The 57671-nt window shown below is 69.6% G+C and carries 45 protein-coding genes (1 of these 45 running past the window's edge); 31 read left to right on the forward strand and 14 right to left on the reverse strand.

Annotation, left to right across the window (positions count from 1 at the left end):
• The first annotated feature begins 292 nt into the window (after positions 1–292).
• Positions 293–3289, forward strand: coding sequence for an excinuclease ABC subunit UvrA (gene uvrA, locus Vqi01_RS13945; RefSeq protein WP_204035207.1), 2997 nt, complete (start codon positions 293–295; stop codon positions 3287–3289).
• 325 nt (positions 3290–3614) lie between these two features.
• On the forward strand, positions 3615–4094 hold the full coding sequence (locus Vqi01_RS13950; protein WP_204035208.1) for a Rieske (2Fe-2S) protein: 480 nt from the start codon (positions 3615–3617) through the stop codon (positions 4092–4094).
• A 46-nt stretch (positions 4095–4140) separates the two neighbouring features.
• Here the strand turns inward: Vqi01_RS13950 and Vqi01_RS13955 are convergent, their stop codons facing one another.
• On the reverse strand, positions 4141–7395 hold the full coding sequence (locus tag Vqi01_RS13955; RefSeq protein ID WP_204035209.1) for a penicillin acylase family protein: 3255 nt from the start codon (positions 7393–7395) through the stop codon (positions 4141–4143).
• A gap of 195 nt (positions 7396–7590) precedes the next feature.
• Between Vqi01_RS13955 and uvrC the strand changes: the two genes are divergently transcribed.
• Positions 7591–9588, forward strand: a complete 1998-nt coding sequence (gene uvrC / locus Vqi01_RS13960) for an excinuclease ABC subunit UvrC (RefSeq protein WP_204035210.1) — start codon at positions 7591–7593, stop codon at positions 9586–9588.
• A 330-nt stretch (positions 9589–9918) separates the two neighbouring features.
• Here uvrC and recQ read toward each other — a convergent pair whose 3' ends face one another.
• Together recQ and Vqi01_RS13970 are read right to left on the reverse strand one after the other, a co-directional pair.
• On the reverse strand, positions 9919–11817 hold the full coding sequence (gene recQ, locus Vqi01_RS13965; protein ID WP_204035211.1) for a DNA helicase RecQ: 1899 nt from the start codon (positions 11815–11817) through the stop codon (positions 9919–9921).
• Positions 11818–11919: 102 nt separating this feature from the next.
• Positions 11920–12453 carry a hypothetical protein gene (locus Vqi01_RS13970; protein WP_204035212.1) on the reverse strand — a complete coding sequence of 178 codons (534 nt, stop codon included), beginning with the start codon at positions 12451–12453 and terminating at the stop codon, positions 11920–11922.
• 147 nt (positions 12454–12600) lie between these two features.
• Here Vqi01_RS13970 and Vqi01_RS13975 point away from each other — a divergent pair, with 147 nt between their 5' ends.
• Positions 12601–13455 carry a helix-turn-helix domain-containing protein gene (locus Vqi01_RS13975; protein WP_204035213.1) on the forward strand — a complete coding sequence of 285 codons (855 nt, stop codon included), beginning with the start codon at positions 12601–12603 and terminating at the stop codon, positions 13453–13455.
• 24 nt (positions 13456–13479) lie between these two features.
• On the forward strand, positions 13480–13662 hold the full coding sequence (locus Vqi01_RS13980) for a DUF397 domain-containing protein (protein ID WP_204035214.1): 183 nt from the start codon (positions 13480–13482) through the stop codon (positions 13660–13662).
• Positions 13663–13943: 281 nt separating this feature from the next.
• Here the strand turns inward: Vqi01_RS13980 and Vqi01_RS13985 are convergent, their stop codons facing one another.
• Entirely contained in the window at positions 13944–14522 is a 579-nt protein-coding gene (locus tag Vqi01_RS13985; RefSeq protein ID WP_204035215.1) for an aminoglycoside adenylyltransferase domain-containing protein, read from the reverse strand.
• 339 nt (positions 14523–14861) lie between these two features.
• Positions 14862–15500, reverse strand: coding sequence for a hypothetical protein (locus tag Vqi01_RS13990; protein WP_204035216.1), 639 nt, complete (start codon positions 15498–15500; stop codon positions 14862–14864).
• A 284-nt stretch (positions 15501–15784) separates the two neighbouring features.
• Between Vqi01_RS13990 and rapZ the strand changes: the two genes are divergently transcribed.
• The 8 genes from rapZ (at position 15785) to Vqi01_RS14030 (ending at position 22738) form a co-directional block, all read left to right on the forward strand.
• Entirely contained in the window at positions 15785–16633 is an 849-nt protein-coding gene (rapZ, locus tag Vqi01_RS13995; protein WP_204035269.1) for an RNase adapter RapZ, read from the forward strand.
• The gene (locus tag Vqi01_RS14000) at positions 16630–17607 is read left to right on the forward strand and encodes a gluconeogenesis factor YvcK family protein (protein ID WP_204035217.1); all 978 of its coding nucleotides are present in this window, start codon (positions 16630–16632) and stop codon (positions 17605–17607) included. Before rapZ ends, Vqi01_RS14000 begins: the two co-directional genes overlap by 4 nt.
• Positions 17608–17661: 54 nt before the next feature.
• Positions 17662–18642: a DNA-binding protein WhiA gene (gene whiA, locus Vqi01_RS14005; protein ID WP_204035218.1), complete on the forward strand. Its 981-nt coding sequence runs from the start codon at positions 17662–17664 to the stop codon at positions 18640–18642.
• A gap of 264 nt (positions 18643–18906) precedes the next feature.
• On the forward strand, positions 18907–19911 hold the full coding sequence (gene gap, locus Vqi01_RS14010) for a type I glyceraldehyde-3-phosphate dehydrogenase (RefSeq protein WP_204035219.1): 1005 nt from the start codon (positions 18907–18909) through the stop codon (positions 19909–19911).
• The gene (locus Vqi01_RS14015; RefSeq protein ID WP_204035220.1) at positions 19908–21110 is read left to right on the forward strand and encodes a phosphoglycerate kinase; all 1203 of its coding nucleotides are present in this window, start codon (positions 19908–19910) and stop codon (positions 21108–21110) included. Before gap ends, Vqi01_RS14015 begins: the two co-directional genes overlap by 4 nt.
• Positions 21110–21901 (forward strand): triose-phosphate isomerase, encoded by a 792-nt coding sequence (gene tpiA, locus Vqi01_RS14020; RefSeq protein ID WP_204035221.1) that lies wholly within the window; start codon positions 21110–21112, stop codon positions 21899–21901. Before Vqi01_RS14015 ends, tpiA begins: the two co-directional genes overlap by 1 nt.
• Before the next feature lie 95 nt (positions 21902–21996).
• Complete coding sequence (gene secG, locus Vqi01_RS14025; protein ID WP_204035222.1) at positions 21997–22257, forward strand: preprotein translocase subunit SecG; 261 nt, start codon at positions 21997–21999, stop codon at positions 22255–22257.
• A gap of 136 nt (positions 22258–22393) precedes the next feature.
• A complete protein-coding gene (locus tag Vqi01_RS14030; RefSeq protein WP_204035223.1) occupies positions 22394–22738 on the forward strand; it encodes an RNA polymerase-binding protein RbpA in 345 nt (114 codons plus the stop codon).
• A gap of 180 nt (positions 22739–22918) precedes the next feature.
• Here the strand turns inward: Vqi01_RS14030 and pgl are convergent, their stop codons facing one another.
• From pgl to tkt, 6 genes are read right to left on the reverse strand one after another with little or no spacing between them, the layout of a single operon-like run.
• Positions 22919–23683: a 6-phosphogluconolactonase gene (gene pgl, locus Vqi01_RS14035; protein WP_204035224.1), complete on the reverse strand. Its 765-nt coding sequence runs from the start codon at positions 23681–23683 to the stop codon at positions 22919–22921.
• Positions 23684–23736: 53 nt separating this feature from the next.
• Positions 23737–24753 (reverse strand): glucose-6-phosphate dehydrogenase assembly protein OpcA, encoded by a 1017-nt coding sequence (locus Vqi01_RS14040; RefSeq protein ID WP_204035225.1) that lies wholly within the window; start codon positions 24751–24753, stop codon positions 23737–23739.
• Positions 24750–26264: a glucose-6-phosphate dehydrogenase gene (zwf, locus tag Vqi01_RS14045; RefSeq protein ID WP_204035226.1), complete on the reverse strand. Its 1515-nt coding sequence runs from the start codon at positions 26262–26264 to the stop codon at positions 24750–24752. The genes Vqi01_RS14040 and zwf overlap by 4 nt, the downstream gene beginning before the upstream one ends.
• Positions 26265–26301: 37 nt before the next feature.
• A complete protein-coding gene (locus tag Vqi01_RS14050) occupies positions 26302–27939 on the reverse strand; it encodes a glucose-6-phosphate isomerase (RefSeq protein ID WP_204035227.1) in 1638 nt (545 codons plus the stop codon).
• A gap of 48 nt (positions 27940–27987) precedes the next feature.
• A complete protein-coding gene (tal, locus tag Vqi01_RS14055; RefSeq protein WP_204035228.1) occupies positions 27988–29193 on the reverse strand; it encodes a transaldolase in 1206 nt (401 codons plus the stop codon).
• A 16-nt stretch (positions 29194–29209) separates the two neighbouring features.
• A complete protein-coding gene (gene tkt, locus Vqi01_RS14060) occupies positions 29210–31348 on the reverse strand; it encodes a transketolase (protein ID WP_204035229.1) in 2139 nt (712 codons plus the stop codon).
• A 268-nt stretch (positions 31349–31616) separates the two neighbouring features.
• Between tkt and Vqi01_RS14065 the strand changes: the two genes are divergently transcribed.
• From Vqi01_RS14065 to Vqi01_RS14075, 3 genes are all read left to right on the forward strand, one after another.
• Positions 31617–32573: a heme o synthase gene (locus Vqi01_RS14065; protein ID WP_204035230.1), complete on the forward strand. Its 957-nt coding sequence runs from the start codon at positions 31617–31619 to the stop codon at positions 32571–32573.
• 462 nt (positions 32574–33035) lie between these two features.
• Positions 33036–33371, forward strand: coding sequence for a hypothetical protein (locus Vqi01_RS14070; RefSeq protein ID WP_204035231.1), 336 nt, complete (start codon positions 33036–33038; stop codon positions 33369–33371).
• Positions 33372–33377: 6 nt separating this feature from the next.
• Positions 33378–34334 (forward strand): ATP-grasp domain-containing protein, encoded by a 957-nt coding sequence (locus Vqi01_RS14075; protein ID WP_204035232.1) that lies wholly within the window; start codon positions 33378–33380, stop codon positions 34332–34334.
• Between the two features lie 166 nt (positions 34335–34500).
• Here Vqi01_RS14075 and Vqi01_RS14080 read toward each other — a convergent pair whose 3' ends face one another.
• Positions 34501–35472 carry a COX15/CtaA family protein gene (locus tag Vqi01_RS14080; protein WP_204035233.1) on the reverse strand — a complete coding sequence of 324 codons (972 nt, stop codon included), beginning with the start codon at positions 35470–35472 and terminating at the stop codon, positions 34501–34503.
• A 98-nt stretch (positions 35473–35570) separates the two neighbouring features.
• Here Vqi01_RS14080 and Vqi01_RS14085 point away from each other — a divergent pair, with 98 nt between their 5' ends.
• From Vqi01_RS14085 to Vqi01_RS14145, 13 genes are all read left to right on the forward strand, one after another.
• The gene (locus tag Vqi01_RS14085; RefSeq protein WP_204035234.1) at positions 35571–36323 is read left to right on the forward strand and encodes a helix-turn-helix transcriptional regulator; all 753 of its coding nucleotides are present in this window, start codon (positions 35571–35573) and stop codon (positions 36321–36323) included.
• Positions 36324–37754 (forward strand): Fe-S cluster assembly protein SufB, encoded by a 1431-nt coding sequence (gene sufB / locus Vqi01_RS14090; protein WP_204035235.1) that lies wholly within the window; start codon positions 36324–36326, stop codon positions 37752–37754. It begins immediately after the preceding gene.
• Between the two features lie 82 nt (positions 37755–37836).
• Entirely contained in the window at positions 37837–38979 is a 1143-nt protein-coding gene (sufD, locus tag Vqi01_RS14095) for a Fe-S cluster assembly protein SufD (protein ID WP_204035236.1), read from the forward strand.
• Entirely contained in the window at positions 38979–39323 is a 345-nt protein-coding gene (locus Vqi01_RS14100) for a non-heme iron oxygenase ferredoxin subunit (RefSeq protein ID WP_204035237.1), read from the forward strand. The genes sufD and Vqi01_RS14100 overlap by 1 nt, the downstream gene beginning before the upstream one ends.
• Positions 39323–40096, forward strand: a complete 774-nt coding sequence (gene sufC, locus Vqi01_RS14105) for a Fe-S cluster assembly ATPase SufC (RefSeq protein WP_204035238.1) — start codon at positions 39323–39325, stop codon at positions 40094–40096. Before Vqi01_RS14100 ends, sufC begins: the two co-directional genes overlap by 1 nt.
• 31 nt (positions 40097–40127) lie before the next feature.
• Complete coding sequence (locus Vqi01_RS14110) at positions 40128–41432, forward strand: cysteine desulfurase (protein ID WP_204035239.1); 1305 nt, start codon at positions 40128–40130, stop codon at positions 41430–41432.
• Positions 41433–41477: 45 nt separating this feature from the next.
• Complete coding sequence (gene sufU, locus Vqi01_RS14115) at positions 41478–41954, forward strand: Fe-S cluster assembly sulfur transfer protein SufU (RefSeq protein ID WP_204035240.1); 477 nt, start codon at positions 41478–41480, stop codon at positions 41952–41954.
• Positions 41951–42385, forward strand: coding sequence for a metal-sulfur cluster assembly factor (locus Vqi01_RS14120; RefSeq protein WP_204035241.1), 435 nt, complete (start codon positions 41951–41953; stop codon positions 42383–42385). The genes sufU and Vqi01_RS14120 overlap by 4 nt, the downstream gene beginning before the upstream one ends.
• 112 nt (positions 42386–42497) lie before the next feature.
• Entirely contained in the window at positions 42498–43364 is an 867-nt protein-coding gene (locus Vqi01_RS14125; RefSeq protein WP_204035242.1) for a sulfurtransferase, read from the forward strand.
• Positions 43365–43540: 176 nt separating this feature from the next.
• Positions 43541–44167 carry a LysE family transporter gene (locus tag Vqi01_RS14130; protein ID WP_239098387.1) on the forward strand — a complete coding sequence of 209 codons (627 nt, stop codon included), beginning with the start codon at positions 43541–43543 and terminating at the stop codon, positions 44165–44167.
• Between the two features lie 409 nt (positions 44168–44576).
• Positions 44577–47276, forward strand: a complete 2700-nt coding sequence (locus Vqi01_RS14135; protein WP_239098388.1) for a LamG-like jellyroll fold domain-containing protein — start codon at positions 44577–44579, stop codon at positions 47274–47276.
• A gap of 33 nt (positions 47277–47309) precedes the next feature.
• Positions 47310–53600 (forward strand): RHS repeat domain-containing protein, encoded by a 6291-nt coding sequence (locus tag Vqi01_RS14140; RefSeq protein WP_239098389.1) that lies wholly within the window; start codon positions 47310–47312, stop codon positions 53598–53600.
• Between the two features lie 336 nt (positions 53601–53936).
• Positions 53937–54605, forward strand: coding sequence for a TolB family protein (locus Vqi01_RS14145; protein WP_204035245.1), 669 nt, complete (start codon positions 53937–53939; stop codon positions 54603–54605).
• Positions 54606–54681: 76 nt separating this feature from the next.
• On the opposite strand, the gene Vqi01_RS14150 is transcribed toward Vqi01_RS14145, so the two are convergent.
• Entirely contained in the window at positions 54682–55068 is a 387-nt protein-coding gene (locus Vqi01_RS14150) for a hypothetical protein (protein ID WP_204035246.1), read from the reverse strand.
• Between the two features lie 161 nt (positions 55069–55229).
• Between Vqi01_RS14150 and Vqi01_RS31595 the strand changes: the two genes are divergently transcribed.
• Positions 55230–55481: a DUF6966 domain-containing protein gene (locus Vqi01_RS31595; RefSeq protein ID WP_372444357.1), complete on the forward strand. Its 252-nt coding sequence runs from the start codon at positions 55230–55232 to the stop codon at positions 55479–55481.
• A 170-nt stretch (positions 55482–55651) separates the two neighbouring features.
• Positions 55652–56317, forward strand: coding sequence for an acVLRF1 family peptidyl-tRNA hydrolase (locus tag Vqi01_RS14155; RefSeq protein WP_204035247.1), 666 nt, complete (start codon positions 55652–55654; stop codon positions 56315–56317).
• 447 nt (positions 56318–56764) lie between these two features.
• Here the strand turns inward: Vqi01_RS14155 and ypfJ are convergent, their stop codons facing one another.
• Positions 56765–57671, reverse strand: the 3' portion of a protein-coding gene (ypfJ, locus tag Vqi01_RS14160; protein ID WP_204035248.1) for a KPN_02809 family neutral zinc metallopeptidase. Its footprint extends 8 nt past the window's final position; only the last 907 of its 915 coding nucleotides appear in the window; the start codon falls outside the window, past its right edge — the gene reads right to left on this strand; its stop codon occupies positions 56765–56767.

A 57671-nucleotide genomic window follows, 5' to 3' on the forward strand; every position in this document is an offset into this window, starting at 1 on the left:
GGGGTGCGGGGTGCGGGGTGCGGGGTGCGGGGTGCGGGGTGCGGGGTGCGGGATGCGGGATGCGGGGAGGGCGGGGTGCGAGGGTGCGGGGAGGGGCGGGGGATGGGGCGGGGGATGGGGCGGGGCGGGGGTGTGGGGGTGTGGGGAGGTGTGGGGTGGGGGAGTTGTCGGGGGGCGGGTTTACAGTTGCCGGGGCGCACTCTCTGCGCTGGCACAACCGCGGGAGGGCCGTTGAGGTCATCCCAAAAGCGGACAGATCTTCCTCCTCACCTCACCCGGGAGTACACGGACCGTGGCCGACCGTCTGATCATCCGTGGCGCACGCGAGCACAACCTGCGTGACGTCAGCCTCGACCTGCCCCGGGACGCCCTGATCGTGTTCACCGGGCTCTCCGGGTCGGGCAAGTCGAGCCTGGCCTTCGACACGATCTTCGCCGAAGGGCAGCGCCGCTATGTCGAGTCGCTGTCGTCGTACGCCCGGCAGTTCCTCGGTCAGATGGACAAGCCGGACGTCGACTTCATTGAAGGGCTGAGCCCGGCGGTGTCGATCGACCAGAAGTCGACCTCCCGCAACCCGCGTTCCACCGTCGGCACCATCACCGAGGTCTACGACTACCTGCGGCTGCTGTTCGCTCGGGTCGGCGAGCCGCACTGCCCGGTCTGCGGCGAGCGGATCTCCAAGCAGAGCCCGCAGCAGATCGTCGATCGGGTCCTCACGATGGCCGAGGGGACCCGGTTCATGGTCCTCGCCCCGGTGGTCCGGGGCCGCAAGGGCGAGTACGTCGACCTGTTCGCCGAACTCCAGTCCAAGGGGTACGCGCGGGCCCGGGTCGACGGCGTGGTGCACCAGCTCACCGACCCGCCGAAGCTGAAGAAGCAGGAAAAGCACACCATCGAGGTGGTGATCGACCGGCTCAGCGTCAAGCCGAGTGCCCAGCAGCGGCTGACCGACTCGATCGAGGCTGCGCTGGGGCTCTCCGGCGGTCTGGTCCTGCTCGACTTCGTCGACCTGCCCGAGGACGACCCCGACCGGGAGCGCCGCTACTCCGAGCACCTGGCCTGCCCCAACGACCACCCCTTGGCGATCGAGGACCTGGAACCCCGGGTCTTCTCCTTCAACGCGCCGTACGGCGCCTGCCCCGAGTGCACCGGCCTGGGCACCAAGAAGGAGGTGGACCCGGAACTGGTCGTGCCCGACCCGGAGCGCAGCCTGCGCGAGGGCGCGATCCAGCCCTGGTCGACCGGGCACAACCTGGAGTACTTCCTGCGCCTGCTGGAGGCCCTCGGCGCCGTGGAGCACTTCGACATCGACACGCCGTGGCGGGCGTTGCCGTCGCGGGCGCAGAAGACCATCCTGCACGGCTCCGACGACCAGGTGCACGTGCGCTACCGCAACAAGTACGGCCGGGAACGCTCGTACTACACCGGCTTCGAGGGCGTGGTGCAGTGGATCGAGCGCCGGCACTCCGACACCGAGTCGGAGTGGTCGCGGGAGAAGTACGAGGGCTACATGCGCGACGTGCCCTGCGCGGCCTGCGGCGGCGCCCGCCTCAAGCCCGAGGTGCTCGCGGTCACTCTGGCCGGGCGCAGCATCGCCGAGGTGTGCAACCTGTCGGTGGGCGAGTGCGCCGACCTGCTGGCCGGCATCGAGCTGACCGACCGGCAGAAGTTGATCGCCGAGCGGGTGCTCAAGGAGATCAACGCCCGGCTGCGGTTCCTGCTCGACGTCGGCCTGGATTACCTCTCCCTGGACCGGCCCGCCGGCACCCTCTCCGGTGGCGAGGCGCAGCGCATCCGGCTGGCCACCCAGATCGGCTCCGGCCTGGTCGGGGTGCTCTACGTGCTGGACGAGCCCTCCATCGGTCTGCATCAGCGCGACAACCATCGGCTGATCGAGACCCTGGTGCGGCTGCGTGGGCTCGGCAACACGTTGATCGTGGTGGAGCACGACGAGGACACCATCCGCACCGCCGACTGGATCGTGGACATCGGTCCCGGTGCCGGTGAGCACGGCGGGCGGATCGTGCACAGCGGTTCGGTGCCGGCGTTGCTGACCAACCCGGAGTCGCTGACCGGGGCGTACCTCGCGGGGCGCCGGGAGATTCCGATGCCGAAGAGCCGCCGGCCGCAGACGCCGGGGCGTGAGCTGGTGGTGCACGGGGCGCGCGAACACAACCTGCGCAACCTGACCGTGAGCTTCCCGCTCGGCCAGTTGATCGCCGTCACCGGGGTCAGCGGGTCGGGCAAGTCGACCCTGGTCAACGACATCCTCTACGCCGTGTTGGCCAACCAGATCAACGGCGCCCGGCTGGTGCCCGGCCGGCACACCCGGGTCTCCGGTCTGGAGCACGTGGACAAGGTCGTCGGCGTCGACCAGTCGCCGATCGGCCGTACGCCGCGCTCCAACCCCGCCACCTACACCGGGGTCTGGGACCACGTGCGCAAACTGTTCGCCGAGACCACCGAGGCCAAGGTCCGGGGGTACGGCCCGGGCCGGTTCTCGTTCAACGTCAAGGGTGGTCGCTGCGAGGCGTGCTCCGGCGACGGCACGATCAAGATCGAGATGAACTTCCTGCCCGACGTGTACGTCCCGTGCGAGGTCTGCAAGGGCGCCCGGTACAACCGGGAGACCCTGGAGGTGCACTACAAGGGCAGGACCGTCGCCGACGTGCTGGACATGCCGATCGAGGAGGCGGCCGAGTTCTTCTCCGCCATCCCCGCCATTCACCGGCACCTCAAGACGCTGGTCGACGTGGGCCTCGGCTACGTACGGCTGGGCCAGCCGGCGCCGACGCTCTCCGGCGGTGAGGCGCAGCGGGTCAAGCTCGCCTCCGAGTTGCAGAAGCGCTCCACCGGGCGGACGGTCTACGTGCTGGACGAGCCGACCACCGGCCTGCACTTCGAGGACATCCGTAAGCTGCTGCTGGTGCTGGAGGGTCTGGTCGACAAGGGCAACACGGTGATCACGATCGAGCACAACCTCGACGTGATCAAGAGCGCCGACTGGCTGATCGACATGGGGCCCGAGGGCGGTCACCGGGGCGGCACCGTGCTCGCCGCCGGCACCCCCGAGGAGGTGGCCGAGGTCGTCGAGAGCCACACCGGGCAGTTCCTGCGTACCGTGCTCAAGCTCGACGGCGCGGCCAAGGGCGCGGCGGCGGCCACCGCCCGAGCGGCCAAGGCCAACGGCAGCAAGGCGAACGGCAGCAAGGCGAACGGCACCAAGGCCAACGGCAGCAAGGCGAACGGCACCAAGGCCAACGGCAGCAAGGCCACCGCGACGCGCTGACCCCGAACACCCTGCCTTCGCGCGCTGAAACCCGCGCGTAGATCCCGCGCCACGGCGTCGGGCGGCTGCCACCGCCCGGCGCCACCGGCGCGATGCGATCGAGCGGCCATCGCCGCGACGCCAGAGTTGATCAAGAGGTTTGCGTCAAATTTGCACGGGTCCCTGACGCAAACCCCTTGACGCGACGATGGCGGCAGCGGGGCGATAGTGGTGCGTGGGGATGCTGGCCCGGGTGGTCGATGGGGTGCAGCGTTGGGCAGAGTGGTTCGTGTTTGGCATGGCGGCGATGGGCCATGCACGGCGGGTTGAACGAGGAGGGGTGGGCATGACTGAGGAGCCGGTGGTGACCGGAGCGGCGCTGCGGACGCGGCGGGCCCTGCTGGCCGGCGCAGGGGCGGCCGGTGCGGCGGTGGTGTTGTCGGCCTGCGGCGACGAGCACGACAACGGCACCGCGTCGACCAGTCCGGGGCCGGCCGTGACGCAGACCGGCGACGCCGGCGGCGGCGACCGGCAGGGGGCCCAGTCCCTGGCCCGGACCACCGACATCCCGGTCGGCGGGGGTGCCGTCCTCGCCGCCCAGGGCATCGTGATCACCCAGCCGACCCCGGGGGAGTTCCGGGGCTTCGACCCGAAGTGCCCGCACCAGGGGTGCAGCGTGACGACCGTCGAGGGCGGCACCATCAACTGCGTCTGCCACAACAGCCGGTTCTCGATCGAGGACGGCTCGGTCCAGTCGGGTCCGTCCCCGGCCCCACTGGCACCCAAGGACGTCAAGGTTTCCGGCGACCACATCTCTCTCGCCTGAGATGCGGTGGTGGCCGGGTGACGTCCCGGCCACCACGGGATGTCGCTCAGTGGGCGTACACGGACAGCTCCCACAGCGAGAATCCGTAGGAGGTGCCCCGGGTGAGGCCGACCATCCGCACGTAGCGGGCCTGCTGCGGGGCGAAGGCGACCACGTCGGTGCCGCCGTCACCGGCCGTGGTGGCCCAGACCTGCCGCCAGGTCGTTCCGTCGGTGGAGACCTCGATCCGGTACGAGCGGGCGTACGCCGCTTCCCAGGCCAGGACCACCCGGCCAACCTGCCGTACGCCGCCCAGGTCCACCCTGATCCACTGGTTGTCCGACCAGGAACTGGCCCAGCGGGTGCCCAGGTCGCCGTCGACGGCACGGGCCGCCGGATGGAGCAACTGGTTGCTGGAGGCGCTCACCGGCCGCCCGAGGGCCAGGTTCGTCAGGTCGGCACCGCGCCGGGCCGGGAACGAGACCACCTGCTGGTAGGTGGGGCGGTTCTGCCAGGCGATGGTGGCGTGCTTGATCCCACCCAGCGGCGACTGGATGATCGCGTCCGCGCACCACTGATCGCCGGCGGCGCAGCTGGCGTCGCCCGGGTAGGTGGTGGTGGCCGGCGTGGCTGCCGCCGTGCGCAGGGTGTCGAGCAGGATCTGCCGGCAGGAGCCCAGGTTGCCGCTGCCGCAGAAGGTACGCCCGAGGCCGCCCGCGACCGGGTCACCGAGGACCGCCCGCAGGTCCTTGTCGACGTAGCCCCACCAGCCGTACTGGAAGGCCGAGCCCTTGTGGGTCTGTGCGCTGTTGGCTGAGGAGGGCAGGTTCGACAGGTCGCCCTGCTGATGCCCGGAGGGCGACTCGTTGATCTGGAGGGTGTTGACCAGGGACTGGTAGAGCTCCGGGCCGAGTGGGTCGCGGAACATCCCCCGCACCAACAGCGGCCACCAGGCGTCGAAGGTGCGGATCGCCTCGGCGTGCTGGTAGACCTTGCTGCCCTTGGCGGTCTCCACCCGCAGCGCGCCAGCCTGCCGCCACGCTTTGAGTCGGCTGATCTCGGCGGCCAGCGCGCCGTCGGTGACCGGCTGGCTCTCCAGCACCCGGATCAGTTCGCCGAGCACCTCGGCGCCGCGCAGGTCGGTCAGGCCGGCCCGCTGCACCAGCTCGGTGAGGGATGCCCGGTCGAACTTCCGGCCCGCCGCGATGGCCGCGCGCACCGGCTTGTCCAGCAGGTCACCCCGGTGTACGGCGCCGAAGCTGAAGTTGCCGTCGGCCGCCCCGAAGTCCTTAACCTGTTTGTTGTTCCAGCTGATGTAGTAGTCCTGGTTGATCGACTGGGGGTGGGCGGAGCGCGGGGCGTAGCGGGCGGTGCCCGCCTCCGGGTCGAAGTCCAGCCATTCGTTGGCGCGTTCGGCCTTCATCGGCAGGTTCGGGTTGCTGCCGGCGGCGCGCACCGGGTTGAGTCCGGAGTTGAAGTACGCCGACTCGGTGGAGTTGACGTAGAACCAGTTGAAGGCGTACTCCACGTTGTGCGCCGAGTCCAGGAACGCCTCGGCGGTGCCCATCCGGGTCGGGTCGTTGAACATCTGGAAGCCGATCGCCGAGTCGGCTTCCCGCCCGTAGGTGGAGCGCAACTGGGTGAAGGCGTGCGGGACGCCGTCGACGGTGCCCCGCCAGGCCACCAGCCCCAGCCTGGTCCGCCAGGCGACCAGCTTGTACGACCCGGCCGGGGTGCCATCGGCCACGGTCGGGCTCCACCGGTTGACCCGGGACAGCTCCTCCATCGCCAGGCACTGGCCCCGGAACAGGTAGTGGTTGCTGGCCAGCGTCGGCGTGCCGCCGCCCGGCGCGCAGAGCGGCACCGCGTACGTGTCGGTGATGTCCTGGATGGCGGAGGTGGCGCTCCAGGCGTAGTCCTGGCCCCGGCCGAGCAGCACGTACAGGTTGAGCCCGGCGAACGCGGCGCCTCGGGCGCTGATTCCCGGCCCCTGCAACTCCTGGACCATCAGCAGTTGCGGAGAGAAGTAACCGGTCTGCGGCCCGAAGACGGCGATCGGGTGCCCGGTGACGGAGTGCTCGCCGGAGATCACCGCCGCGTTGGACATGCCCCGGTGCGTCGGGTCGATGGTCAGCCCGGACAGGGCGGCGGCCAGCTCCGAGCCGCTGTCGGAGGTCGAGGTGGCGGAGCCGGTGGCGTCGGTGACGACCGGCTCGACCCGCGCCGATCCGGCGTCCGGCAGCACCACGCTGGGGGCGTCGGGGGAGGCGTCGCCGTACGGGAAGCTCTGCCCGTCGTGCAGGGTCAGCACGGTCTCCGGGTCGTTCTGCCCCCGGAAGCCCTGCCACACCCGGTCGCCCTCGACCGGTCCGTACCTGGCCCGCGCGGCGAGGCGGACCAGCGCGGACTGCATCTCGGTGCCGCCACCGCCGCCGAACAGGCCGCCGACCACACCGGCGATCGCGATCAGGTCGGTCATGGTGAACGGCTTCGGGCCGCCGGCGTTGGTGATCGCGTCGAGGTGGCCGGTGAGCACGTACTCGCCGGGACAGTTTCGCCCCGCCATGCAGGTGCGGATGTAGGCGTTGATCCCGGCGATGTACTCCTGCACGTCGGCGTAGAGCTGCTCGCCGCGCGCGCCGCTCTTGCGCCGCAGCGCCGCCACCTGGGCTTCCAGGTCCGCCTCGGTGTACGGGGAGGTACGCCAGACGCTCTGCTCCAGCGCCCGGTTGCCGGGGGCGCCGCCGGCGAAGGAGGTCAGGGTGCCCCGGCCGACGTGGCGCAGCAGGTCCATGGTGAACAGCCGGTCCTCGGCTCCGGCGTAGCCGGCGCCGTACATCGTGCCGGCCCGGGTGGTGCCGGTGATGTGCGGAACGCCGGTGGCCCGGTCCCGCACGATGCGTACGTCCGAGCGTGGGGAGTAGTCGCGTTCGACCTGGTTGGGGGCGACGCCGAAGGAAGCGCCGTGGAAGAACGTGTCGATCTGCTCCGCGCGCAGACCGGCGTAGCCGTAGACGAGGTTGGCGTACTTGTCGAGTTGGTCGGCGGAGTGCCGGGGCAGGGTGCCGAACGCCTGGTTGGCGAGGATCTCGACGAGCGTGGCGTTGCCGTTCTGGCCCGGGGGCAGGATCTCCGAGCATTCGCCGAGGCAGTGGTCGTTGCCGGCGAAGGCGCTGGCGACGTTGGCGGCGAAGACGGTGTCCGGGGCCGCCGTGGTGGCGGCCGTGGCGGTTGCGTTGGGCGGCGTGGCGACGAGGGAGGCGACGGCGACGGCGGCGGTCGCGCCGGCGAGCAGTCTGCGGGTGGCGGCGTGAAGGGGCATGGCGATCCTCTGTGGACGGGGGGCCATCGGACGGGATCATCACATGAAGAACATTCGGTTACCGGATGGTAGGCTTCCGCGCGCCGTATTGGAAGTCGTCAATTATCGCAGGCGGGCCCATCGGTCCAAACGGGGCCGAAAATCGACAATCAGGGACGATTCGGACCTGTCGGCGGGGGCGACTAGTCTCGGGGCGTGGCTGATCCCTCGACCTACCGTCCCGCCGCCGGCACCATCCCGGAGTCGCCGGGGGTCTACCGCTTTTACGACGGCACCGGCCGGGTGATCTACGTCGGCAAGGCCCGCAACCTGCGCAGCCGGCTCAACTCGTACTTCTCGGATCTGCTCGGCATGCATGAGCGGACCCGGCAGATGGTCACCACGGCCGAAGCGGTCGATTGGGTCACCGTGGGCACCGAGGTCGAGGCGCTCCAGCTCGAATACACCTGGATCAAGCAGTACGACCCGAGGTTCAACGTCCGCTACCGCGACGACAAGTCCTACCCCTACCTGGCCGTCACCCTCGACGAGGAGTTTCCGCGCCTGCAGGTGATGCGCGGCGCCAAGCGCAAGGGGGTGCGCTACTTCGGGCCGTACTCGCACGCCTGGGCGATCCGCGAGACGCTCGACCTGCTGCTGCGGGTCTTCCCGGCGCGGACCTGCTCCGCCGGCGTCTTCAAGCGGGCCGGTCAGGTCGGCCGGCCCTGCCTGCTCGGCTACATCGGCAAGTGCTCCGCGCCCTGCGTGGGCAGCGTCAGCGCGCAGCAGCACCGCGAGATCGTCGACGGCTTCTGCGACTTCATGGCCGGGCGCACGGACACCATGGTGCGCAAGCTGGAGCGCGAGATGGCCCAGGCCAGCGCGGAGCTGGAGTTCGAGCGGGCGGCCCGGCTGCGCGACGACATCGCCGCGCTGCGGCGGGCGATGGAGAAGCAGACGGTGGTGCTCGGCGACGGCACCGACGCCGACGTGGTCGCCTTCGCCGACGACCCCCTGGAAGCCGCGGTGCAGGTCTTCCACGTACGCGGCGGCCGGGTACGCGGCCAGCGCGGCTGGGTGGTGGAGAAGACCGAGGCCCTCACCATCGGCGACCTGGTGCACCACTTCTGCACCCAGGTCTACGGCGGCGAGCAGGGCGAGACCGACGTGCCGCGCGAGCTGCTGGTGCCGGAGCTGCCCGCCGACGCCGACGCGTTGGCCGAGTGGCTCTCCAGCCGCCGGGGCAGCCGGGTGACGCTGCGGGTGCCGCAGCGCGGTGACAAGCGCGCCCTGCTGGAGACGGTCGAGCGTAACGCCACCGACGCCCTGGCCCGGCACAAGCTCAAGCGGGCCGGCGACCTGACCACCCGCAGCAAGGCCCTCGACGAGATCAGCGAGGCGCTGGGCATGCGCACCGCGCCGCTGCGCATCGAGTGCTACGACATCTCGCAGATCCAGGGCACCGACGTGGTGGCGAGCATGGTCGTCTTCGAGGACGGGCTGCCCCGCAAGAGCGAGTACCGCCGGTTCATCATCCGGGGCGCCACCGACGATCTCTCGGCGATGTCCGAGGTGCTGCGTCGTCGCTTCGCCCGCTACCTCGACTCCCGTGCCGAGACCGGCGAGGCCGGCGTCGAGTCGGCCACCGATCTGCCCGCCCCGGCGGACCTGGCCGGTGCGCTCGACGGCGGCGGCAACGAGCCGAGGGTGGGCGTGCTGGTCGACCCCACCACCGGACGCCCGCGCAAGTTCGCGTACCCCCCTCAACTGGTGGTGGTGGACGGCGGCGCACCGCAGGTGGCCGCCGCCGCGCAGGCCCTCGCCGAGATGGGGGTGGACGACGTGGCGCTCTGCGGCCTGGCCAAGCGGCTGGAGGAGGTCTGGCTGCCCGACGACGACTTCCCGGTCATCCTGCCGCGCACGTCGGAAGGGCTCTACCTGCTGCAACGGGTACGCGACGAGGCGCACCGCTTCGCCATCACCTTCCATCGGCAGCGCCGCTCCAAGCGGATGACCGCCTCCGCCCTGGACAACATCCCCGGCCTGGGCGAGGTCCGCCGCAAGGCCCTGTTGCGCCACTTCGGCTCGCTCAAGCGCCTGTCGGCCGCCACCGTCGAGGAGATCACCGAAGTCCCCGGTGTCGGCCCCCGCACCGCCGAGGCCATCCTCTCCGCCCTCAAGGCCGAAGACGGCAAGCCGCCACCGACCGACTGACCGCGTTCGAACGGTTTCTGTCGGGACGGGCCCCGCGCGTTTGCTCGGCGTGTCCGGGCCCCGCGCGTTTGCTCGGCGTGTCCGGGCCCCGCGCGTTTGCTCGACGTGCCCGGGACGCGGGTGTGTGTCTGGGTCCCTGTCGAGCTGAGAGCGTGAACGGATCGCGGAGCCGATCTTGGCCAGCCTGTGTCTGATAGCGCAGACGGTTCAGCTCGACAGGGACGACTACCGCAACGGCTTGCGCCCTGAGGGGAACGTGCGACCGTCGGGATGCTGCTCCGGGCGGCGACCGGTCACCCGGGCGCCGAGGCCCGCGACGTCACCGAGACGTCAGTCAGACGGCGTGGAGTCGGTGAGCACGGCAAGGATCTGCTCGCCGTACCTGGCCAGCTTGGCCTCGCCGACGCCGCTGATCTGGGAGAGATCGGCCAGCGAGGCGGGGGCCTCGGCGGCGATCTGGCGCAGCGTGGCGTCGTGGAAGATGACGTACGCGGGCACGCCCTGCTCCTTCGCGGTCGCCGCCCGCCAGGCGCGCAGCCGCTCGAAGGTGCCGGCCGCCTCGGCGGGCAACTCCGCGACCATGGTGGCCGCGCCCCGGGGCTTGGCCGTCCGCGTCGCCCGCGCCGGGCGGGCCGGTTCGCGGCGCAGCATCACCGTACGCCGTCGGCCGAGCACCTCGGCGCTGGCGTCGGTGAGCGCCAGGGTGCCGTAATCGCCCTCGACGGCGAGCAGCCCCTCGGCGAGCAGTTGTCGCACCACGCCACGCCACTCCGCCTCGCTCAGCTCACCGCCGATGCCGAACACGGTCAGCGCGTCGTGCCGGTGCTGGACGATCTTGTCGGTGCGGCGACCCAGCAGGATGTCGATGCAGTGCCCGGCGCCGAAGCGCTGGTTGCGTTCCCGGTCGAGTCGGAAGACCGTCGACAGCAGTTTCTGCGCGGCCACCGTGCCGTCCCACGACTCGGGCGGCTCCAGGCAGGTGTCGCAGTTGCCGCAACCGCCGGTGGCCGGCTCGCCGAAGTACTCCAGTAGCTGCACCCGGCGGCAGCGGACCGTCTCGCAGAGCGCCAGCATCGCGTCCAGGTGGGCGGCGAGGTTGCGCCGGTGGGCCAGGTCGCCCTCCGAGGTGTCGATCATCTTGCGCTGCTGCACGACGTCCTGCAGTCCGTACGCCAGCCACGCCGTCGACGGCAGCCCGTCACGGCCCGCGCGGCCGGTCTCCTGGTAGTAGCCCTCGACCGATTTCGGCAGGTCGAGGTGAGCGACGAAGCGTACGTCCGGCTTGTCGATGCCCATACCGAAGGCGATCGTGGCCACCATCACCACGCCGTCGGCGCGCAGGAACCGTTGCTGGTTCGCGGCCCGGGTCGCGGCGTCCAGACCGGCGTGGTACGGCAGCGCGTCGACACCGTTGGCGACCAGGAACTCGGCGATCTTCTCCACGGAGGCGCGGGACAGGCAGTAGACGATCCCGGAATCGCCGGGATGCTCGTCGCGCAGCAGGGCGAGCAGTTGCTTGCGGGGCTCCCGCTTCGGCACGATCCGGTACTGGATGTTGGGTCGGTCGAAGCTCGCCACGAAATGCCGCGCCTCGGTCAGCGAGAGCCGGGTGGCGATCTCGGCCCGGGTGGCGCTGGTCGCGGTGGCGGTCAGCGCGATGCGCGGCACCCCCGGCCAGCGTTCGTGCAGCATCGACAGGTTCAGGTAGTCCGGGCGGAAGTCGTGCCCCCACTGCGACACGCAGTGCGCCTCGTCGATGGCGAACAGGCTGATCCGGCCCCGGTCGAGCAGGCTCAGCGTGGCCCGGCTGGCCAGCGCCTCCGGCGCGAGGTAGAGCAGGTCGATCTCCCCGGCCAGGAACTCCGCCTCGACCAGCCGACGGGTGTCCAGATCGAGCGTGGAGTTGAGGAAACCGGCCCGGACGCCGACCGCGGTCAGCGCGTCCACCTGGTCCTGCATCAACGCGATCAGCGGCGAGATCACCACGGCGACGCCGTCGCGGACCAGCGCCGGGATCTGGTAGCACAGCGACTTGCCGCCTCCGGTCGGCATCAGCACCAGCGCGTCCCCGCCGCCCACCACGTGGTCGATCACCTCGCGCTGGAAGCCGCGGAAGGAGTCGTACCCGAAGACCCGCCGCAGCACGTCCAGGGCCGCTGTCACCTTCTCGCCGGTAGGCGCGTCGGAGGTGGCCAGGTCGGTGATGCTCACGTCGGCGGGGGAGACCATCCGAGGATTCTACGAGGCCATCGCCCGCCGCTCGCGCCCCGCGCGCGATCATGGACACTTTCCGTTCGACCCTCGGAACCTGTCCAAGATTCGAAACGCCCGTCACCGAGAGGTCTGCGGGCCGTCGCCGTCGCCCCAGCTCAGGCCATTGACACCGGCCGCGCGGTGGAAGCCGGGATGGCCGGTGACGTCCATGCAGATCTTGTTGTCCGGGCCGACCTGGCCGCAGAACACCGGCTCGACGTGGTTCCAGGCGTCGGCGCGGGACAGCAGCGCCGCGCCGGCCGGCAGTTCGGGGCGGAGGATCGTAAGTCCTTCCGTGTAGACGACCGCCTGCTCCCGGGCTTCATCGGGGTCGGCGGCCAGGTAGGTCAGGTGCAACGTCCAGCGGCGGGGAAACCGGCCCGCGTTGCTGGACGAAGGGCCGCCCGACCGCCGCTCGCGCTCCGTCGTGTATCGGTCGACCAGCGCATCGACGTACGACGAGAGGGCGCTCGGCCTGGTCAGCGCGTGGGCGATCGCGGCTCGCTGCCGTTCGGACACGTCAGCCCCATCCAGTACGGCGGACAACTCCTCCTGAAACCCAGCGCCCCGCTCAACCCGCCGCTCCCACCGCGACGATCGGTTGTCATCCACGCCGCTCCTCTCGCTGAGTAATGGAATGCTCACTGGAATCCTGAACCAGGCCGGACGGAAATGCAACGTCCTACTTTCATTCGCGATGACTTGATTCCCCTTCACGCACGTGATATGAATCGGTGACTCTGCGTGGAGGTGTTGAGGATGGCGCAAGTGCCGAGCCCGACGATCAGAGCCCGCCGTCTGCGACGGGAACTGCGCCGGCTGCGCGACCGCACGGGCCGCACCGCCGAAGAGGTGGCCAAGCAGCTTGGCTGGCACCGAACGAAGGTCATCCGCTTCGAACTCGGGCACTCGCGGGTCATGGCCAAGGACGTGCAGACGTTGCTCGACCTCTACGGCGCCACCGAGGAGGAGCGGGAGGCACTGACGGCACTGCATCGGCAGGCCCGCCAGAAGGGCTGGTGGAGCGCGTACGGTGACGTGTTGCCGGACGACTACGTGGGTTTCGAGGCCGAGGCGACGTCCATCAGCAGCTACGAAAGCCTCTACGTTCCCGGTCTGTTTCAGACCGAGGAGTACGTCCGGGCCATTGTCCGGGCCGGCCGCAGCACCGCCGACCAGGATGAAGTCGATCGGCGCGTGGCAGCTCGCCTCGGTCGCAAGGTGTTGCTCTCCAGAGATGAGCCGCCGAGGTTGTGGATGATCATCGACGAGGCAGCCGTCCGCCGGGTGGTCGGCGGGCCGAAGGTGATGCGGGCGCAGTTGGCGCGGCTGATCGAGGCGTGCGAACTGCCCACCGTCGAAATGCAGATCCTGCCCTTCTCAGCCGGTGCCCATGCGGCGATGGGCGGTCCCTTTGCCCTGCTTGACTACGCCGATCCCTCGTTGGACCCGACGGTGGTCTACCTCGACAACGACTCCAGCACCCTTTTGCTTGAGGAAGACAGGCACGTAGCCCGATATAGACTCATGTTCGACCACCTCATGGCCAAGGCGCTCGACCCCGACGAGTCGGCCGCCTTCCTGGGCCGGGTGGCTGACGACTATCCGGATTGACCTACATCCACAAGGGGCCAGCCGATGACCGCTGACCAGGCGAAGTGGCGCAAGAGTAGTCGGAGCAGCGCCAGCGGTTCCAACTGCGTCGAGGTGGCGGAGGTGGTTGGCGGGTTGGCGGTGCGGGATTCGAAGGATCCGGCGGGGGCGGCGCTGCGCTTCGAGCGGGCTGCCTGGTCGGCGTTCGTGGCCGGGTTGCGCGCCTGATCTCGGCGGCGCTCGGCGATGGATGATCTGAGCGAACTGCTGTCTGCAAACGAGGAGGTACTCGTAGGGCAGCCGGCGCCAGCGGTGCTACGCCCGCTGGGAAACGGCGGCACGCACCGGGTCGTGAAGGTCTTCCATGAGCCAAATGATCTTGCGAAGGCGCTCGAAGGGATCGGCTGGTCCGCGTGTATCCGGCCGGTCGGGACGACGCTGATCGCTGGTTCTGCCATGCCACAGGGGTAGTCCAGCACGAGTTTCAGCCAGCACGGCCCCGGGACGGATCATCGCGTGCCGGCTGCCGGTGAGTCGCTGTGCGGGGTGGTTTCGTGCAGCACGGTGTCGAGCAATTCGGCTATGCCCTGATCGTCGAGGTTGCTGGCAGGGTCGTGCTCGTATTGCTGAACCGCCTGCCGGATCGCTGACAACCCAGGTTGCCGGCCAAGCGCCCACCGTGCGGCTTGAGCCTTGGAGCTGTGCACCCGCTCAACTGCGAAGTGCCATATGCGGCAGGCGGTGAGAACCATGAAGGCAGCGTCCTCGGTGTCGTCCGTGCGGGATCGCCAGGTCAGCAACCAGTGCCCGCCGCGATCGATGATCGGGTCAGCCGGTACGGGAGCGATCACGTCATGGGGCGCGGCGCCCCGGAGGGCACGACCGTCAGCCCGCGCCATGGACAGCTCGGGGAGCAGATCCGGATATCCTGCCACCTGACGTTCGGCCTCGAATGCGACGGACGACCCGTCGTAGCGGCCGATGTGTGCCTCCAAAGCGGGAGCCCGATCGGGCGCGCGAGCGACCTGCGACGTGACGACATGCAGGTCGATGCCCGATGCGGTGCCGACCTCCGCCTGACGAACCACGTGTAAGGGTCTGCGGCCAGGAGCGCGCATCGAGTGTCTTCCGGACGCGGCGAGCGAGGCTGCCCTCCGGGGCCGCCCATCTCGTGGGAGAAGGCATGTAAATCTTGGACAGTTCCCGTTCAGCCGGAACAGAAGCTGTCCAAGGTCTATGAGTAGGTGTGGCGTGTGTAGCGAGGGCGTGGGACGGACGTGGCCGCCGTTTCGGCGGGATGGCGGCATCCCGGGTCAGAAGTCCGCCATTCCGCCGAAACCGAGTTGATCAACCTGATGGTCCACGCGACCTGGCGTCATGGCGCGCGATCAACCAGGGCGGCGGCACCTCCGAGGTGGCCAGGAGGGCTAGGGGACGGGGACGGGTTTGGCCCAGCGGAGGGTGCCGGTGGGGTCGATGTGGCAGAAGGCGACCAACAGGTGGGACGGATCGGTGAGCGGGGCGGCGCCGACGCCCATCCGGAAGAGTGCCACCAGGCTGCCGTCGGCGACCGCCCGGGTGCCGACCGCGCCGAAATTGTCCGGAGTACGCAGCGAGTCGCTCGACTCGGGGCGGGGCCCGAGGCCGGCGAGCCAGTCGTACCGCTCGGCCAGCCGCTCGTACGAGCCGGCCCAGTTGGTCCCGGTGCTGCCGGTGGCGTCCCAGCCGTCGATCGGCCGCACCACCCGGGGTGGGGTGACCCGGTTGTCCAGCAGGATCACCTGGTAGGTACCCGGCTGGCGTGGCCCGGACCAACGCAGCCGCAGCAGCACCGACTGGTTGGCGGGGTCGCCGCCGATCACGCCGTCCCGCCAGCCGTAGGCGGCGGCCAGGTCAGCGACCTGGTCCGGCTGCGGCAGCATGGCCTCGACGGTGACCGTGATCGCGTCGGGGCTGGCGCCGCGCTCGCTTTCGCGCTGCCGGGCGTGGTCGACTGTGGCCAACACGGCGACGGTGACCGACACAAGGGCCACCACCCAGCGCAATCGCGCCCCAGGTCTGCCCATCGCCGCAGGATAGCGCCCGATTGCGCGCCACGCCGTCAGCCAGCCGACAGAGGTGGTGTCGTCTGTGTTCCGGCCCGATTGGCCTGGCCGGGTCGTCCCGAAGGAGCTCCTGACGTCAGTGGCATCGGTCCTGGACAGCGCACTAGAGTCGCTGATTGACCAACGCCCGGTCGGCATCGACCGCGGCGCCACGGCTTGGGGGTTGATGGGTGGGCGAGGCGCACACGACCGGTCACCAAACCGGCGTTTCCGGGGCGGCGGCGGAGACGGAGACGGAGACCACGCTGGTCGTGGTCACCGGTCTGTCGGGCGGTGGCCGCAGCACGGTGGCCCGGGCCCTGGAGAACGTCGGCTTCTACGTGGTGGACAACCTGCCGCAGGCGCTGCTGCTGGACATGGCCGAGCTGGCGGTGAAGGCCGGCGGGGCGGCCCGGCGTACCGCGATGGTGCTGGATGTACGCTCCCGGGCCTTTTCCACCGATTTGGCCGAGGCGATCCGTGAGCTGAAGGAGCGCGGCTACGCCCCTCGGGTGGTCTTCGTGGACGCCGACGACGAGGTGCTGATCCGCCGGTTCGAGAGCGTCCGGCGGTCGCACCCGTTGCAGGGCGACGGGCGGCTCGTCGACGGCATCGCGGTCGAGCGGGGCCTGCTGGAGGAGGCCCGCGACCAGGCGGACGTGATCATTGACACCAGCCACCTCAACGTCAACCAGCTGCGTCGGCGCGTCGAGGAACTATTCGGCGGCGAGGACGCCCGCCGGCTACGGGTGACAGTGCTCTCCTTCGGCTTCAAGTACGGCCTGCCACCCGACGCCGACTTCGTGCTCGACGCCCGGTTCCTGCCCAACCCGTACTGGGTGCCGGAACTGCGCGAGCACACCGGCCGGGAGGAGGCGGTCAGCGCGTACGTGCTGGGGCAGGAGGGTGCGGACGCCTTCGTCGAGGCGTACGCGGACCTGGTCAACGCCACCACCGCCGGCTTCGAGCGGGAGGGCAAGCGGTACCTGACCGTGGCGATCGGCTGCACCGGCGGCAAGCACCGCAGCGTGGCGATCGCCGAGGAACTGGCCGCCCGGCTGCGCCGTACCGGCCTGGCCGCCAACGCCCAGCACCGCGACCTGGGGCGGGAATGACGATCCGGGTGGTGGCCTTCGGTGGCGGCCACGGCCTGTCCGCGTCGCTGCGGGCGCTGCGGCGTTGCGCACCCGCGCTCGATCTGCACATCACCGCCGTGGTGACGGTCGGCGACGACGGCGGCTCCAGCGGGCGGTTACGCGCCGAGCGGGGCGGACTGCCCCCCGGGGACCTGCGGCAGGCGTTGGTCGCGCTCTCCGGCGACCATCCCGCCACCCGACGCAGCGCGGGGCTGTTCCAGCATCGTTTCGCCGAGGGGGCCAACGGCGGCTGCGGCCGGGGCGACGCGCTGGCCGGTCACGCGGTCGGCAATCTGGTGCTCTGCGGGCTGATGGAGCTGCTCGGCGACCCGGTGGCCGCCCTGGAACACGCCGGGGCGATGCTCGGCGCGGTCGGCCGGGTGCTGCCGATGTCGTGCCAGCCGGTCGACATCGAGGCCCGGGTACGCGGGGCGGACCCGGGCCGCCCCGACGAGGTCTGCACCATACGGGGGCAGCACCAGGTGGCGGTCACCACCGGGCGGGTCGAGTCGCTGCGGCTCACCCCGCAGTCGCCGCCGGCGTGCGTGCAGGCGGTCGCCGCGATCGGCGCGGCCGACTGGCTGATCTTCGGGCCGGGCAGCTGGTACACCAGCGTGCTGCCGCACCTGCTGGTACCTCAGTTGGCCGCGGCGATCCTGGCCAGCCAGGCCCGGCGGCTGGTCACCCTCAACCTCGCCGCCGAGAAGGAGACCCTCGGCCTCTCCGTCGCCGACCATCTGGCGGCGCTGCGCTGGTACCTGCCGGGGCTGGTGGTCGACTTCGTGCTCGCCGATGCCAAGGCGGTCGGTGACCCCGAACCCGTCGAGCGTGCGGCAGAATCGCTGGGAGCACGATTGGTCCTTGCTCCCGTCGCGGTCGACGACGGCACTCCCCGTCATGATCCGGCCGCCCTTGGCGCCGCCCTGGTGCCCGTCCTGGGCGCCGATCGTTAGACACGTACGTAATCTCCGGCGACACGCCGGAACCAGTCCGTGAGGGGACGCACAATGGCGATGACGGCTGCGGTCAAGGACGAGCTGAGTCGGGTCGACGTGCCCAAGCCCTGCTGTCGGCGGGCGGAAATGGCGGCGCTGCTGCGGTTCGCCGGTGGGCTGCACATCGTCTCCGGTCGAGTGGTGGTGGAGGCGGAACTGGACACCGGCGCGGTGGCCCGCCGGCTACGCCGGGAGATCGCCGAGGTGTACGGCTACCCGAGCGAGATCCACGTACTCGCTTCCGGCGGGCTGCGCAAGGGCAGCCACTTCATCGTCCGGGTGGTCAAGGACGGCGAGGCCCTCGCGCGGCAGACCGGGCTGCTGGACGTGCGGGGCCGGCCGGTACGCGGCCTGCCGCCGCACGTGGTGGCCGCCAACGTCTGCTGCGCGGTCTCCGCCTGGCGGGGCGCGTTCATGGCGCACGGCTCACTGACCGAGCCGGGCCGTTCCAGCGCCATGGAGATCACCTGCCCCGGTCCGGAATCGGCCCTGGCCCTGGTCGGCGCGGCCCGCCGCACCGGCATCACCGCGAAGCACCGGGAGGTGCGCGGCGTGGACCGGGTGGTGATCAAGGACGGTGACGCCATCGCCGCGCTGCTCACCCGGGTCGGCGCCCACGCCAGCGTGCTGGCCTGGGAGGAGCGCCGGGTCCGCCGTGAGGTACGCGCGACGGCCAACCGGCTGGCCAACTTCGACGACGCGAACCTGCGCCGTTCGGCGAGGGCCGCGGTGGCCGCCGCCGCCCGGGTGACCCGGGCGCTGGAGATCCTCGCCGACGACGCACCGCAGCACCTGACCTCGGCCGGCCGGCTGCGTCTGGAGCACCGGCAGGCGTCCCTGGAGGAGCTGGGCGCGCTGGCCGACCCGCCGCTGACCAAGGACGCCATCGCGGGGCGAATCCGCCGGCTGCTGGCGTTGGCCGACAAGCGGGCGAGGGACCTGGGCATCCCGGATACCGAAGCTGCCGTCACGCCCGACATGCTCGTGGTCTGATAGGACGGTGGGTGTCGGCACTGCAACGGGGAACCACCCGGCGCAGCGCGGCTGGGGGCGCTCGGATATGGTCGCTGAGTACGGCAAGGGAGCCGGCAGCGGCGCTCCCGCCGTACCCACCGCCTCACGGCGGTCTGGTCCCTCGGACCGCGGCGGGGTGGCCGAGATGAATCGTCAAACGGCCGGCTCAAACGGTCGGCGCACATCACTTCGCCGGCCGAGGGTCTCCACGCCGGCGGACCAGAACGCGAGGAGATGGGACCTGTGACCATCCGGGTTGGCATCAACGGCTTCGGCCGAATCGGCCGCAACTTCTTCCGGGCAGTGCTGGCCTCCGGCGCTGACGTCGAGGTCGTCGCGGTCAACGATCTCACCGACAACGGCACGCTCGCCCACCTTGTCAAGTACGACAGCATCCTGGGCCGCCTCCCGCAGGAGGTCAAGGCCACCGCCAACGAGATCACCGTGGGCGGCAAGAGCATCAAGGCGTACGCCGAGAAGGACCCGGCGGCGCTGCCGTGGGGCGACGTCGGCGCGGACGTGGTCATCGAGTCCACCGGTTTCTTCACCGACGCCACCAAGGCCAAGGCGCACATCGACGGTGGAGCCAAGAAGGTCATCATCTCGGCGCCGGCCAAGAACGAGGACGTCACCATCGTGATGGGCGTCAACGATGGCCTCTACGACCCCGCCAAGCACAACATCATCTCGAACGCCTCCTGCACCACCAACTGCCTGGCGCCGATGGCGAAGGTCCTGCACGACACGTTCGGCATCCAGCGTGGCCTGATGACCACCGTCCACGCCTACACCCAGGACCAGAACCTCCAGGACGCGCCGCACAAGGACCTGCGCCGGGCCCGCGCCGCCGGGATCAACATCGTGCCGACCTCGACCGGCGCCGCGAAGGCCATCGGCCTGGTGCTGCCGGACCTCAAGGGCAAGCTAGACGGGTACGCGCTGCGGGTGCCGATCCCCACCGGTTCCGCCACCGACCTCACCGTCACCGTCAGCCGGGAGACCACGGTGGACGAGGTGAACGCGGCGCTGAAGGCCGCCGCGGACGGGCCGATGCGGGGCCTCCTGACCTACAACGAGGACCCGATCGTCTCCGCCGACATCGTCACCGACCCGGCGTCGTGCATCTTCGACGCCCCGCTTACCAAGGTCATCGGCGACCAGGTCAAGGTGGTCGGCTGGTACGACAACGAGTGGGGCTACTCCAACCGCCTTCTCGACCTCGTGAAGCTGGTTGGTTCGTCGCTGTGAGCATCCGTACCCTCGACGACCTGCTCGCCGAGGGGGTGTCGGGTCGGCGCGTGCTGGTGCGTGCCGACCTGAACGTCCCGCTCGACAAGCAGACCGGCGAGATCACCGACGATGGCCGGATCCGGGCGGTGCTGCCGACGCTGGGGGCGCTGACCGAGGCCGGCGCCAAGGTGGTCGTCTGCTCGCACCTGGGTCGGCCCAAGGGCTCGCCGGATCCACAGTTCAGCCTCGGCCCGGTCGCCGGGCGGCTCGGCGAACTGCTCGGCGTGTCGGTGCACTTCGCCACCGACACCGTGGGCGAGTCGGCCCGGGCCACCGTGGCGCAGCTCGCCGACGGCGAGGTCGCGCTGCTGGAGAACCTCCGCTTCAACAAGGGGGAGACCAGCAAGGACGACACCGAGCGGGGCGCCTTCGCCGACCAACTCGCCGCGTTCGGCGACGCGTACGTCGACGACGCGTTCGGCGCCGTGCACCGCAAGCACGCCAGTGTGTACGACGTACCGGCGCGCCTGCCGCATGTCGCCGGCCGCCTGGTGCTGCGCGAGGTGGAGGTGCTCTCCACGCTCACCGGCCAGCCCGAACGGCCGTACGTGGTGGTGCTCGGCGGGTCCAAGGTCTCCGACAAGCTCGCCGTGATCGAGGCGCTGCTGCCGACCGTGGACCGGCTGCTCATCGGCGGCGGCATGTGCTTCACCTTCCTCAAGGCGCAGGGCCACGAGGTGGGCACCTCGCTGCTCGAGAAGGACATGGTCGAGACCTGCCGCAACCTGCTGGAGCGCTCCGAAGGCAAGATCATGCTCCCGGTCGACGTGGTGGCCGCCGACGCCTTCGCTCCGGACGCTGCGCACGACGTGGTCCCCGCGGACGGCATCCCCAGCCACCGGGTCGGGCTCGACATCGGGCCGGAGACGGTGGCCGGTTTCGCCGCCGCGCTCAAGACCGGCACCCGGACCATTTTCTGGAACGGCCCGATGGGCGTGTTCGAGATGCCCGCGTTCGCGGCCGGCACCCGGGGCGTCGCCGAGGCGATCGCCGGTTCCGAGGCGTTCAGCGTCGTCGGTGGTGGCGACTCGGCTGCGGCGGTGCGGGCGCTGGGGCTGGACGAGAAGGCCTTTGGCCACATCTCCACCGGCGGCGGCGCCTCCCTGGAGTACCTGGAGGGCAAGACCCTCCCCGGCATCGCGGCTCTGGAGAACTGATGACGAGCGCCCCCCGCCGGCCGTTGATGGCCGGCAACTGGAAGATGAACCTCAACCACCTCGAGGCGAACCTGCTGGTGCAGAAGCTGGCGGCCAGCCTCACCGAGAAGCAGCTGACCGAGGTGGAGACGGTGGTCCTGCCGCCCTTCACCGACCTGCGTACGGTGCAGAGCGTGGTGGAGGGCGACAAGCTGCTGATCGGCTACGGTGCGCAGGATCTGTCGCCGCACGCGTCCGGCGCGTACACCGGGGACATCTCCGGGCCGATGCTGGCCAAGCTGGGCTGCACGTACGTGGTGGTCGGGCACTCCGAGCGGCGGGCCTACCACCACGAGAACGACGCCCAGGTGCGGGCCAAGGTGCAGGCGGCGCTGACGCACGGGCTCACCCCGATCCTCTGCGTGGGCGAGGGGCTGGACGTCCGGGAGCAGGGCGGACACGTCGCGCACTGCTCTGACCAGCTTGACGCGGCGCTCAAGGGGCTGCCGGCCGAGCAGGTCACCAAGGTCGTGGTCGCGTACGAGCCGGTGTGGGCGATCGGCACCGGCAAGACGGCCACCCCGGAGGACGCCCAGGAGGTCTGCGGCGCGGTGCGGGCCCGTCTGGCCGAGACCTTCGACCAGGGCACGGCCGAGCAGGTCCGGGTTCTCTACGGCGGCTCGGTGAAGTCGTCCAACATCGCCGCGATCATGGCCCAGCCGGACGTGGACGGCGCCCTGATCGGTGGCGCCAGCCTGGACGCCGAGGAGTTCGCGAAGATCTGCCGGTTCCCGGAGCACATCTCCGGCTGATCGCTCGCTATCCTTGATTCCGCCCGTCCGCCGGTCGGTGCCGCCGTGCCCGAACTGCCCGGGCGAGGATCGTAACGAGAGGACTGACCCCCGCCATGCCGATCTGGTTCGCCTACACGATGATCGTGTTGCTGGTCACCACGAGCGTTCTGCTCACCCTGCTGATCCTGTTGCACCGCGGCAAGGGCGGTGGGATGTCCAGCATGTTCGGCGGTGGCGTCAGCTCCAGCCTGGCTGGGTCGTCAGTGGCCGAGAAGAACCTTGACCGCTACACCGTTCTGGTGGGCATCGTCTGGTTCGCCTGTATTGTCGGGCTCGGCCTCTGGCTCCGCCTTCAGGTAGGCACAGGAGTCTGAGCAGGCCATCTGGTCGTACAATCTGCGCGCGGTTCGTCACCCGACGAGCCGCGCGCAGTTCGTTTCACCCGCTGCACCGCGTCGCCCGCCGCCCACCCCTCGACGGCGGTCCCCTCCCACGACAGGAGTCAGCGCCGTGTCGAACGGCCACGCCATCCGGGGCACCCGCGTCGGGTCCGCGCCTGCACGCCACCCCGAACGTCACAAGCCGGTCCCGTGCCGGTCGGTCAGCTACTGGTGCCGCAACGGGCACCGCACCGACATCCGCATCGTCGCCGACGTGGCGGCCCCGCCCGTCTGGGACTGCCCCCGCTGCGGCCAACCCGCCGGCCAGGACGCGCAGGATCCGCCGGCCCGGACCCGGGCCGAGCCCTACAAGACCCATCTGGCGTACGTCAAGGAGCGACGTACCGACGCCGAGGGTGAGGCGATTCTCGCGGAGGCGCTCGCCGCCCTGCGTCGCCGTCGTGGCCTCCGCTGACACCGCCGTCGCCGCCCCGCCCGCCCGCCGTCCGTCGCCGCCCGTCGCGCACCCGCCGCCCGCCCGTCGCGCACCCGCCGCCCGCCCGTCGCGCGCCCGTCGCCGGTGCGCGCGGTGGCCGGTGTTAGAAAGGGGCCCTTTTAATACACGAGGCGTTAAAAGGGGGCCCTTCCTTTCACGTCAGCGGAGGCTGCGGAAGCGGGTGGGGACGGAAGCGGCGGCGGCGCGGTCGAGCAGCCAGAGGGTACGGCTGGTGCCCTGCACCCCGGCCGCGGGAATCTGCACCGGCCCGGCGCCGGCCAGGGCCATGCCGACCGCGTGAGCCTTGTCGGCGCCGCCGGCCACCAGCCACACCTCCTCGGCGGTGTTGATCGCCGGCAGGGTGAGGGTGACGCGTACCGGCGGCGGCTTCGGGCTGCCCCGGACCGCGCTGACCGGGCGGCTCTCGTGGTGCACCGGGTGACCCGGGAAGACCGAGGCGACGTGCCCGTCCTCGCCCACGCCGAGCAGCAGCACGTCGAAGTGGGGCAGCACGGCGGTGCCGGGCCGGGCCGCCTGGGCGAGTTCGTCCGCGTACCGGGCGGCGGCCTCCTCCGGGCCGGCTCCGGCCTCGGAGGCGGGCATCGGGTGGACCCGGGCCGGATCGAGCGGCAGCCCGTCCAGCAGCGCCGCGCGGGCCTGGGTTTCGTTGCGCTCCGGGTCGCCGGCGGGCAGGAAGCGTTCGTCGCCCCACCACACGTCGACCCGGGACCAGTCGACGGCGTCGGCGGCCGGCAGCGCGGCCACCGCCCGGTAGACCGCCGCGGCGATCCGGCCGCCGGTGAGCACCACCGACGCCTCGCCACGCGCGGCTTGCGCGTCGAGCAGCCGTACCACCAGCCGGGCCGCGACGGCCTGCGCCAGCAGGTCGGCGTCCGCATGTACGGCAACACTCGCCTCATTCATGGGTGGTCCTTCCGCGACCGCGCGGCGGTCGTGTCGTGCCATTGATGGAGATGTCAGGATCCGCTGTTGGTCGTGGCGTGCGCGGTGACGCCCGCCTCGGCCCGTTGGGCGGTGGCCGGATCCTTCCAGACGTGCACCCGCCGGCCGGGCCGCCGGTCCAGGTTGGTCAGACCGGCGAAGGCACCCAGCGCGTCCGCGTACACCTGGTCGGAGCCGAGCCGGCGCAGTTCCTCGGCGAGTTCGTCACCGAGTGGCCGGCGGACCAGCGGCAGCGTCCGGTCATCCTGGCCGGTGCGCCGGAAGACGGCCATGCTGTCGTCACGGGTCAGCGTCAGCTCGTCGCCGTTGGCGCAGCGCAGTTGCACCTCGCGCATGCGCGGGAACTCCCGGGTGCGCTCCCAACGCGGTTTGATGCCCAGCCGGCTGCGCAGCCAGCCGCGCATCAACGCGGCGGTCGGGTCGGTCGGCGGCGCGACCACCACGGCCTCGGTGAGCTGCGCCTCGGTGGTGTCGAACGCACCGGCGACCAGGGTGCGCCACGGGGTGATCCGCGTCCAGGCGAGGTCGGTGTCGCCCGGGGCGTAGTCGCGGGCACGCTGCCGAAGCGCCTCGATCGGGTCGGGGGCCTGGGCGCTGTCGGTGATCCGCCGATCGGCGACCACCCCGAGGAAGTCGGTGGCGATCTCGTCCGGCGGTTCGCCGTGCCACCAGGTGACCACGGGCACGTCCGGCGCCAGCAGCGGCATCACCACCGATTCGGCGTGCAGGGCCAGCCGCCCGTACATCCGCATGACCACCGCCTCGCACGGGCCGAGCCGCCCACCCACGACGATCTCCGCGTCCAGCCGGCTGCGGTCCCGCTCCACGTCGGAGCGGACGACCACCAGCAGCCGGCACGGGTGCGCGGCGGCGGCGATGGTGGCTGCGGCCTCCGCGTCGCGGACCCGCTTCTCGTCCACCACCACGATCAGGGTCAGCGCCATGCCGCTGGCCACCCCACCGGCGCTGCGTCGCTCGGCGGCGAGTGCCTTGACCACCTCGTTGCCGGTGGTGTCCCACAGTCCGATCATGCTCGTCTCCAAGCCCGGCCCTCGCGGGCCAGCATCTCGTCGGCGGCCCGTGGGCCCCACTCGCCGGCGCGGTAGGGCTCCGGCTTCGTGCCCTCCCAGGCGTGTTCCAGCGGGTCCACCACGGCCCAGCTCTGTTCGACCTCGGCGGCGTCCGGGAAGAGCGTCCGGTCGCCGACCAGCACGTCCAGCACCAGCCGCTCGTACGCCTCCGGGCTGGCCTCGGTGAACGCCTCGCCGTACTGGAAGTCCATCGCGATGTCGCGGACCTCCATGGTGGTGCCCGGCACCTTGGAGCCGAATTTGAGCACCACACCTTCGTCCGGCTGCACCCGGATGACCAACTGGTTGTTGCCGAGCATCTCCATGTCGGCCGGGTTGAACGGCAGGTGCGGCGCCTTCTTGAAGATCACCGCGACTTCGGTGACCCGCCGCGGCAGCCGCTTGCCGGCCCGGATGTAGAACGGCACCTCGGCCCAGCGGCGGTTCTGGATGCCGAGCCGGACCGCCACGTACGTCTCGGTGATCGAGGTCGACGGGACCCCGTCCTCCTCCAGGTAGCCCTTGGCCCGCTGGCCACCGACCCAGCCGGGCAGGTACTGCCCGCGTACGGTGCCCTCCGTGACGTCCTGCGGCAGGGTGATCGCCTTGAGCACCTTCAGCTTTTCGGCCCGGATCTCGTCGGCGTCGAAGCTGGTCGGCTCCTCCATGGCGACCAGGGCCAGCAGTTGCAGCAGGTGGTTCTGCAACACGTCGCGGGCGGTGCCGACCGAGTCGTAGAAGCCGGCCCGGCTGCCGATCCCGACATCCTCGGCCATGGTGATCTGCACCGAGTCGACGTACTGCGAGTTCCACAGGGGCTCGAAGAGGCTGTTGGCGAAGCGTAGGGCGAGGATGTTCTGGACCGTCTCCTTGCCCAGGTAGTGGTCGATGCGGAACACGTCCTGCCGGGTGAACACGTCGTCGACCAGGTCGTTGAGCGCCTTGGCCGAGGACAGGTCGTGCCCGAACGGCTTCTCCACCACCACCCGGCGCCAGCCGCCGCACTTCTCGTTGTCGGCCATGCCGGTGCGGGCCAGCTGCTTGAGTACGACCGGGAAGGCCGCCGGTGGGATGGAGAAGTAGAAGGCCGCGTTGCCGTGGATGCCGTGGCTGTCCCGCAGGGACTCGATGCAGTTGGCGAGCCGGTCGAAGGCGGCGTCGTCGTCGAACGAGCCGCCGACGAACTTGATGTTCTGCTCCAGCCGTGACCAGACCTCCTCCCGCCACGGGGTGCGGGAGTGTGCCTTGGCCGCGTCGTGGGCCAGCGACGCGAAGTCGCCGTCGGCCCAGTCTCGTCGGGCGAACCCGACGACCACGAAGCCGGGCGGCAGCAGCCCCCGGTTGGCCAGGTCGTACACCGCCGGAAGCAGTTTCTTCTGGGCCAGGTCACCGGTCACTCCGAAGATCACCAGAGCACAGGGCTCCGGGATCCGCGGCAGTCGCCGGTCCTGCGGGTCGCGCAGCGGGTTCACGCCGCCTCCTCGCTCCGCTCGTCCACGTCGTCCATCGTCATGCCCGCAGCGACCCGACCGCGTCGAACAGTTGGGCCAGGCCCCTCGTCCGGTCGGTCAGGTGCAGGTGCAGCAGCGGGCGTTCGCGACCGGCCAGGGCCTGGCGGTCGCCGGCGGCCTGCGCCGCCTGTAGTTCCCCGAAGGAGTACGGCCGTCCGGGCACCGGCAGATCAACGTTGACCGTACCGGTCACTTGAAGAAAACTACCCACCTGTGGGCCGTCCGCGTGGTACCGCTCGATGAGGTGACGGTGGCGCGATCCCCAACCGAAGGTGACCGGCCGCCCGGTGGCGTCGGCCAGCAGCGGACGCAGCCGGGCCGCGGCGACGTCGGCGTGCCGGTCGAGGTACGCGACCACCGCCAGGTGGCCCTCCTCGCCCAAGCCGTGCAGCAGGTGGCGCAGGGCACCGGCGAGGTCGGCCGGGGCGCCCGGCGGAGCGTACACCTCGATCGCACCCTGGACGGCCGACGGCGCCTGTCTCGGCGGCTCGACCGGGACCGTCGGGATCCGCTCGCCGGTCCTCACGGCCGGCGCGTCGAACGGGCCGACCCCGAGCACGGTGGCGGCGACCGCGGCGGCGTACTGCCAGGCCAGGAACTGGGCGCCGAGCGGGCCGTTGACCGCGATGTCGGCCGCCGGGCCGGCGGCGGGCACGTCGCCGGCGGTGAGCGCACCGCCGTAGCTGACGGTGAGCACGTCGGCGCCGGACACCCCGGGAGCTTCCGGCGACTCGACCACCACCGGCAGGATGCCGAGACCGTCCCGGCCGGTGTCGGCGAGCAACTGCGCCACCCACTCGCCGAGCCCTTCCAGGCCGCTGCCGTCGGCGACCAGCGCGACCTTGTCCCGCCCGGTCGTCGCGGCGGCGGCCAACGCGGTGCCGAGCGCCAGGGCGGGGTTGTCCTCCGGCCGGCCCAGTGACGGCGCGAACTCCTCGGCCTGGTCGAGCAGGTCGGCCACGGCGACGCCGGCCAGCGCGCAGGCGACCAGTCCGTACGCGGTCAGCGCGCGGGAGTGATCGGCCACCCCGGGGTCGGCCGGCACGGTGATCGCGCCCAGTTCGGCGGCGACCGCCTCCAGCGGGGAACCCGGGGCGGTGACGACGACGAAGTGTCGCCCCGCCTCGGCCTCGGTCATCCCCGCGTCCAGGAACGCCTGCCGGTAGGCGCGCCGGTAGCTGTCGAGCTGCACCGTGTCGTCGGAGCGGCCGGCCAGCACGACCACGGTGCGGGCCAGCCGATCGGCCAGCGTGGCGCGGACCTGGCCGGGGTCGGCCGTGTCGAGCACGGTCAGCGGCCGGCCCGTGGTCCGCGCTACGGCCTCGGCCGCGAGCGTCGCGTCACCCGTGCCGGTGAGCACCACGTGGTCCAGGTCGGCCAGCTCCGTCGTCAGCTCCGCGAACTGGGGGAGCAGCTCGCGGACGCGGTGGTGGGTGTCGAGCCGACCCGGCCCGGCTGCGGCGCCAGCCGCCGGCGGACCCCACAACGTCGGGTCCCCCGCGGCCAGCCGGCCCGGTACGTCGGCGTCGACCAGCGCCTGCCGAACGGAGGCCGGCGCGTTGGCGTCGACGATCCGTGCGCCGTACACCGCGAGACCGCCGCCGGCCTCGCCGGGTGCGTCCAGCAGGTCACCCACGCCGCCACCCGAACGGGGTGGCGGCGTGGGTGGGGCCGGAGAGCACCGTCACGCATTTCCTCCGGCCCGCGCGGCGGCGTCGGCGTTGTTCCGGGCGGCCTCGCCCGGACTGTCGGTGCCCTGCCCGGCGGCGGCCAGCGACTTGCGGACGCCGTCGAGCAACTCGTTCCAGCTCGCCTCGAACTTCTCCACGCCCTCACGTTCCAGGGTGTCGATCACGTCGGCCATGTCCACGCCCACCGATGCGAGGTCCGCGAAGACCTGCCGGGCGTCGTCGTACGCGCCGGTGACGGTGTCGGGGCGGGTCTCGCCGTGCTCGGCGTAGGCGTGGACGACCGGTTCCGGCATGGTGTTGACCGTGCCGGTGGCGATCAGTTCCTCGACGTAGATCACGTCCCGGTAGTCCGGGTTCTTGGTCGAGGTGGACGCCCAGAGCGGACGCTGCGGGTGCGCCCCGGCGCTGGCCAGGGCCTGCCAGCGGTCGGAGGAGAAGACTTCGCTGTAGCGCTCGTAGGCCAGTCGGGCGTTGGCCACCGCGGCCCGTCCCTTGAGTCCCAGCGCGCGCTCCTTGCCCGCGCTGTCCGACGCCTCGCCGGCGATCCGGTCCAGTCGCTTGTCCACCTCGGTGTCGACCCGGGAGACGAAGAACGAGGCCACCGAGCCGATCTTCGACAGGTCGTGACCGTTGGCCCTGGCCTGCTCCATGCCGGCGAGGAAGGCCTCCATCACCTGCGAGTAGCGGTCCAGCCCGAAGATGAGGGTGACGTTGACGCTGATCCCCTCGGCCAGCGTGGCGGTGATCGCCGGCAGGCCGGCCTCGGTCGCCGGGATCTTGATGAACAGGTTCGGCCGGTCCACCAGCCACCACAGTGCCTTGGCCTCAGCGACGGTACGCGGCGCCTCGTGGGCCAGTCGCGGGTCCACCTCGATGGAGACCCGGCCGTCGACGCCTGCGCTGGCGTCGTACTCCGGGCGCATCACGTCGCAGGCCCACCGTACGTCGTACGTGGTGAGCATGCGGACCGCCTCCTCGACCTCGATGCCTCGGGTGGCCAGGTCGCGCAGCTGCCAGTCGTACTCGTCGGCGTCGCTCAACGCCTTCGCGAAGATCGTCGGGTTGGTGGTCACCCCGACGACGTGCTTCTCCCGGCGCAGCTGGTCCAGCCCGCCGGAGCTCAGTCGTACCCGGGAAAGATCGTCGAGCCAGACCGCCACTCCCGCAGCGGTCAGCTCGCCCAGCCGGTCGGTCGTCATGTGGCCAACGCTCCCCTCAGTTGCCGGTCGTGAAACCGGTGATGTCACCGACCCGGGTCAGCGCCGCGTGCGCGGCGGCGACGATCCGGTCCGGAGTGAAGCCGAACTGTTCGAAGAGCACGGAGTGCGGGGCACTCGCGCCGTAGTGCTCGAGGCTGACGCTCTCGCCGCAGTCGCCGACGATCGCGCGCCAGGACATCGCGATGCCCGCCTCCACGCTCACCCGGGCCTTGATCCCGCGCGGCAGCACCGACTCCCGGTACGCCTCGTCCTGCTCGAAGAACCACTCCTGGCAGGGCATCGAGACCACCCGGGTGGGCGTGCCGTCGGCCTCCAGCCGCTCCCGAGCGGTCAGGCAGAGCTGCACCTCCGAGCCGGTGCCGACGAGGATCACCTGCGGCTTGGCGTTGGACGCCTCGGCGAGCACGTAGCCGCCCCTGGCGACGCCGTCGGCCCCGGCCAGTTGGGACCGGTCCAGGGTGGGCAGCGCCTGGCGGCTCAGCGCCAGCGCCGTCGGCCGGTCGGTGTTCTCCAGCGCCCGCCGCCAGGCCCACGCCGTCTCGTTGGCGTCGGCGGGGCGGACCACGTCCAGGCCGGGGATGGCCCGCAGCGCGGTGAGGTGCTCCACCGGCTGGTGGGTCGGGCCGTCCTCGCCGAGCCCGATGGAGTCGTGCGTCCAGACGTAGATGACCGGCAGCTTCATCAGCGCGGCCAGCCGCACCGAGGGGCGCATGTAGTCGCTGAACACCAGGAAGGTGCCGCCGTAGGGGCGGGTGCCGCCGTGCAGGGCGATGCCGTTGAGGATCGCGCCCATGGCGTGTTCGCGGATGCCGAAGTGCAGCGTGCGGCCGTACTCGTGGCCGGGGAACTCCTTGGTGGCGTACTGGCTGGGCACGAAGGAGGGCTCACCCTTCATCGTGGTGTTGTTGCTCTCGGCCAGGTCGGCCGAGCCGCCCCACAGCTCGGGCAGCACGGGGGCGAGCGCGGCCAGCACCTTGCCGGAGGCGGCCCGGGTGGCGATGCCCTTGGCGTCGGCCGGGAACTCCGGCAGCGCCTTGGTCCAGCCCTCGGGCAGGACCCGGCCGGCCAGCCGGTCGTAGAGCGCGCGGCGCTGCGGGTTGGCCTCGGACCAGGCGTCGAAGGCGGTCGTCCACTCCTGCTGTGCGGCTTCGCCCCGGCTCAGCGCCTGGCGGCTGTGGGCGAGCACCTCCTCGCTGACCTGGAAGGACGCGGCCGGGTCGAAGCCGAGGATCCGCTTGGTGGCGGCCACCTCGTCGGCGCCCAGCGCCGAACCGTGGATCTTGCCGGTGTTCTGCTTGTTCGGCGCCGGCCAGCCGATGATGGTGCGCAGCGCGATGAACGACGGGCGGCCGGTCTCCGCCTTGGCGGCCAGCAGCGCCTGGTACAGCTCCTCGACGTCCTCGTGGTAGTCGCCCTGGTCGGCGTCGCCGCGCCGCCAGTCGACCGTCTGTACGTGCCAGCCGTACGCCGCGTAGCGGGCCGCCACGTCCTCGCTCAGGGCGATGCGGGTGTCGTCCTCGATCGAGATCTCGTTGTCGTCGTAGATCACGCAGAGGTTGCCCAGCTGTTGGTGCCCGGCCAGGGCGCTGGCCTCGTGGCTGATGCCCTCCTCGATGTCGCCGTCAGAGGCGATGCACCAGATGTGGTGGTCGAAGACCGACTCACCGGGCTCGGCCTCCGGGTCGAACAGGCCGCGCTCGCGGCGGGCCGCCATGGCCATGCCGACGGCGTTGCCGAGACCCTGCCCGAGCGGGCCGGTGGTGGTCTCTACACCCGGGGTGTGGCCGTGCTCGGGGTGCCCCGGGGTGAGTGAACCCCACTGCCGCAGCGACTTGAGGTCGTCCAGGTTCAGCGGGTAGCCAGCCAGGAAGAGCTGGATGTAAAGGGTCAGGCTGGAGTGGCCGGCGGAGAGCACGAAGCGGTCCCGGCCGGGCCACAGCGGGTCGGCGGGGCTGTGTCGCATGACCCGGTTGAAAAGTAGGTACGCCGCGGGGGCGAGACTCATCGCGGTGCCCGGGTGGCCGTTGCCGGATTTCTCCACGGCGTCCATGGCCAGTACGCGGACGGTGTCCACGGCACGGCGGTCGAGATCGGTCCAGTCGAGTGCGGGGGGCGTGGATCGGTTGGCTGCCACGGTGGTTATTGCTCCTCGGCGAGATGGGCGGAACCCTCACTGGTGACCCTATCGAGCGGTGCTAAACGTGTGCCCGAGGATCTCAGCATGCTGGTCTGTACGTTTTCAGTCGCCGCCGAGGTTCAGTCCCCGGTGTGACGGTCCGCACCGTTGCCGGGTCGCCCGGGCAGCCAAAACGACAGCGCGTAGTGTGTGGGGCGGTGTGCTGGCCCGTAGCCGGTCCGGCCACCCCGAACTTCCCCCCGCTGACGCCGGAAGGTGACGATCCGTGAGCATGATCACCGAGCGCCCGGTCCGCAACTCTGCCGGACAGTCGCCGGTGGGCGCGGCGGAGGAGACCCCCGGCCGTTCCCGGGACCTGCGGGTGGTGCTGGCGGCGTACGTCACGCTGACCAAGCCGCGGATCGTCGAGCTGCTGCTGGTGACCACCGTGCCGGCGATGATGCTCGCGCACGGCGGGATGCCGTCGCTCTGGCTGGTCGCCGTGGTGCTGGTCGGTGGCTCACTCGCCGCCGGCGCGGCCAGCGTGATCAACTGCTACGTCGACCGCGACATCGACGAGGTGATGCGGCGGACCAAGCGTCGGCCGCTGCCGGCGCACACCGTGACCCCCCGCAACGCCCTGATCTTCGGCCTGGTGCTGGCGGCGGTCTCGTTGGCGATCATGACGGCCTTCACCAACCTGCTGGCCGCCGGGCTCACGCTGGCCGCCATCCTGTACTACGACGTGGTCTACACCCTCTGGCTCAAGCGCACCACGGCGGCGAACACCTTCTGGGGTGGGGCCTGTGGAGCGGCTCCGGTGCTGATCGGCTGGGCGGCGGTGACCGGGTCGCTGTCGCCGATGGCCTGGGCGCTGTTCGCGGTGGTCTTCTTCTGGCAGCTGCCGCACTTCTACCCGCTGGCGATGAAGTACAAGGACGACTACGCCCGCGCGGGCATCCCGATGCTGCCGGTAGTGGCCTCCGTCCGGCGGGTCAACGCCGAGATCGTGCTCTTCTCCTGGCTGACCGTGCTCACCTCGCTGGCCGTCTGGGCGCTCGGCCTGAGCCCGATCTACGGCGTACCGACCCTGGTGGTCGGCGCGGTCTTCCTCATCGAGGCGCACAAGCTCGCCGGTCGGGCCAGCCGGGGCGAGGCGGTCAAGCCGATGCGGCTGTTCCACTGGTCGACGACCTACCTGACCATCGTCTTCGCCGCCGCCGCCCTCGACGCCCTGCTGTAAGGAAGGGCCCCCTCTTAACGCCTCGTGCATAGGAAGGGCCCCTTCTTAACACGCAGCCAGGTGGATCGCGGCGAGCAGGCGTTTTCGAAGTGGGCTTGCCGGGTCCGCGTCCCGGGTGGAGTACCGCACAGGCAGGCGGGTTGGTCGCGGCGAGCAGGCGGGTGGACCGTCGTACCAGCAGGCGGGTGGATCGTCGGCAAGTGGCGCGGCGCCGGCCGGTGCAAGTAGGCGGGTAGATGGCGATAAATGCCGCATGTTCTGGTTCGACGACACGATTCGCATCAGGGGTGGTCCGCGTCATAGGCCCCATTGCAGGCGTTTTCTGGGCAGCGTTAAGGGCCGTTTCGCCCGGAAGAATCCGGGCGAAACACCCTCCGGCCTGCTTAAACGAAGGCGTAATGGGTATCACAAAAGGTTCATGGTTCTCGCCCGTCCGGGTGCTGGTCTGCATAGGCTCGGGTCATGACAGATGGTTCCGACACGATGCTGACGGCTGATCAGACCGCGGCCGGGCAGCCGTCCAGCGGCGTGGTCGCGGGTATCAAGTCGTTCGCCGCCGAGCACGGCGGAGCGAAGGCGGTCATCGAGTACGTCGGCAAACGCGGCGCACGGATCGTCCTGGTGGGCTCCGACGGCGCGTGGGGCGACCAGTTCGCGGAGGACACGGTCAAGGCCCGCGAGGCCTGCGCGCAGGCCGGGGTCGACGTGGAGAACGCGTGGGAGCGGGAACTGATGGACCAGATGCGCCCGAGCAACGACCTCTGGCGTTCGATGGCCCGGCGCACGATGGCCCGTTGAGATAAATTGACCAACCACCACCAGTCGACCCGGGGGGAACCCCGGGTCGCTCTCGTCACCTGCGCGGAACTACCCGAACTCGACGCGGACGACCGCCTCGTCCAGGGTCCGCTGTCCGCGCGCGGGATCGCCGCGGAGCCCGCCGTCTGGGACGACCCGACCGTCGACTGGACGGCGTACGACCTGGCGGTGCTCCGCTCGCCCTGGGACTACATGCCGCGGCGTGACGAGTTTGTCGCCTGGGCCACTCGGGTGCCCAGGCTGGCCAACCCGGCCGATGTGGTGCGCTGGAACACCGACAAGCGCTACCTGGACGAGCTCTCCTCCGCCGGTGTACCGGCGGTGCCGACCGGCTGGGTGTCGCCCGGCGAGCCGTGGCAGCCGCCCGCCGACCGGGGCGAGTACGTCATCAAGCCCGCCATCAGCGCCGGCAGCCGGGACACCGGCCGCTACGACCTGGCCGACCCGGAACACCGGCGACTGGCGCTGGCTCATGTGCGGCGGCTCGGCGCGGCCGGCCGGGTGAGCATGGTCCAGCCGTACCTCCGCGCCGTCGACACCGCCGGTGAGACCGCGCTGCTCTACCTCGCCGGCCCGGACGGCCTGATTTTCAGCCACGCGATCCGCAAGGGGCCGATGCTGACCGGGCCGGACGAGGGCGTCGAAGGGCTGTACAGGGCCGAAGAGGTGGCCCCGCGTACCGCCGACAGCGCCCAGCTCGCCGTGGCGGAGCGGGCCCTGGCCGCGGTGCCGGGCGGATCGGATCGCCTGCTCTACGCCCGGGTGGATCTGATTCCAGGTCCCGACGGCACTCCCGTGTTGGTGGAGTTGGAGCTGACCGAGCCCTCGCTGTTCATCGGGTACGCCGAGGGCGCTCCGGACCGCCTCGCCGAGGCCATCCGCATCCATCTGGGGCGCGACCGCCGATCCGGGCACGCCCACGCCGCGGGCGTCGCACCGTGACGCCCGACGTCTGACCCGTCCAGCGACGCGCGATCCGGCACCCGGCGCGTCATCCGGCCCGGCGCTCGGCGCGCGTCATCCGGCGTGCCAACCGGGACGGCACCCGGCGCGCGCCAACTGGCACGGCACCCGGCACCGCACCCGCGCCCCAGGTCGGCGTCGTTGCTCAGGCGGGGACCGGCTGCTCGGCGGACGCGATCGGCGCGGCCGCCCGCGGTGCCGTGTCGAGCGGGCGACGCTCGCGGATCGACCAGAGCACCGACAGGGTGGCGAGCCAGACCAGGCAGGATCCGAGCATGTGTGCGCCGACCAGCAGTACGGGCAGGTTCGTGAAGTACTGCACGAAGCCGATCACGCCCTGGGCAAGCTCGACCAGGAACAGCGTGCGGGCGGCGCGTACGGCCGACGCCGGGGCGCCGGCCGCGTGCAGGGCCAGCCAGAGCCCCACGGTCAGGCCGACGAGGAGGAAGACGAGGTCGGCGTGGATCTGGGAGATCGCCTGGGGGTCGAGACCGTTGCGGATCGCGTCGGCGTCGCCGGCGTGCGGACCACTGCCGGTCACCGCGACCCCGGCCACGATCACCGCCGCGCTGACCACCACCGTGCTCCAGGTCAGGGCCTGCAGCGCCGGGGGGACCAGCGGGGTCTTCGGCCCGTCCGGCTCACCGGTGCGGCGCCACAGGGCGTACGCGACGAGCAGCAACAGCATCGACACCACGAAGTGGATGCCCACGATCGAGGGGTGCAGTTGGGTGCGTACGGTGATCCCGCCGATCACGGCCTGGGCGATGATGCCGACGACCACGCCCAGCGCGAGCGGCACCACGCCCCGTCGGCGCGGCCGGTGCGCCAGCGCGGCCAGCAGGGTGGCACCCGCGATCAGCACCAGAACGAAGGTGAGCAGCCGGTTGCCGAACTCGATCGCCCCGTGCACGCCCATCTCGTCGGTGGCGACGTACGACTCGTCGGTGCAGCGGGGCCAGGTGGGACAGCCGAGCCCGGAGGCGGTCAGCCGGACCGCCCCGCCGGTGACCACGATCACCGCGTTGGCGACGATGTTGGCGAACGCGAGACGACGCAGCAGGGTGGCGGAGACCGGAAACCGGGCAGATCGCTTCACGCAGCGAATCCTACGCACCGTAGTTGACCCCGATCGGGTGACTCCGGCCCTCCGGTGGTTCGGATCACCGGGTCCGGAATTTGCGGGGCCTGGACGAATTACGTAACGTGGGTGTTGTGAAAAAGGCGGCAGGGTTCTCCGGGCACCAGCCGGCGGCTGATTCGGCCGTCGGTCGGTCCGCGCCGTCTGCTGACCGGTCGACCCGCGACCGGGTCACCCAGCTGCTGCTGGAACGGCGGGCAGCCACCGCCGCCCAGTTGGGTGACGCGCTGGGGCTAAGCCCGGCGGCGATCCGCCGGCACCTCGACGCGATGCTCGCCGAGGGTGACGTGGTCTCCCGCGAGCAGACCGTACGCGGCCACCGCGGCCGGGGCCGGCCGGCCAAGGTGTTCCTGCTGACCGACGCCGCCCGTAGCCGGTGCGGCACCCATCACTACGACAACATGGCCACCGCCGCGCTGCGCTGGATCGCCCGTACCGGTGGCGCGCGGGCGGTGGAGGAGTTCGCCGCCGAGCAGGTGGCCGCCCTGGAGGAGCGCTGTCGGGCCGCCCTGGCCCACGCCGGGGACGATCCGATGGCCCGTGCGGAGGCACTCGCCTCGGCGCTGACCGCCGAGGGATACGCTGCCAGTGCGTCCACGATCGCTTCCGGCGGCCAGCTCTGCCAGCACCACTGCCCGGTGGCGCACGTGGCCGCCGAGTTCCCCCAGCTGTGCGAGGCCGAGACCACGGTGATCTCCCGCCTGGTCGGCACCCACGTGCAGCGCCTGGCCACCATCGCGCACGGCGACGGGGTGTGCACCACGCACATTCCCGGTCCGCCGCCTGCCCAGTCCGGTAAGACCGTCACCACTGTGAGGGACAGATAGATGACCGAGCAGATCGTCCAGCCCCTGACCCAGGAGGAGCAGCTCGCTGCCCTGGGCAATTACGAGTACGGCTGGGCCGACCCGGACGTCGCCGGCGCTGCCGCCCAGCGTGGTCTCAACGAGGCGGTGGTGCGGGACATCTCGGCCAAGAAGAACGAGCCGGCCTGGATGCTCGACCTGCGGCTGAAGGGGCTGCGACTGTTCGAGCGCAAGCCGATGCCGGCCTGGGGCGCCGACCTCACCGGGATTGACTTCGACAACATCAAGTACTTCGTGCGCTCCACCGAGAAGCAGGCCACCAGCTGGGAGGACCTGCCCGAGGACATCAAGAACACGTACGACCGGCTGGGCATCCCGGAGGCGGAGAAGCAGCGCCTCGTGGCCGGTGTGGCGGCGCAGTACGAGTCCGAGGTGGTCTACCACAAGATCCGTGACGACCTGGAGGAGCAGGGTGTCGTCTTCCTCGACACCGACACCGCCCTCAAGGAGCACGAGGACCTGTTCAAGGAGTACTTCGGCACGGTGATCCCGGTCGGCGACAACAAGTTCGCCGCGCTGAACACTTCCGTGTGGTCCGGTGGCTCGTTCATCTACGTGCCGAAGGGCGTGCACGTGGAGATCCCGCTGCAGGCGTACTTCCGGATCAACACCGAGAACATGGGCCAGTTCGAGCGGACGCTGATCATCGTCGACGAGGGCGCGTACGTGCACTACGTCGAGGGCTGCACCGCGCCCATCTACTCCTCCGACTCGCTGCACAGCGCGGTGGTCGAGATCATCGTCAAGAAGAACGCCCGGTGCCGCTACACCACCATCCAGAACTGGTCGAACAACGTCTACAACCTGGTCACCAAGCGCGCGGTGTGCCACGAGGGCGCGACCATGGAGTGGGTCGACGGCAACATCGGCTCCAAGGTGACCATGAAGTACCCGGCGGTCTACATGACCGGCGAGCACGCCAAGGGCGAGGTGCTCTCGGTGGCCATGGCCGGCGAGGGCCAGCACCAGGACGCGGGCGCCAAGATGGTGCACGCCGCGCCGCACACCAGCAGCACCATCGTGTCGAAGTCGATCGCCCGGGGCGGCGGCCGCACCTCGTACCGTGGGCTGGTGCAGGTGCTGGAGGGCTCGCACAGCAGCGCCAGCACGGTCAAGTGCGACGCGCTGCTGGTCGACACCATCTCCCGCTCCGACACCTACCCGTACGTCGACATCCGTGAGGACGACGTGTCGATGGGGCACGAGGCCACCGTCTCCAAGGTCAGCGAGGACCAGCTCTTCTACCTGATGAGCCGGGGCCTGAGCGAGGACGAGGCGATGGCGATGATCGTGCGCGGCTTCATCGAGCCGGTCGCCAAGGAACTGCCGATGGAGTACGCCCTGGAGCTCAACCGCCTGATCGAGTTGCAGATGGAGGGCGCGGTCGGCTGACCCGCCCCCGCCGGCGGGCCGGCGCATGCCGGCCCGCCACCGAAGCACCAGACCGTCGTCGCAAGAACAGACCAAGGACGAGATGACTACCCAGGCTTCCGCGCCGCCCAGCACCAAGTCGCAGGCGCTTCGCTCGTACGACGTCGCCGACTTCCCGGCCCTCACCGGCCTCGAGGAGGAGTGGCGCTTCACCCCGCTCAAGCGACTGCGCGGGCTGGTCGGCGACGTTCCGACCGCGACCGGCACGGTTCGCCACGAGTACGCCGACCTGCCCGAAGGCGTCACCGTCGAGCGGATCGCGAAGGACGACCCGCGGGTCGGCAGTGTGCTGACCCCGGTCGACCGGGTCAGCGCGCTCGGCTACGGGGGTGCGGCCGAGGCGCTGCTGGTGCAGGTCGCCCGTGAGGCCGTGGTGGCCGAGCCGGTGACCCTGCGGGTGGTCGGTGAGGGCACCGACGGGCTGGCCTTCGGGCACACCTTCGTGCAGGTGGAGCGGTTCGCCGAGGCCACCCTGGTGGTGGAGCACGTCGGTTCGGCGACGCTCGCCGACAACGTCGAGGTGACGGTGGCCGACGGGGCGAAGCTGACCCTGGTCACCGTCGCCGACTGGGCCGACGACGCGGTGCAGGCGCAGCACCTGAAGGTGAAGCTGGGCCGCGACGCGCGTGTGGTGCACGTCCAGGTCAGCCTCGGTGGCGACCTGGTTCGGCAGTACACGTCGGTCGAGTACACCGACCGGGGCGGCGAGGCCGAGCTGTACGGCCTCTACTTCGCCGACTCGGGGCAGCACCTGGAGCACCGCCAGTTGGTCGACCACACCGTGCCGGACTGCCGCAGCTACGTCGGCTACCGGGGCGCGTTGCAGGGGGCCAGCGCCCGCACGGTCTGGGTCGGCGACGTGCTGATCCGTGCCGAGGCGACCGGCACCGACACGTACGAGATCAACCGGAACCTGCTACTCACCGACGGCGCGCGGGCGGACTCCGTACCCAACCTGGAGATCGAGACCGGCGAGATCGCCGGCGCCGGCCACGCGAGCGCGACCGGCCGTTTCGACGACGAGCAGCTGTTCTACCTGATGGCCCGGGGCATCCCGGAGGCCGAGGCTCGGCGCCTGGTGGTGCGTGGCTTCTTCGCCGAGCTGCTGAACAAGATCCCGGTCGAGGAGCTGCGCGAGCGCCTCGGTGCGGCGATCGAGGCGCGCCTCGCGAAGGCCGGCGCCTGATGATCCGCATCTGTTCCACCGAGGACGTGCCGAAGGGCACCGCGATCAGCGCCGACGTCGACGGCACGCAGGTTGCGCTGGTGCACGCCGAGGACGGCAACTTCTACGCCATCTACGACGAGTGCTCGCACGCCGCGGTGCCGCTGTCGGAGGGGGAGGTGGAGGGCTGCACGCTGGAGTGCTGGCTGCACGGCTCCCGCTTCGACCTGCGCACCGGTGAGCCGACCGGGCTGCCCGCCACCGAACCCGTTCCTGTCTATTCCGTCGAAGTCCGCGACGGCGACATTTATCTTTCCGTGGGCGACGACGGCCGCCCGATGCCGAGCAATGGAGTGACCCGATAATGAGCACCCTGGAGATCCGTGACCTGCAGGTGTCGGTCAAGCTGCCCGACGGTGAGCTCAAGCCGATCCTGACCGGCGTCGACCTGACCGTGCGCTCCGGCGAGACCCACGCGATCATGGGCCCGAACGGCTCCGGCAAGTCGACCCTGGCGTACGCGGTCGCCGGCCACCCGAAGTACGAGATCACCGGCGGCTCGGTGACTCTGGACGGCGAGGACGTCCTCGCGCTCTCCGTCGACGAGCGGGCCCGCGCCGGCCTCTTCCTGGCCATGCAGTACCCGGTCGAGGTGCCCGGCGTGTCGGTGGCGAACTTCCTGCGTACCGCCAAGACCGCGATCGACGGCGAGGCGCCGAAGCTGCGCACCTGGGCCGGCGAGCTGCGCGGTGCCATGGAGCGGCTGCACATGGACCCGGCCTTCGCCCAGCGCAACGTCAACGAGGGCTTCTCCGGCGGTGAGAAGAAGCGGCACGAGATCGTGCAGCTGAAGCTGCTCAAGCCGAAGATCGCCATCCTGGACGAGACCGACTCGGGCCTGGACGTGGACGCGCTGCGCGTGGTCAGCGAGGGCGTGAACCAGGTGCGCGACACCGGCGACACCGGGCTGCTGCTGATCACCCACTACACCCGGATCCTGCGCTACATCAAGCCGGACTTCGTGCACGTCTTCGTCGGCGGCCGGATCGTCGAGGAAGGCGGCCCGGAGCTGGCCGACAAGCTCGAGGATGAGGGCTACGAGCGGTACGCGGCCGGGGCCGGGTCGGCGCGAGCCTGATTTCTTCCGAAGGGAAAGGCCGGTCACGACGATGACCACCATCGCGATCCCGCCGGGGATGCCACAGTACGACGACGTGCCCCGCTACGACGTGGCGGCGGTACGCGCCGACTTCCCGATCCTCGACCGGGAGATCAACGGCCACCCGCTGGTCTACCTGGACAGCGCCAACACCTCCCACAAGCCGCGCCAGGTGCTCGATGTGCTGCGCGAGCACTACGAGCGGCACAACGCCAACGTGTCGCGCTCGGTGCACACCCTGGGCACCGAGGCCACCGAGGCGTACGAGGGGGCCCGGGGCAAGATCGCCGCGTTCGTCAACGCGCCCAGCGTCGACGAGGTGGTGTTCACCAAGAACTCCACCGAGGCGATCAACCTGGTGGCGTACGCCTTCTCCAACGCCTCGCTGCGCCCCGACGCGGACGAGAGGTTCCGGCTCGGGCCGGGTGACGAGATCGTCATCTCCGAGATGGAGCACCACTCGAACATCGTCCCGTGGCAGTTGTTGGCCGAGCGCACCGGCGCGACGCTGCGCTGGTTCCCGGTCACCGACTCCGGCCGGCTGGACGAGTCGGGGCTGACGGACCTGGTCAACGAGCGGACGAAGATCGTCTCGCTGGTGCACATGTCCAACATCCTCGGCACGGTCAACGCCACCGAGCGGATCACCGCGCGGGTCCGCGAAGTGGGGGCGCTGCTGCTGCTCGACTGCTCGCAGTCGGTGCCGCACATGCCGATCGACGTGGTCGACCTGGACGCCGACTTCATCGTCTTCACCGGACACAAGATGTGCGGCCCGACCGGCATCGGGGTGCTCTGGGGCCGGGCGGAGCTGCTCGCGACGATGCCACCGGTGCTCGGCGGCGGCTCGATGATCGAGACGGTGACGATGGGTGGCTCCACGTTCGCCGCGCCGCCGGCCCGCTTCGAGGCGGGCACCCCGCCGATCGCTGAGGCGGTTGCGCTCGGCGCCGCCGTGGACTACCTCTCCGGCCTGGGCATGCGGGCCGTGCAGTGGCACGAGAAGGAACTGACCGCGTACGCGCTGGATGCCCTGGCCACCGTGCCCGGCCTGCGGATCTTCGGCCCGGACGTGCCGGTCGGGCGGGGCGGGACGATCTCCTTCGCCCTCGGCGACGTGCATCCGCACGACGTCGGCCAGGTCCTCGACTCGCTCGGCGTGCAGGTGCGGGTCGGCCACCACTGCGCCCGGCCGGTCTGCACCCGGTTCGGGGTGCCCGCGACGACCCGCGCCTCGTTCTACCTCTACACCACGATGGAGGAGATCGACGCTCTGGTCGCGGGTCTGGAACAGGTGCGGAAGGTGTTCCGATGAGCCGGGCGACGCAGGAGCCCGGCGAATCGGCGGGAGTCCGGCCTGATGCAGCTTGAGTCTCTCTACCAGGAGATCATCCTGGACCACTACAAGCATCCGCACGGTCGCGGCCTGCGTGACGCCGCCGATCCGGCCGACCAGGTCGGCGAGGCGCACCACGTCAACCCGACCTGCGGTGACGAGGTGACCATCCGGGTGGCCACCGACGGCGACACGCTGCACGATGTGTCGTACGACGGGATGGGCTGCTCGATCAGCCAGGCGTCCGCGAGCGTGCTGCACGAGTTGCTGACCGGCCGGGCCGCGAGTGAGGCGTTCGAGGTGCACGCGGCGTTCGTGGCGCTGATGTCCGGCCGTGGCCAGGTCACGCCGGATGAGGACGTGCTCGGTGACGGGGTGGCGTTCGAGGGCGTGGCCCGCTACCCCGCCCGGGTCAAGTGCGCGCTGTTGCCGTGGATGGCGTTCAAGGACGCCGCGGCACGCGCCGGTGTGGGCGTGAGCCCGACGGAGGTGAAGGCATGAGCGAGGAAACTGCCAGCACGCCGGAGGTGGGCGCCGTGGCAACCGACGACGCGACGACGCCGACGGCCGGTGGCGAGGCCGCCGCGGTCGAGTCGGCTGGCGGCCCGAAGGCCGCCGCCGCTGACGTCGAGGAGGCGATGAAGGACGTCGTCGACCCGGAGCTGGGCATCAACGTGGTCGATCTGGGCCTGGTGTACGGCGTCCACGTCGACGACGACAACGTGGCCACCCTGGACATGACGCTGACCTCGGCGGCGTGCCCGCTGACCGACGTGATCGAGGACCAGGCGCGGCAGGCGCTGACCACCGGCCCGGGTGGCGGCCTGGTCAAGGACATGCGGATCAACTGGGTCTGGCTGCCCCCGTGGGGGCCGGACAAGATCACTGACGAGGGTCGGGACCAGCTTCGCTCCCTCGGCTTCAACGTCTGACCGGTCTTCCGTCGATCGCCGTCGAGCGCGTCGCCCATCCGGGTGACGCGCTCGACGCGCGTCATTCCGACTGTTTTGGTAGGGAATAGCGCCGATGGCATCAGGAGGACCCATGGCTGACCTGCCCACCCCGCTCGTGTCCACCGAGTGGCTGGCCCAACACCTCGACGACCCGAAGCTGCGAATCCTGGACGCCACGGTGCACCTGGCCGCGCCGACCGAGGCGGGCGGGAAGTGGAGCCAGACGTCCGGTCGCCCCGACTACCTCACCGCCCACATCCCCGGCGCGGCGTTCGCGGACATCATCGACGATTTCTCCGAGCCGGACGGCGGCTGGTTCACCAAGCCATCTCCCGAACGGTTCGCCGCGGCGGCCGGCCGGCTGGGCATCGGCACCGACACGGCGGTCGTCGTGTACGCGGCCAACGTGTTCTGGGCCACCCGGCTGTGGTGGCTGCTGCTCGCCAACGGCTTCGACAACGTGGCGGTGCTCGACGGCGGGTTCGGCAAGTGGACCGCCGAGGGCCGGCCCACCCGGTCCGGGGCGGAGAGCTACCCGCCGGCGGAATTCGTCGGCACCCCTCGGCCGGAGCTCTTCGCCGAATTCGACGAGGTCAAGCAGGTGGTGGAGAGCGGCAGCGGCGCCTGCTTGATCAACTCGCTGTCGCCGGAGGACCACCACGCCACCGAGACGATCAGCTACGCGCGGCCGGGCCGGATCCCGGGCAGCCGCAACGTCTTCGTCGCCGCCCTGCTCGACCCCGCTGACGGGACGTTCCGGCCGGTGCCGGAGCTGCGTGAGATCTTCAAGGAGGTGCAGGCCCAGCCGGGGCGGAAGGTCACCTACTGCGGCGGCGGGATCGCTGCCACCGGGGACGCCCTGGCGCTGCGCCTGATCGGCGAGACCGACGTGGCGGTCTACGACGGCTCGCTGTGGGAATGGACCAACGATCCGTCCCTGCCGCTCGAGGTCGGCTGAGCGCAGCAGCGCTGCCGTAACGGGCGCGAATAATGCGTGGTCCCGGTGGCGGCACCGACGCAGGATGGTGCGGTGATCGAGCCGTACCCGACGATGCCGCCCACGGTCGCCACGACCACCGCCGTGACCCGGCAGCGGACCGTGCCCGGGATAGCCTCGCCGCACCGGTCGCTGTCGTGACCACGGCGTTCCTCGCCGGCCTGATCGCCGGCTACGGTGTCGCCATCCCGGTCGGCGCGATCGCCGTACTCATCCTCGGGCTCGCCGTGCGCACCTCGTTCCGGGTCGGTGCGTCCGGCGCGCTCGGGGTGGCCACCGCCGACGGGGTCTGTGCCGGCGTCGCGGCGTTCGGTGGCGCCATCGTCGCCGGGTGGCTGGCGCCGCTCGCCACGCCGCTGCGGCTGGCCGCGGCGGCGGTGCTGTTCGCCCTCGCCGCCCACGGGGCGTGGCGGGCCCTGCGCGTTCCCGGCCCGACACGTCCGGCGGGTGAGCGGCGTGGGTTGGACACTCCGGTGCGGGCGTTCGTCGGGATTCTCGCGCTGACCCTGCTCAACCCGGCCACTGTCGTTTATTTCACGGCGCTGGTGCTCGGCCGGGCGGACCTGGGTGGCTCCGGTACGGCCATCGCCGCCCTCTTCACCCTCGGGGTGTTCATCGCCTCGGCCAGTTGGCAGTTGCTGATCGCCGCGGGCGGCCGGGTGGTCGGCCGGGTGCTCACCAGCGACCGTGGTCGCCTGGTCACCGCCCTGCTCTCCAGCGCCATCATCGCGGCCCTCGCCGCCAGCATGCTCTTCAGCCACTGACGGTCGCCGCCGCCCGGGCTGTACACGTGTTGGTGCGAGAACCCGACGGGGACTCGGCCGGCTGACGCGCGGCCCAGTGCCTCCGGGCTGCGACGCCGGAAGGACGAGATGATCGGCTTTGATCACGAGCTGTAAACGCGATCTTCCTGACAGTGTTGATCGAATGCCGCAGATGCCCGCCCGATGAGGTTGACGAATCGAAATACGCAAGCGAGGGTGGTGATCATTTCTCGCGGGGGAGGGCGCTCCTTTGGTCAATCATGTGTGGTCTTCGGCTGTTCAAGCATGGCCCGGACGATCGCGCCGGATGGCGGTCGCGGTGGCGGTCGCATTGGTCGGGTCAGGGCTTGGTGTGGTGGCTGGTGGGTCCGAAGTCGCTATCGCGGCCACCGCTGATCCGGATTGCTCGGTGACGGTGGCTGCTGACGAGGCGGCTGCGGCCGCTTTGGCCGCCGAGTGCGGTGTGGCCGTGGAGGCGTTGAGCGAGCGGACCGAGTTCGAGCAGGTGATGGTGGAGCCGTCGGGTACGCAGACGCTGACGGTGGCGGCGGTGCCGCAGCGGATGCGCCGGACTGACGGCTCGTGGGCTGCTATCGATCCGACCCTGTCGGTGGTGGGTGATTCGGTGGTGCCGGCGGCAACGCTGGCGGATGTCAGGTTCTCGGCGGGCGGGTCGGGACCGATGGCGACATGGCAGGTTGGCGGAGCAGCGTTCACCCTGTCATGGCCGTTAGGGGCGCTGCCGGTGCCACGACTGGTAGGTGCCACGGCCGTGTATGACGACGTGCTGCCCGGGGTGAACCTGCACGTCACCGCGCTGCTGGAGGGATTCACACACTCGGTGGAGATTTCGAGTCCGGCGGCGGCGAATCCCCAGGTGCGCCAGCTGCAGTATGTGATGGGCGGGGACGTGCAGGTTGAGCCGATTGCAGATGGTGGGCTGCGGCTGGTCGAACCCGCTGGAGAGACCGTGGCGACCACTTACGCGGCGTCGATGTGGGATTCGTCGCTGGACCCTGCCATCGCTGGTGAGGTTGAGGCGTCACGCGGTGGTGATCGGGAACAGGCTGAGCCGGCGACCGGCGCGGAGCCGGGGGTCACGTCGAAGCGTACGGATGTGGCCGTCGGGGTCTCTGAGAACGACCTGACCGTGTTCGTGGACGAGGCCATGCTGGACGATCCGGAGGTTACGTGGCCGGTGTTCGTGGACCCGCCGTTCAACGGGTTGCGGTCGAAGTGGGCCTACGCGAACAACGCCAACAAGAACTGGGACGTGGGAAACCGTGCCTGGGTTGGGCGCAACTCCTACGACGGTGTGCTGTACCGGTCGTTCTTCGACTTCAACATCTCGTCGTTGCGGCACGCTGAGACTGTGGTTCTGTCGGCGAAGGTGACGATGGTGCTGGATCACTCGTGGTCGTGTGATCCGACGGCGGTGCATCTGTACCGCACGAACACGGACGGGATCACGGTTTCCAGCGGCGGCCGGATGAACTGGTCGACGCGGCCGCTGCCGTCGTCGTACCGGTTGACGTCGTGGTCAGGTAACGCCAACGAGGCGGGTGGTTGCGGCAAGACCCAACCGGACGCAGATGCGGTGTTCGAGAGCACCACCATGAAGAACGACGTGCAGGCGCGGGCACGGGCCAACGCGACGACCTACACGGTCGGCCTGTGTGCCTGCAACGCCGACGGCGATTACGAGTCCTCGCAGGGCCGGTGGAAAAAGTTCTACACCAACAAGACGTACCTGATCGTGACGTACGACCGGAAGCCGAACCCTCCGGTGGGGCAGGCGTTCTCGGCGACGACGGATTGTTACAAGGCGTGCACGTCGCCGGCGGTGGTGCGGACGACGACCCCGACGTTGGTGGCGAGTGTGTCGGATCCGTACAACGGAAATCTGCAGACGACGTTCGAGGTGCGTACGTCGGCGTCGGCGTCGGCGACGTTGGTGGCGGGCAATTCATCGGCGCCGGTGAAGACGGCGGCGCCGGGTACGGCGAGGTGGCGGGTGCCGTCCGGGTTGGCCAACGGGTCGACGTACTACTGGCGAGCGCGCTCCACGGATGAGAACAAGCTGACGGGCGGCTGGTCGACGTGGCAGACGGTGAGTGTGGACACGTCACCGCCGGTGGTGTCGTCGGTGTCGTCGACGCAGTACCCGCTGCGGGAATGGGGTGCTGTGCTGGGCACCTCAGGAACGTTTGGGCTGACCGGCGGGTCGGATGTCGCGGAATTCACCTGGTCGGTGAACAGCGGATCGGCGACGACCGTCGCCGCGTCGGGTACGAATCCAAAGACGGCGTCGGTGACGCACAACCCGACGAAGGACATGGTCAGCACGCTGAGTGTGGTGGCCAAGGACATCGCCGGCAACACCAGCCAGACCTACCTGCACCAGTTCTGGGTGTCGCCGGTGCCGAACAAGTACGCCCGCTGGAAGCTCGACGAGACATCGGGCGGTACGGCGGCGGACTCGGGGTCGGGCGGTAGCGACCTGTCGCCGGGAACGGTGTCGGGGTCGGTGTCGTTCGTGCCGGGCTATCTGGGCAACGCCGCCTCGTTCAGCGGTGCCGGTGGTGAGATCGCCACGAGCGGGCCGGTGTTGGACACCACCAAGAGCTTCACGGTGATGGCGTGGGTCCGCGCGTCGGACCTGGCCGCGCACGACTATCAGGTGGTGCTGAGCCAGGACGGTGCGACGGCCAGTCGCTTCCAGCTCATGTACAACAAGGACGTCAACGGCGGTGCGGGTGGCTGGTGCTTCGCCATGCGGCCGATCGACGGTGGCGACTCGACGAGCGCCTGTACGGATGGATCCGCCTGGGGACTACCGACCGAGGGGATGTGGGTGCACCTGGCCGGGGTGTACGACGCGGCTGCAAACAGGATCCGTGCGTATGTGATGGGTGATCCGGTCAGCTGCGGTGGCGAGACCGCCGAGACGGCCTTCACCGGGACGTGGTCGGCGACCGGGCCGTTCGCGATCGGCCGAGCGCAGTCGTCGGGTTCGGCCGCGAACCGCTGGCGTGGAGAGATTGACGACGTTTACGCCTTCCAGCGGACGTTGTCGGCGTTGGAGATCTGCGAACAAGCCATCCAGTGAGCACCACGCGGTTCATCCCGTTCCATCTCTTTCTTGGCAAGCAACGTGGGGAGCAATGCCATGAGCGTTGAAGTCGACAATCCGTCGCGGCGAGTGAAGGCGAAGATCGGTACGGAGCATCGGTTGCGATTGTTGGCTGCTCCGCTGGCGCTGGTGTTGGCAGTAACGTTGTTCGAGCAGCCTTCGGTGGCCGAGGCGGCGCCGACGTGGGAGCCGCCGAAGCCGGGCGAGGTCATTGGGCTCAAGGTCACCGACGCCAAGCCGGAGAACTCGCGGGCCGCGTTCTCGGCGGAATCGAGGGTGGTGCGTGGTCCGCGGCCGGTGGTGTGGCCGGCGGCGGGTACGGCGACAGCCCGCCCGAAGATGGCCGGTGTGGCTCGGGCCGGCAGTCTGCCGGTGACGGTGGCCGCGGTGGAACCGGAAGGGTTCAGCGCACGGGGCGTGGCCGGGCCGGATGCCGTGTCGGTGCGGGTGTTCGACCGGACGGCCACGGCGCGGGCCGGGGTCCAGGGAGTGCTGTTGAGCCTGGCCCGCTCGGATGGCAATTCAGGTGCCGGTCGAGTGACCGTCGGATTGGACTATTCGGGATTCGCGCACGCCTTCGGTGGGGACTGGGCGTCGCGGTTGCGGTTGGTGCAACGTCCCGCCTGTGCTTTGACCACGCCACAGCTGCCGGAGTGCCAAATTTTCACGCCGGTACCGACGGTCAACAACCCTCAGGCATCGACGCTGTCGGCGGAGGTGAGCCTGTCGGGCGAGACGATGACGGTGCTGGCCGCGCAGGCGGACCCGGGCGGCGACAACGGCGACTACAAGGCGACGGATCTGTCGCCGGCCGGCACCTGGGACGTGTCGAGCCAGACCGGTGACTTCTCCTGGTCCTACGAGATGCGGATGCCTCCTGCGCTGGGTGGCCCCGAGCCCAACGTGAGCCTTGCCTACTCGTCAGGCAGCGTGGACGGTCTGACGGCCATGTCGAACAACCAGGGTGGTTGGGTTGGTGACGGCTGGGCCTCCTGGCCGGGCTTCATCGAGCGGCGCTACGCCTCTTGCGCGGACGACAATCCCGGTCACAAAACCGGCGATCTGTGCTGGTTCAACGACAACGCGACCCTGTCCTTGAATGGCCGGGCAGGCGAGCTGATCCGTGACGGTTCGGTGTGGCGGCTGAAGGACGACGACGGCACCAAGATCGAGCGGCTCACCGACTCGGGGCGGGACAACGGGGACAACGACAACGAGTACTGGAAGCTGACTACCACCGACGGGGTCCAGTACTACTTCGGCTACCACAAGCTGCCGGGCTGGTCGTCTGGCAATCCAGTGACCAACTCGACGTGGACGGCGCCGGTGTACGGCAACGACTCCGGCGAGCCGTGCTACAACTCGACGTTCGCCAACGCCCGCTGCGATCAGGCGTGGCGGTGGAACCTCGACTACGTGGTCGACCCGAACGACAACTCCCTGGCCTACTTCTACAATAAGGAGACCGGGGCGTACGGGCGCAACCTGACACCGAGCCAGCGGACCACCTACGACCGGGGTGGTTACCTGGAGCGCATCGAGTACGGGATGCGTGAGGGCTCCGAGTACAGCGCTGCGGCGCCGCTGCGGGTGGTCTTCGAGACCAAGGAGCGGTGCCTGTCAAACTGCTGGACGGGGGCGGCGTGGACGTCGGACCCGAAGCCGGCCTCGTGGCCGGACACCCCGTGGGACCAGTACTGCAAGGCGTCGCCCTGCACCGAGATGGTGTCGCCGACGTTCTGGTCCGCGCGGCGGCTGACCAAGGTCACCGCCCAGCTGCGCAACGGTACCTCGTCGTATCGGGATGTAGAGTCCTGGGCGTTGCGGCATGAGTTCATCAATGCCGGCACCGGTGAGGGCACCCCGATGTGGCTGCGTGGCGTGACCCGGACCGGCCATGTGACCACCGCCGGCGGTGCGATCGTCTCCGACCCGGAGATCACGTTCAACCCGGGAGCAGAGCCGTTGGCGAACCGGGTTGACGGCCCCTCGGATCAACGCACCGAGTTGAACCGGTGGCGGATCAAGCAGATCCGCACCGAGTCCGGTGGCGACATCCTAATCACCTACTCCGGCCACGACTGCACCCGCAGCAGCCTGCCGACGCCGCATTCGAACACCAAGCGGTGCATGCCTGCGTACTTCTCCTGGCCGGGCAGTGGTGACCCGACACTCGACTGGTTCCACAAGTACGTGGTCACTCGTGTGGACCAGGACGACCTGGTCACCGACCAGCCGAACCAGACCACGTTCTACGACTACCTGGACAACCCAGCGTGGGCGTACAACACCGATGAGCTGACCAAGGACAAGCACCGCACCTGGGGTGAGTGGCGCGGTTACGGCCGGGTGCGGGTGCGCCAGGGCGACCCGACCAACGGCGTGCAGACCGCGGTCGAGTACCGCTACCTGCGCGGCATGCATGGTGACAAGCAGCCCAGCGGCACCCGCAGCGTGCAGGTGTCGGACACCTGGGGTGGATCGATCACCGATCATGAGTCGTTGCAGGGCTTCGTACGGCAGGAGATCACCTACAACGGCGTTGGCGGCGCGGAGGTGTCCTCGACGCTCAATGAACCGTGGAGGTTAGGACCGACCGCGACGCGCACGCGTAGTGGGGTGACCACCAACGCATGGAAGGTTGACACGGCCTCGACTCGTAGCCGCACTGCACTGGCCAGTGGCGGATTCCGCACTACCAAAGCCGCCACTACATATAACTCGGACGGCCTACCGGCGGCGGTTGATGATTCCGGTGATGAGGCCATAAGTGGGGATGAGACGTGCACCCGGATCAGCTATGCCCGCAACGACGGCATCTGGATGATCGACCGGGTCAGCCAGACTGAGGTGCTGTCGGTGAAGTGCGCTGACGCGGCCACGCCGGCAGCACCCGCCACCGTCCTGAAACGGGAGCGGTCGTTCTACGACAGTTACATCAACGACTCGTCGTTCGGTGCGGCTCCGACCAAGGGAAACGCCGTCCGTACCGAGGAACTGGAAAGGTTTAGTGGTTCGGCCCCGGTATATGTGCGCACCGCGTCGAACACTTATGACGCCAACGGCCGTGTTATCTCCACGACCGATGCCCGGGGCCACACCACCAGCACCGTCTACACCACCAGCAACGGGGGACTGGTCACCCAGACAGTGGTGACCAACCCACTCCAGCACGCGACGACCACCTTGTGGGAGCCAGCGTGGGAACAGCCCACGAAGGTCACCGACCCGAACGGAGCGGTAACTGACCAGACGTACGATGGGCTGGGACGCCTGACCGACGTGTGGCAGCCCGGGCGGAACAAGGCCACCCAGACTCCGAGCATGAAGATCAGCTACCTGGTGCGTAACAGTCGCGGACCGACTGCGGTCACCACCGAGACGCTGCTGGTCACCGGCAGCAACTACCGTAAGTCCGTGGAGTTGTTCGACGGCTTCCTGCGTGCGCGGCAGACCCAGATTCAGGCCACGGGGGGCGGACGGCTGCTGACCGAGACGTTCCACAACACGCGCGGTGAGGTGGAGTGGACGTCGCAGCCGTACTATGACACAACCAACGGGGCGCCCTCGACGACGCTCGGTACTCCGCAGGGGCAGATCCCGTCGATTACGCAGAACGTGTACGACGGGGCTGGCCGGCAGACAACGGAGATCCTCAAGGCACTCGGGGTGGAGAAGTGGCGCACGACGATCAGCTACGGCGGGGACCGGACCCACGTCACCCCACCGGCGGGTGGCACCGCCAGCACCACGATCACCGACGTCAAGGGCCAGGTCGTCAGGCTGCGGCAGTACAAGAACCGTGCCGACGTGGGCTCGACCGACCCGGCCAAGTTCGACGAGACGCAGTACACCTACACCCTGCTCGGGCAGCAGAAGACCGTGCGGGACCCGGCGGGCAACACCTGGTCGTACAACTACGACCTGCGTGGCAGGGAGATCCAGTCGATCGATCCGGACAAGGGCACGACGATCTCCACCTATGACGCGGCGGGTAATGTGCTCACGAGCACCGCGCCGTTGGGAACCGGAACTGCCACCACCGCCTACACGTACGACGAGTTGGGTCGGAAGATCAGCCTGCGTGACGGCAGCCCGACGGGGGCGAAGCGGGCCGAGTGGGTGTACGACACGCTGCCCAACGGCAAGGGCAAGCTAACTTCGGCGACTCGTTACATCGGTGGTCAGGCGTGGATCAACCGGACCGACTCATATGATACGTCCGGTCGGCCCACCTCCACGTCACTGGTGGTGCCGTCGTCGGAATCGCAGTTGTGCGCGGCGGCGGCGCCGAACACCTGCACGTACACCACGACCACTACCTACCGGGTCAACGGTAAGGTCCATCAGGTGACCTTGCCAGCTGCGGCGGATCTGCCATCCGAGCGACTGAACTATGGCTACAACGACGTTGATGATGAGGGTGGGCTGCTGTCGCCGGTGCAGATATATGAGGCGGTGACCTACAACAAGCTGGGGCAGCTGACCGGGCGGGAGTTCGGTGCGTACGGCTACCGGGTGGCGGTCGTCTCTGATTACGACGAGCCGACCCGCCGGTTGAAGGGCACCAATGTGGTGCCGGAACTGAAGCCGGAGGCGGCGAATTGGACGTACGACTACGACCCAGCCGGGAATGTCACCAGGATCAGGGAGCAGCCGCAGGGGCAGGCGGCGGACACGCAGTGCTACGCCTATGACTATCTACGCCGCTTGACTCGGGCCTGGACGCCGAACTCCGGTGACTGTGCTGCGAGCCCGACGGTTGGTGGGCTTGGTGGTCCGGCGGCGTACTGGCACTCCTGGACTTTCGATGTCACCGGTAACCGGCTGACTGAGACCCGGCACGCGGCGACTAACACCCTCTACACCTACACCCACCCTGCGGCCGGGTCGGCCCGCCCGCATTCGGTCACCAACGTCACCGTCACCGGTAATGCCTCCTGGAGCCGCAACTATGGCTACGACAACGCCGGTAACACTGTCACCCGGCCGACGGCCAGCGGTGTCACCCAAACCTTGGCCTGGAATCCGGAAGGGCGTGTGGACAGCATCACCGAAGGGGGTGCCACTACCAGTTTCCGTTACGATGCCGATGGCAACCGCCTGACCCGGACCGAGGCCACTGGCAGAACGCTCTACCTGCCCGGTGGTCTGGAGGTGCGTTACACCAATTCCACCGCAGCTAAGACCGCGACCCGCTACTACAGCCATGCCGGTGCCACGATCGCGATGCGGACCAGTAGCAGCCTGCACTGGATCGTGGGTGATCACCACGGCACCGCCGAGGTGAGCATCAACGCCACCACTCTGGCCGTTGCCAAACGCCGCACCTTGCCCTACGGCGACACCCGTGGTAGTGAATCCGGCACCTGGCCGTCCCTGATGGACAAGGGATTCGTCGGCGGCACCAAAGATCCCAGCGGCCTGATCCACATCGGCGCACGAGAATACGATTCCTTCATCGGCCGGTTCATCTCGGTCGACCCGATCATGGACCTCGCCAACCCGCAACAGATGCACGGGTATGCCTACGCCAACAACTCCCCGGCTACCTACAGCGACCCCACCGGCCTCTACTTCGAAGAAGGAGGCGGCCAGAACCGCCGCGCCTACGTCACCAAAACCTCCTCGGGAAAGAGCAAGGTGAAGGTCACGGGGCAGCCGGTGAAGGTAAGCAGGAAGACGACGCCCACTCCCGCTACCGCGCTTAGTAAGGGAAAGGGCAAAGGTAGTAGTGGTCCGGGATCGGGTGCCAATTCCAAGGACGGGTTTACCGGTAGCTCCCTCGGCTACCACCAGGCAAGATGGTGCTTGGACATGGGTCTGCTTGCCTGTGCGAGAGGGATTGTGATCCAGCAAAAAGCCCTCAGCGTGTCGAATCGCCTCGCTGATCAGTTCCGTTGGTCAACGGGTCGCCGTAATGCCTTCCGTCATTCTTATTGGATGGGACTGATGACGGTTCATGGCTTTACGTATGACCAGGCGATTGAGCTCGGTGTCGCGCATGAAGAGGACACTGACACGCCAGGAGAGCTTCCTGGATCGCCAGACTCCAACGCCGATCTGCATAACAATTCGGTCGGTGCCCGCATCGGCGTAGATGTTCGGCCTTGGCACGTCGCCGCTACCGGTATCGGCGCGACTGCTGAGCATGAAAAGGCGTTGGAAGATAGGCTGATGTTGATGGTGGGCGGAAGCGCTCCCGGTCGTGGTCCCGGAGTACCTAAGCGTGGAGCAGCCTCCTACATCTCGGTATGTACCCGTGACGGGTGGCTCGTCATGATTGAGCCGGGGAAGTGAGACGTGCGGGTGATTGAGTGGAAACGGCGGAGAAAATCGATTCGGAATTGGCCGGTCCTGGTTACTGGGCCATTGGCCCTGCTGATGATTGCAATGGCCAGCGGATGCCAATGGGTCTCACATTCGGTGCAGTACGTGACGGTCTCGAGCCCCGTCTGGTCGAACAGCGGATGGGTGTATTACTTGCGTGAGGTGTCTTCCGAAGGAAGGCAACTATGGCGAGAGCAGTCAGGGAATGGATCTGGCGAGATCGTCCTGGATCAGACTGCGGCCGGAACGGTCTGCCTAGGTGGCGCTTTTAGCTTCCTCTACCAATCGCCTGCAGGAGGGTTGGGGGTGGCGGTGGAGTGCGACTCCGGCACTCGGACGGAACTCCTCAGCTACTCGGATGAGAAGGAGCAGCTCGATCCCCGTTCCTCAGTCCCATTTCTCGGCGATGTGGCACTCAGCGACGATGAAGCGACGGGCTATGCTGAGGTGCCACGAGGATGCGGCATAGCAATTCAACCTCTCGTCGCCGGCAAGTTAACGGACTTCGGTTCCAAGATCACGGTAGACGGGAAGAAGTTCAATATTAGCGGTGGGGACCATGACTGTGGCGCAGTAGCCTGGGTGCGGTCGCCTGTGGTTTCTGATGACAGGTTGTTCTTCCTGGTTGCGCCGGATTCTCTCGGCAAGCTGCCGGTCCAGACGTCGGATGCGCTGGAAGGATTCAGCTGGCAACTCGTGCTGTGGGATTTAAGAGTCGATTCAGCTAGGTCCGTGGCCAAGATTCCGGGCATTGCTGATCTTGCGGCGTCTCCGGATGGCCAAACCGTAATCGCAGCGATTCACTCCCGAGGCGAAGCTAGCGGGGTTTGGACTGTGGACGTCGCCAGCGGACAGATGTCACAAGTCGTAGCTGGGAAGGAGGCCTACCACCCTAGCTTCTCGCCCGACGGCAGGGGTTTTGTGTACGCCGACAATCTCAGCCGCTTGAGATTCGGTTCAACTCCCACGAAATAGTTTGCGACATCCGCACATGGTGGGGTTGCCGGACGACGTCCGGCAACCCCACCATGTAGGCACGGCCGTTTCATGATCACGTCGTGAGGTCGAGGATGGTGAATGGTCTGGTCATGTTGCGGGCGGCCCAGCGGGTGGCTTCGGTGATGTCGGGTCGGCCGGCCAGGCGTAGGGCGTTGATGGCGAGGTTGCGGAGTGAGGCCAGGACGCGGGGTCCGGATCGGGTGGGCACTGTTGATTGGTCTTCTCGGTAGCAGGTGTCGCGGATGAAGTGCAGGGTTTCGATGGCCCAGTGACCGCGGTTGTAGGCGGCCAGTTCTGCTGGGCTGGCCTGGTCGGGGATGCGGCTGGTGATGGCGAGTTGCGCGGCTGCGGACTGTTTCCGCTGGTGTTGTCGGTGACGTGGCGTCAGGACGACCGTGACCGGATGATCACGCCCCTGCCCGCAACGGCCTCCAGACATGCCAGTAACAACTCCAGCAGATCGCGACACGAAGGCGTGAACGACACGTCCAGTGGCGCGGGCACCGAATCGACAGTAGGGATGACAGACTGCGGCATGACGAAGCTCCGCCGTGCCCCCTGGAGGTGACAGAGTGAGGAGCATTTGCAGGAGATGTCCGGTTGGCCGGCGCGGCGCCTTCAGGGGCCGACTGGTCACCGATCCTGGCCAACCTCGCGCTGAGACTCGAAGAGGCAGGAACGGACAGGGCTCGACGAGTGTCAGTCCTGCGGGAAATCCTGGTCATGTATCAAGGTGGCATGGCCGGATTTCAGGATCTCGTCCTTCAGGACCGGAATGGGGTGTACCCACAGCACGAACCCTTTCACCGACTCCGCCGTCAGTTGGTCGAGAAAGCCATCCGGGAACTGTGACGGCAGTTGTGGTGACGGCTGAACGGCTCTCTCGAGTCCCCGGCGCTCGTCGCTGCACTTGTTCTGGTATCTGCTGCGCCGACATCGTCAGGTGATTTCGAGGTAGCCAGGCACGACATCGCACCTCTCCCGCCGGGCGGTGGTGATCTCCCGTGCCGTACGGTCAGGTCATGAGCAGCCGACCTGCCGCCGGGGGTGGCCGGTGGGTCGAGGTCGACCCGGCCCGCATCGCCCGCTGGGTCGCCGGCTTCACCGACCGGCACGGTCCGCCCACGACGAGCCTCCAGGGGTACGGCCTGCTGCTGTCGGCTCCGGACGGTGCCACCGCCGAGTTGCACACCCCACCGGGTGCACCGGCGACCACCGTTAACGTGGATGCGTTCGTGGCCGCTGTCACCGCGCCCCGCCGGATCGGTCTGCTGCTGGCGCGCAAGGGCGCGGTGGCGCTGGGCATCGCCGAGGGGGAGCGGCTGCCGGTGCACAAGGTGGACACCCGTTACGTGCAGGGGCGTACCGCTGCGGGTGGTTGGTCGCAGCAGCGCTTCGCGCGGCGGCGGGAGAACCAGGCGAAGGCGGCGCTGGCCGAGGCGGCGGACCTCGCGGTGCGGCTCCTGCTTCCGGAGGTCGACCGTTTGGATGCGGTGGTCGCTGGCGGCGACCGGCGGGCGGTGGACGGAATCCTCGCCGATCGGCGACTCGCCCCGTTGGCCGCGCTGCGGGCCGACCGACTGCTCGACGTGCCGGAACCCCGGTACGCGGTGCTGGTCGCCGCGGTCGCCGCCGCCCGGGCCGTACACGTGCTGGTGCGGGAACCCGACCGCGACTCGGCCAACTGACGGCGCGGCCCAGTGCCTCCGGGATGCGACACGGTCTCCTGGCGCAGGCATCATTCAGCAGGGCGGCGGAGGCGTGGGTGATGCTGCGTTGAATGGAGGAAGCCTGAAAATATAAGGAGGCTGGTTCTTGCATTTTGTACAGCCGCGTTGGCAGCCCTCGTTGATCCACCCACCAATCTTGGACACTTCCTGCCCCCAGAGGGGCCTTCCGGGTCCAAGATTCACTGCAGTGGTGGTGACTTTCGGGACATATCGGGGCGAGGTGGGCGCTGTGCCGGGGACGCGGTGCCTGGGGGTGTGAGCGGCGCGGGTTGCGGCATGTCGGGTGTTGGGGTGCTCAGGGAATCTCCTGTTAGCGACAAGACTTTTGTCAGGTGCCTAACACGTGCCGGTGAGAAGGGTTCCCTTCTCTACCGTAGGCGTTAATAAGGGGCCCTTCCTTACACCTCAGGCGGCGCCGCTGAAGGTGTCGCAGGAGGCCGGATCGCCGGTTTCGTAGCCCCGGTTGAACCAGCGCTTGCGGTCGGCCGACGAGCCGTGGGTGAACTCGTCGGGGTTGATCGGGCGGTTGGCCCGCTTGGAGATGGCGTCGTCGCCGATCGCCTCGGCGGTGTCGATGGCCTCGGCGATGTCCCGCTCCGTGATGCTCTTGAAGATCTTCTGGCCGCTGCTGTCGGCGGTGCCGGTGGCGTTGCGCGCCCACGCGCCGGCATAGCAGTCGGCCTGCAACTCCAGGCGCACCGACAGGGCGTTGGCGTTGCCCGGGTCGCGCTGCTGCTGGCGGCGGACCTGCTCGTTGGTGCCGAGCAGGTTCTGCACGTGGTGGCCGTACTCGTGGGCCAGCACGTACGGCTGGGCGAACTCGCCGGAGGCACCAAGTTGCTGGGCTAGCACCTGGTAGAACGACAGGTCGATGTAGACCAGCGAGTCCGCCGGGCAGTAGAACGGGCCGACGCCGGAGTCGGCGGCGCCGCAGGCGGTGTTGACGGCCTGGCTGAAGAAGACGGTACGGGTCGGGCGGTACTGCTCGCCGAGGGCCTGCGGCAGGGCGGTGCGCCAGTACGCCTGGATCGAGTTGACGTAGAGCGTGTTGCGGCAGTCCAACTGCTTCAGCGCGTCCGGGGCCGCGCAGCGTTGCTCCAGGGCGGTGTTGTCGCCCTGTTCGTCGCCGGTCATGGCGTTCAGGCCGAATCCGCCGCCGACCAGGGCCACCAGCACGGCGATGATGATCCCGACGATGCCGCCGCGCCCGCCGCCGATCGGGATCGGGATCGGGATGCCCAGCCCACCGCCGCCTCCGCCGCTACCTCGCCGGTCCTGGACCTGGCTGGTGTCGATCCGCGCGTTCTCGTTC

This window comes from Micromonospora qiuiae (genome assembly GCF_016863555.1).
Taxonomy (GTDB): Bacteria; Actinomycetota; Actinomycetes; order Mycobacteriales; family Micromonosporaceae; genus Micromonospora; species Micromonospora qiuiae.

What these genes read in the sequence shown, in the direction of transcription:
- Vqi01_RS13950 (WP_204035208.1), top strand. Translation starts at nt 3,615, where the DNA reads ATGACTGAGGAGCCGGTGGTGACCGGAGCGGCGCTGCGGACGCGGCGG.
- Vqi01_RS13955 (WP_204035209.1), bottom strand. Translation starts at nt 7,395, where the DNA reads ATGCCCCTTCACGCCGCCACCCGCAGACTGCTCGCCGGCGCGACCGCC.
- recQ (WP_204035211.1), bottom strand. Translation starts at nt 11,817, where the DNA reads ATGGTCTCCCCCGCCGACGTGAGCATCACCGACCTGGCCACCTCCGAC.
- Vqi01_RS13975 (WP_204035213.1), top strand. Translation starts at nt 12,601, where the DNA reads ATGGCGCAAGTGCCGAGCCCGACGATCAGAGCCCGCCGTCTGCGACGG.
- Vqi01_RS13980 (WP_204035214.1), top strand. Translation starts at nt 13,480, where the DNA reads ATGACCGCTGACCAGGCGAAGTGGCGCAAGAGTAGTCGGAGCAGCGCC.
- Vqi01_RS13990 (WP_204035216.1), bottom strand. Translation starts at nt 15,500, where the DNA reads ATGGGCAGACCTGGGGCGCGATTGCGCTGGGTGGTGGCCCTTGTGTCG.
- Vqi01_RS14000 (WP_204035217.1), top strand. Translation starts at nt 16,630, where the DNA reads ATGACGATCCGGGTGGTGGCCTTCGGTGGCGGCCACGGCCTGTCCGCG.
- whiA (WP_204035218.1), top strand. Translation starts at nt 17,662, where the DNA reads ATGGCGATGACGGCTGCGGTCAAGGACGAGCTGAGTCGGGTCGACGTG.
- tpiA (WP_204035221.1), top strand. Translation starts at nt 21,110, where the DNA reads ATGACGAGCGCCCCCCGCCGGCCGTTGATGGCCGGCAACTGGAAGATG.
- secG (WP_204035222.1), top strand. Translation starts at nt 21,997, where the DNA reads ATGCCGATCTGGTTCGCCTACACGATGATCGTGTTGCTGGTCACCACG.
- pgl (WP_204035224.1), bottom strand. Translation starts at nt 23,683, where the DNA reads ATGAATGAGGCGAGTGTTGCCGTACATGCGGACGCCGACCTGCTGGCG.
- Vqi01_RS14040 (WP_204035225.1), bottom strand. Translation starts at nt 24,753, where the DNA reads ATGATCGGACTGTGGGACACCACCGGCAACGAGGTGGTCAAGGCACTC.
- tal (WP_204035228.1), bottom strand. Translation starts at nt 29,193, where the DNA reads ATGACGACCGACCGGCTGGGCGAGCTGACCGCTGCGGGAGTGGCGGTC.
- Vqi01_RS14070 (WP_204035231.1), top strand. Translation starts at nt 33,036, where the DNA reads ATGACAGATGGTTCCGACACGATGCTGACGGCTGATCAGACCGCGGCC.
- sufB (WP_204035235.1), top strand. Translation starts at nt 36,324, where the DNA reads ATGACCGAGCAGATCGTCCAGCCCCTGACCCAGGAGGAGCAGCTCGCT.
- sufD (WP_204035236.1), top strand. Translation starts at nt 37,837, where the DNA reads ATGACTACCCAGGCTTCCGCGCCGCCCAGCACCAAGTCGCAGGCGCTT.
- Vqi01_RS14100 (WP_204035237.1), top strand. Translation starts at nt 38,979, where the DNA reads ATGATCCGCATCTGTTCCACCGAGGACGTGCCGAAGGGCACCGCGATC.
- sufC (WP_204035238.1), top strand. Translation starts at nt 39,323, where the DNA reads ATGAGCACCCTGGAGATCCGTGACCTGCAGGTGTCGGTCAAGCTGCCC.
- Vqi01_RS14110 (WP_204035239.1), top strand. Translation starts at nt 40,128, where the DNA reads ATGACCACCATCGCGATCCCGCCGGGGATGCCACAGTACGACGACGTG.
- sufU (WP_204035240.1), top strand. Translation starts at nt 41,478, where the DNA reads ATGCAGCTTGAGTCTCTCTACCAGGAGATCATCCTGGACCACTACAAG.
- Vqi01_RS14120 (WP_204035241.1), top strand. Translation starts at nt 41,951, where the DNA reads ATGAGCGAGGAAACTGCCAGCACGCCGGAGGTGGGCGCCGTGGCAACC.
- Vqi01_RS14125 (WP_204035242.1), top strand. Translation starts at nt 42,498, where the DNA reads ATGGCTGACCTGCCCACCCCGCTCGTGTCCACCGAGTGGCTGGCCCAA.
- Vqi01_RS14150 (WP_204035246.1), bottom strand. Translation starts at nt 55,068, where the DNA reads ATGTCTGGAGGCCGTTGCGGGCAGGGGCGTGATCATCCGGTCACGGTC.
- Vqi01_RS14155 (WP_204035247.1), top strand. Translation starts at nt 55,652, where the DNA reads ATGAGCAGCCGACCTGCCGCCGGGGGTGGCCGGTGGGTCGAGGTCGAC.